This window comes from Curtobacterium sp. USHLN213, from assembly GCF_037144815.1.
In the GTDB taxonomy this organism is placed as follows: domain Bacteria; phylum Actinomycetota; class Actinomycetes; order Actinomycetales; family Microbacteriaceae; genus Curtobacterium.
In genome coordinates, this window is record NZ_JBBCYQ010000004.1 from 1 (window position 1) to 56,174 (window position 56,174).

The following is a 56,174-nucleotide window of genomic DNA, read 5'->3' on the forward strand; positions in this document are numbered from 1 at the left end:
ATTGTCTCCGAACCCACCAGCAAGCTGATGAGTCACGGGGTCAATAAATTGGCATTGACAATGTGCACGCTGTTGAGTTCTCAAGGACCAGACGCACTCCCCACTCGACCCCGAAAGAGGTTCCGCCAGAGAGGCTTTCGTTCTTGGTTTGACCACCGGTGTGTCGTCGGACCCTGAGGCCCAGTGGCTCATCCCGTAGGAGAGAACCGGTGGAGTAGTCATCCTAGGCGTCGAAGCGATCCAGCGCAAGGCCAGATCTGAACTTCAGTGGAGGATGGTCCCGCTTGAGGGCCGGCGTGCTCTGGGCTTTCGCTCCAGCCGCTCCGCCGCACCTTTGGGGTGACGAGTAAGAACTATACGCAGCGTTCAGCGGGTGCGCCAAGACGGGCCACATCCCGGGCGTGTCGCGTTGTGCAACACGTGCGGCCCGGACGCAGCGATGCCCGGCTCCCACCAGGGGAACCGGGCATCGACGAGCGGCGACGATCAGGAGAGCGTCACGCCTGCCAGGGTCTTCTTGCCACGACGGAGGACGAGCACTCCCCCGGGCAGGGCGAGGTCGGACAGCGGCGCGGTCGGGTCCTCGGCGCGGGTGTTGTTCACGTACACACCACCCTGGTCGATGGCGCGACGGGCTTCGCCGAGGGACTTCACCAACTCGGTGTCGACGAGCGCTCGGGCCACGTCGGCATCACCGGGCAGCGCCACCGACCCCGGGAGCTCCGCGATCGCCGACCGCAGGGTGGTGGCGTCGAGCGCGCCCAGGTCGCCGTTGCCGAACAACGCCGCGGAGGCATCGATCGCCGCCTGCGTCGCCTCGACCCCGTGCACGACCGCTGTCACCTCGAACGCGAGGGTCCGTTGCGCCTCGCGCCGGAACGGCTCGTCGGCCACGGCCTGCTCGAGCCGCTCGATCTCGGCGCGGGACAGGAACGTGAACTGGCGGAGCCGGGCGATCACGTCGGCGTCCGTCGTGTTGAGCCAGAACTGGTAGAACGCGTACGGCGAGGTCATGTCCGGGTCGAGCCAGATCGCGTTGCCCTCGCTCTTGCCGAACTTCGTGCCGTCGGAGTTCGTGATGAGGGGTGTCCCCAGCGCGTGCACCGTCGCCCCCTCGGCACGACGGATGAGTTCCGTCCCCGAGGTCAGGTTGCCCCACTGGTCCGAGCCGCCCGTCTGCAGGGTGCACCCGTACTGGCGGAAGAGCTCGCGGTAGTCGAGGCCCTGCAGGATCTGGTAGCTGAACTCGGTGTAGCTGATGCCCGAGTCGGAGTTCAGGCGCGCGGCGACGGCGTCCTTCTTGAGCATCGAGTTCACGCGGAAGTACTTGCCGATGTCGCGCAGGAAGTCGATCGCGGACAGCGGTGCCGTCCAGTCGAGGTTGTTCACCAGCCGCACGCCGTTCTCGCCGTCGGGGCTGAGGAACCGCGACACCTGGCCCTGCAACCGCGTGACCCACTCCTGCACGGTCTCGCGGGTGTTGAGCGTCCGTTCGGCTGTCGGCCGCGGATCGCCGATCAACCCGGTGGAACCACCGACCAGGGCGAGCGGCTTGTGCCCGGCGAGCTGGATCCGGCGCATGGTGAGCAGCTGCAGCAGGTTCCCGCAGTGCAGGGACGGCGCCGTCGGGTCGAAACCGCAGTAGTACGTGATCGGCTCGCCGTCGAGGGCCTCCTTGAGTGCCGTCTCGTCGGTGGAGACGTGCACCAGATCACGCCAGCGCAGTTCGTCCCAGACCGAGGCGAAGGTCGGGTCGTTCTGCTGGCGCGTCAGGACATCGTGAGCGGATTCACTGGACACCCAGCCATCGTAGCGGCGCGCGCGGTCCAGGAGGCGCGGGTCGCGTCCGTCAGTCGAGGGCGCCCTTGTGCCGCCGGTACGCCGACACCGTCGGGTCACCGGTGAGCCAGAAGCGCCAGGGGAAGCTCGCGCCGCCGGCGATGCCGCCGACGCCGGTGCGCGGCCCTCGGGAGATCCGTGGGACCGGATCGGTCGCCGCCGGACCGGGCACGGTCTCGGACAGGAGTTCCTCGACGACGCGGGTCGGTCCGACGGCGGCGAGCCGCGCCTCCAGGCCGGGAGCCAACGTCAGCACGTACGGGCCGGAGCCGTCGAGGAGTCTGCTGCCGTCGTCCTCGCCGAGCACCGCACCGAGCGCGCCGCCGAGGTTGCCGGGACCGCGCGCGAGCGCGACGTCTGTGACGGAGCCGCCGCGTCGGGAACGGGCCGCCTCGAGACCCTCCACGACCTGCGCGCCCCGCAGCAGCGATCCCGACGACGTGCCCTCCGGCGCACTGACGACGTTGACGCACGTGTGGATGCCGTAGGAGCGGTAGGCGTAGAGCGTCCCGGGCGGTCCGAACAGGTGACGGTTGCGCGGCGTCGGACCGCGGTGGCCGTGCGAGCCGGGGTCGGTGGGGCCGAAGTATGCCTCGACCTCGGTGATGCGCAGGGTCACGCCCTTGCCCGCGATCGTCGCACCGAGCAACGCCGGTGCCGAGACCGGCGCCGGTTCGGACAGCAGCGCGAGCGTGGGGTCGGTCATCGGGTGAAGGGCACGCCCTCCGCCAGGTCGTGGACGCGACGGGTGAGCGACGCGAGCTGTTCGGCGACGCGGTCCGGCGCGGTGCCGCCGATGCCGGCGCGCGACGCGACGGAGCCCTCGATGGTGAGGACGCCGCGGACCTCGGGCGTGAGGTGTTCGGACACCGTCCGGTACTCGTCGTCGGTGGGGTCGTCGAGTTCGATCCCGCGCTCCTCGCAGTACCGGACCAGCGCGCCGGAGACCTCGTGCGCGTCACGGAACGGCACCCCCTGGCGGACGAGCCACTCGGCGACGTCCGTCGCGAGCGAGAATCCCTGCGGCGCGAGCTCGGCCATGCGGTCGGTGTCGAACGAGAGGGTCGCGACCATGCCGGTGAAGGCGGGGAGCAGGACCTCGAGGGTGGCGACCGAGTCGAAGACGGGCTCCTTGTCCTCCTGCAGGTCGCGGTTGTACGCCAGCGGCAGGCCCTTGAGGGTTGCGAGCAGGCCGGTCAGGTTGCCGATGAGCCGGCCGGACTTGCCCCGGGCGAGCTCGGCGATGTCCGGGTTCTTCTTCTGGGGCATGATGCTCGACCCCGTGGAGAACGCGTCGTGCAGCCGGACGAAGCCGAACTCCTTCGTGTTCCAGAGGATGATCTCCTCCGCCAGGCGGGAGACGTCGATGCCGATCTGCGCGAGGACGAACGCGAACTCGGCGACCACGTCACGAGCCGCCGTGGCGTCGATCGAGTTGTCCGCGGGGCGGGCGAACCCGAGCTCGTGGGCGATCGCCGAGGGGTCGAGGCCGAGCGAGCTCCCCGCGAGGGCGCCGGCGCCGTACGGGCTCACGCTCGCGCGGTCCGCCCAGTCGCGGAGCCGCTCCAGGTCACGGACCAGGGGCCACGCGTGCGCGAGCAGGTGGTGTGCGAGGAGGACCGGCTGCGCGTGCTGCAGGTGCGTGCGACCCGGCATGATCGCGCCGGGGTGCTCGTTGGCCTGCTGGGAGATCGCGTCGACGAGGTCGATGACGAGGTGCCCGATGCGGCGACCGTGGTCGAGCATGTGCATCCGACCGAGCGTCGCGATCTGGTCGTTGCGGCTCCGGCCGGCGCGCAGCTTCCCGCCGAGCTCGGGACCGAGGTCGGCGATGAGGAGCCGTTCGAGGGCGCCGTGCACGTCCTCGTCGCTGTCGGCGGGCTGCAGCGTGCCGTCGGCGTGCGCGGACTCGAGGCGGTCGAGGCCGGCGAGCATCCGCTCGAGATCGTCGGCCGTCAGGTACCCGGCGGTGTTGAGGGCGCGGGCGTGGGCGCGGGAGCCGGCGATGTCGTAGGGGGCGAGCTGCCAGTCGAAGTGGGTCGATCGGGAGAGGGCGGCGAGTTCGGCGCTCGGGCCGTCCGCGAAGCGGCCACCCCAGAGGGCGCCGGTGTTGGTGGCGTCGGTCTTGGCGGCGGGCTGGTTCGCGTCGGTCATGGTTCTCTCGTCGTCCGGTCGTGGGTTTGGGGGCGGGGTGCCTGGGCGCTCAGTTGGCAAGGTCGCGGCGGGCGGAGATCTTGCTCGGCAACGACCAGATGTCGATGAACCCCTTCGCGTGCGACTGGTCGAAGGCGTCGCCCGTGTCGTAGGTCGCCAGGTCGAAGTCGTAGAGGCTCTGGCTGGAGCGGCGTCCGGTCACGACGGCCCGGCCCGCGTGGAGCCGGAGTCGGACGTCGCCGGAGACGTGCTGCTGGGTGTGGGCGATGAAGGCGTCGAGGCTCCGCTTCAGGCCGCTGAACCACAGCCCGTCGTAGACCAGGTCGGCCCAGTCCGACTCGACCTGCCGCTTGTACCGGTTGACGTCGCGTTCGAGGGTCAGGTTCTCGAGCTCCTCGTGCGCGGCGATCAGGGCGATGGCGGCCGGCGCCTCGTACACCTCGCGCGACTTGATGCCGACGAGGCGGTCCTCGACCACGTCGATCCGACCGACACCGTGCTTGCCGGCGAGTGCGTTCAGCTCCTGCACGACGCGCAGCACGCTGAACCGCTGTCCGTCGATGGCGACCGGGACGCCCTGCTCGAAGGTGATCGTCACCTCGTCCGGAGCGCGCGGGACGGTCGGGTCCTGCGTGTAGGCGTAGAGCTCCTCCGCCGGGGCGTTCCACGGGTCCTCGAGGTGACCGGTCTCGACCGCTCGACCCCACACGTTCTGGTCGATCGACCAGGGCGAGCGTTCCGACTGTTCGATCGGCAGGCCGTGCTGCTGGGCGTAGGCGATCGCTCGGTCGCGGGTGAGCGCGAGGTCCCGCACCGGTGCGACGCTCGTCAGGTCCGGGGCGAGGGCCGCGACCGCCGCCTCGAAGCGGACCTGGTCGTTGCCCTTGCCCGTGCACCCGTGCGCCACGCTGTCGGCACCGAGCTGCTTCGCCGTGAGCGCCAGGTGCTTCGCGATGAGGGGACGGCTCAGCGCGGAGACGAGCGGGTAGCGCTTCTGGTACAGGGCGTTGGCCTGCAGCGCGGGGACGAGGTAGTCGTCGGCGAACTCGTCCTTCGCGTCGATGACGATCGACTCGACGGCGCCGCAGTCGAGCGCGCGCTGCCGGATCGCCGCCATGTCCTCGCCGCCCTGGCCGACGTCGACCGCGAGGGCGACGACGTCCTTGCCGGTGGCGTCACGCAGCCAGCCGATGCCGACGGACGTGTCGAGTCCGCCGGAGTACGCGAGGACGACGCGGTCTGCCACGGTGGTCTCCCTGGGTCAGGCGGTCGCGGGGGCGCCGGTCGTCGCGTGGGCGCCGGTCGCGGCGGGAGCGCCGGTCGCGGTGGGAGCGCCGGTCGCGTTCGCTGCGAGGAGCCACGCGAGCAGCGCCTTCTGGGCGTGGAGACGGTTCTCCGCCTCGTCCCAGATGATGCTCCGCGGACCGTCGATGACCTCGGCCGTGACCTCGAACCCACGGTCGGCGGGCAGGCAGTGCATGAACACGGCGTCGTCGGCGGCGTGCGCCATCATCGCGTCGTCCACGCGGTACCCGTTGAAGGTGTCGAGCCGCGCCTGCTTCTCGTCTTCCTTGCCCATCGACACCCAGGTGTCGGTCACGACGACGTCCGCTCCGGCGACGGCCGCGACCGGGTCGGTCACGACGAGCACGGAACCGCCGGTCACGGCAGCGCGACGCTCGGCGTCGGTGACGACCTCGGCCGCCGGGGAGAACTCGGCCGGTGCCGCGACGCGGACGTGCATGCCCGCGGTGGCCCCGGCGAGCAGGTAGGACTGCGCCATGTTGCTCGCGCCGTCGCCGATGAAGGCCACGGTCTGCCCCGCCAGTGTCCCGCGGTGCTCGCGGATGGTCAGCAGGTCAGCGAGCAGCTGGCACGGGTGGAAGTCGTCCGACAGGGCGTTGACGACGGGGACGCTCGTGTTCGCCGCCATCTCCTCGAGCCCGGCCTGGCCGTAGGTGCGCCACACGATCGCCGACACCATGCGCTCGAGGACGCGTGCGGTGTCGGACGGCGTCTCCTTGCCGCCCAGCTGGCTGTTCGCCGTCGAGATGATGAGCGGGCTGCCGCCGAGGTCGGAGATGCCGACGTGGAAGGACACCCGCGTGCGGGTGGACGACTTGTCGAAGATCACGGCGACGCTCTGCGGTCCGGCGAGGGGCTTGGCACCCCACCGGTCGGCCTTCATCTGCTCGGCGAGGTCGAGGATCGCGGACTGCTCCGCCTGGCTGAGGTCGTCGTCGCGGAGGAAGTGACGGGTCATGCGGAGGTCTCCTGGGTGGTGGTGCCCTGCTCGGCGGCGACTGCGGCCAGGCTCTCGCTGAGGATCGACACGAACTCGTCGATCTCGGCGTCGGACACGACGAGCGGCGGCGCGATGCGCAGGCTCGACTCGTTCGGGGCGTTGATGATCAGGCCGCGCTCGAGCGCGGCGGCGTTGACGGCGGCGGCGACCGGGCCGGTCAGACCGACCCCGATGAGGAGGCCGGTGCCACGGACCTCTTCGACGAGGGGCGACCCGATGCTCGCGATGCCCGCACGGATCCGCTCCCCCTTCGTCACCGCACCGGACACGAGGTCAGCCCGCTCGATCTCGGCGAGGACGGCGTTCGCCACCCGGGTGCCGAGCGGGTTGCCACCGAACGTCGAGCCGTGCTGGCCGGCCGAGAACAGTTCGGACGCCCAGCCGAAGGTGACGAGGGCACCGATCGGGAACCCGCCCGCGATGCCCTTCGCGATCGTGATGGCGTCCGGCTCGAAACCGTGGCCCTGGTAGGTGAACCAGTTGCCGGTCCGGCCGACGCCCGTCTGGATCTCGTCGAGGATCAGCAGCGCGCCGTGTTCCGCGGTCAGGCGGCGAGCGGCGAGCAGGAATCCCTCGGGCAGGTCGACCACGCCGGCCTCGCCCTTGATCGGTTCGACGATGAGCGCGGCCACGGTGTCGTCGATCGACTCCTCGAGCGCGGCGACCGTGGAGTCGATGTGCTCGACCCCGGGGATCATCGGCAGGAAGTCCTCTTGCAGGGCGGGCTTGCCGGTGAGCGCCAGCGCGCCCATCGTGCGGCCGTGGAAGCCCTGCTTCAGTGCGAGGATGCGGGTCTTCTGCCCGTCGGCGCCCTTGTTCAGGCGTGCGAGCTTGAACGCGGCCTCGTTGGCCTCGGCACCGGAGTTGCCGAAGTACACGCGGCCGGCCTCACCTGCGCCCGTGATGCGCTTGAGCCGCTCGGCGAGCTCGAGCTGCGGCGGGGTCGCGAAGTAGTTCGAGACGTGCACGAGCTTGGCGGCCTGGTCGCTGATCGCCTCGACCAGCGCGGGGTGCGCGTGGCCGAGCGAGTTGACGGCGATGCCTGCGAGGAAGTCGAGGTACTCGTTGCCGTCGACGTCCCAGACGCGACAGCCCTCGCCGCGCTCGAGCATGATCTTCGGCGGGGTCAGGGATCGCATGAGCGACGCCCCGAACCGGTCGTTCCAGGTCTCGGTCTGCGTCTCGGTGCTCACTGCGGCTGTCCCTTCTCGGTCGTGCTGGCCACGTGTTGGCCGGTGGTGCTGCTCGTCGACGGTGCTGCGACGCGTCGGCCGATCTCGGCGTGGGTCATCTGGTTCTCGGTGCGTCGGCTCGGGTCCGGGATCACCTCGGTGCCCGCGCCGCGCAGGGTGAACACCTCGAGCAGGATCGAGTGCGGGATCCGCCCGTCGATGATCGTCGCGCCGCCGACCCCGCCGACCACGGCGTCGAGGCACGCGGTCATCTTCGGGATCATGCCCGACTCGAGCGACGGCAAGAGGGCGCGGAGTTCCTCGACCGCGATGAGGTCGACGATCGAGTCGCGGTCCGGCCAGTTGCGGTACAGGCCGGGGACGTCGGTGAGCATCATGAGCTTCGACGCCTTGAGGGCGATCGCGAGCGCGCCCGCCGCGGCGTCGGCGTTCACGTTGAGCGCTTGGTCCGGGTGGGCGTCGTCGATGGCGATGCTCGACACCACGGGGATGCGGCCGGCCTCGATCGCGGCGAGCACACCGGAGGGGTCGACGTGCGTGATGTCGCCGACGTGCCCGAGATCGAAGTGCTCGCCGTCGACGACGACGCCCTTCTTCTCGCCGGTGAACAGCGAGCCGCCGTCGCCGAACACGCCGACCGCGAGGCCCTCGCCGTGCTCGTTCATCAGGTCGACGATCTCGCGGTTGACCTCGCCGGCGAGCACGTCGCGGACGACCGTGATCGCCTCGGTCGTGGTGACGCGGTAGCCGCCGCGGAACTCGGACGCGATGCCCTGTTCCTTCAGCGCCGCCGAGATCTGCGGGCCGCCACCGTGCACGACCACCGGGTGGAGGCCGGCGTACCGGAGGTAGACCATGTCCTCGGCGAACGCGCGCTTGAGGTCCTCGTTCACCATGGCGTTGCCGCCGAACTTGACGACGACGATCTTGCCCGAGAACCGCTTCAGCCACGGCAGGGACTCGATGAGGGTCGCGGCCTTGACGGTCGCGAGCTCGTGCTCTTCTTCCTTCGAGAGGATGCTGTCGTCGGCCATCAGCTGGAGTACGCGCTGTTCTCGTGGACGTAGTCGTGCGTGAGGTCGTTCGTCAGGATCGTCGCCGAGAACGGTCCGACGCCGAGGTCGATGAGGACGTCGGTGTCGCGCGGCGTCAGGTCGACGCGGTCGCTCGGCTCGTCCGGTGCGCCGGCGTGGCAGACACGGACCCCGTTCATCGAGACGTCGACGGCGTACGGGTCGAACTCGGCGTCGGTGGTGCCGATCGCCGCGAGCACCCGGCCCCAGTTCGGGTCGTTGCCGAACACCGCGGCCTTGAACAGGTTGTTCCGGGCGACGCTCCGGCCGACCGTGACGGCTTCGTCCTCGGTCGCGGCGTTCACGACGTGGATCGCGATGTCGTGGCTCGCGCCCTCGGCGTCCTGCTGCAGCTGCCGTGCGAGGTCGGCGCAGACCGCGGTCAGGGCTTCTTGGAAGTCGCCGACCTCGGGCGTGACGCCGCTCGCGCCGGAGGACAGCAGCACCACGGTGTCGTTCGTCGACATGCAGCCGTCCGAGTCGACCCGGTCGAAGGTGACGCGGGTGGCGGCCCGGAGCGCCTGGTCGAGCTCGTCCGAGCCGACGACGGCGTCCGTGGTGATCACGACGAGCATCGTCGCGAGCCCGGGTGCGAGCATGCCCGCGCCCTTGGCCATGCCGCCGACGGTCCAGCCGTCCTCGGTGACGACCGACTGCTTCGGCTTCGTGTCGGTGGTCATGATGGCGGTCGCGGCGTCCGGACCGCCGTCGGCCGACAGTGCCGCACTCGCGATGTCGACGCCCCTGAGGACGTTGTCGCGGAACGTCTGGTCGCCGACCCCGATGAGGCCGGTCGAGCAGACGACGACGTCGCCGGCGCCGATGCCGAGCGCCTCGCCCACGGCTTCGGCGGTCATGTGGGTGGTCTGGAAGCCGAACGGACCGGTGAAGCAGTTCGCGCCGCCGGAGTTCAGGACGACCGCTCGGGCGGTGCCGTCACCGACCGCCTGGCGCGACCAGATCACGGGGTGCGCCTGGGCACGGTTGCTGGTGAAGACCGCGGCCACTGCGGCGTCCGGCCCGTCGTTGACGACGAGGGCCACGTCGGGCTTGCCGCTCGACTTGAGACCGGCCGTCACGCCGGCCGCGCGGAAGCCCGCTGCCGCGGTGACGCCCTGGAGGCCCGGGTCGGTGTGGGTGGGCTGGCTTGCGTCGGTCACGGTGCGACTCCGTCCACGCTGAGGCCGAGGGTCTCCGGGAAGCCCAGGGCGATGTTCGTCGACTGGACCGCAGCACCGGCGGTGCCCTTGGCCAGGTTGTCGAGGGTGCTCACCGCGACGACGCGACCGGCGGCCTCGTCGACCGCCAGCCCGATCAGTGCGGTGTTCGCGCCGATGGTGTCGGCGACCCGGGGGAACTCGCCCTCGGGCAGGAGGTGCACGAAGGGCTCGTCGGCGTAGGCCTGCTCCCAGGCGAGCCGGACGTCACGGGCGCTCACACCGGGCGCGAGCTTCGCGGTCGTCGTCGCCAGGATGCCGCGGGACATCGGGACGAGGACCGGCGTGAACGAGATCGTCACGTCGGACGCGCCGGCGACCACGAGGTTCTGCTGGATCTCCGGGATGTGGCGGTGCTTCCCGCCGACCGCGTACGCGCTCGCGGAGCCCATGATCTCGGACGCCAGGTACGTGTTCGCGAGCTTCTTGCCGGCACCGCTCGGGCCGACGCTCAGCACGGCCACGAGGTCGTCCGACTCGATCAGCCCGGCCTGGATGCCCGGCTGGATGCCGAGCGTGACCGCGGTCACGTTGCACCCGGGGACGGCGATCCGCTTCGTCCCCACGAGCGCCGCCCGCTGCCGGCTCTGCGTCTGGATGTCGTCCACGTCACGCCATTCGTCCGCCGACCCGGGCGTCGGCGCCGCGTGCAGCAGCTCCGGCAGCCCGTAGGTCCACGCGCCGTGGTAGTCGCCGCCGTAGAACGCTTCCCACGCCGCCGGGTCCGTCAGCCGGTGGTCCGCGCCGCAGTCCACGACGAGGGCGTCGCCGCCGAGCTCCGCGGTGATGGCCCCGGACTGGCCGTGCGGCAGCGCGAGGAACACGACGTCGTGTCCGCGCAGGTTCTCCGCCGTCGTCGGCTCGAGGGTCAGGTGCGACAGCGAGCGGAGGTGCGGCTGCGTCGCGATGAGCGGCTGTCCGGCGTTCGAGAACGCCGTCACCGTCCTGACGTCGAACTCGGGATGGGCGGAGAGCACGCGCAGGAGCTCACCGCCCGCGTAGCCGGAGGCTCCCGCCACGGCGACGGATACGGACATGGGATTCCACCTTTGGTCGGACTGGTCGTCGAGAGAGTCGGAGGCGGCGGCCCCGGGCGGTGCTGGTCCCGATGGGATCAGTCGCGCAGGGTCGCCCCGAATCGCTCGCCGGCACGTCGGACGGCACCGTCACGGGCCTCAGTGGCCTCGGCAGCGGTCAGCGTGCGGTCCGTGGCGCGGAAGCGCAGCGCGAACGTCAGGGACTTCTGTCCCTCGTCCACGCCGGTGCCCCGGTAGTCATCCACGAGGCGAGCATACTCCAACAGCTCTCCGGCACCAGTGCGCACCGCATCCAGTACGTCACCCGCCGGTACGCCGGCACCCACCACGAGGGACAGGTCCTGTGTCGCCGCCGGGTAGGACACGATCGGTGCCACCGACACCAGTTCGGGCGCCGCCCGGACCATGGCGTCGAGGTCGAGTTCGACGACCGCGACGACGCGCGGCAGGACCGCCGACTCGGTCAGCTCGGGCAGGAGTTCACCCGCGACGCCGACGACGGTTCCGTCCACGAGGAGCGATGCCGCGCGCCCCGGGTGCAGGGACGGGTGCGTCGTCTGCGCCACCGTGAGCTCGACCCCGACCGCCCACGCGACGGCGCGCGCGACGTCGAGGGCGTCCGCGATGCCGTACGGCTCGGGCTGGACGCCGGGCTGCTTCACGACCCGGTTGCCGGTGAGCAGCGCGGACACGTGGAACGGCTGCGGCGGCAGGGACGCGTCGAGCGCGGCGAGGGTGTCGCGGTCCGGGAGGACGGCGCCGGCCGGGACCGTGTCGGTGCCGAGCGTCTCGCCCGCGACCGGCAGGAACACCCGCGAGGTCTCGTAGAGCGCGACGTCGACGAGGCCGCGCGACACGTTGCGACGGGCGGCGTCGACGAGTGCCGGCACCCCGCTGCGTCGGAGGAGGCTCTGCTCGCTGTCGAGGGCGTTCGCGAGGACCACGCTCGGCCCGCCGGCACCGTCGATGCCCGGGTAGGCGTCCTGCGTGGCCTGCGACACGAAGGGTGCGGTGACGACCTCGACCAGGCCGTCGGCGGCGAGTGCAGCGGCGACGCGACGACGCGCCTGCTGGTGACCGGTCAGCCCACGGCCGGGCGGCGCGACGGGGAGGACGCTCGGGATGCGGTCGTAGCCGACGATGCGCGCGACCTCTTCGACGAGGGTGGTGTCGTCGGTGAGGTCGGGGCGCCAGGTCGGCGGCACGACGGCGAGGGTGTCCCCGTCGACGTCGACCGACGCACCGATCGCGCGCAGGGTGTCGATGACCTCGGCGTCGGTGTAGTCGACGCCGACGAGCTCGGCCGGACGGGCGATGCGCATCGTGACCGTCGGACGGGGCTCGGTGTCGACGAGCGTCGAGCCGAGGGGGTCCGCGGTGCCGCCCGCGTGCTCGACGAGGAGCTCGACCGCACGGTTCGCAGCAGCCTCGGCCACGAGCGGGTCGACACCGCGCTCGAAGCGTCGGGACGCCTCGCTCGGGAGCTTGTGCCGACGCGCGGTCCGGGCGATGGAGGTCTGGTCGAAGCCGGCCGCCTCGATCAGGACGTCGGTGGTCGCGTCGGAGATCTCGGTCCGGGCGCCGCCCATCACGCCGGCGAGGCCGACGGGACCGGAGTCGTCGGTGATGACGAGGTCTTCCGGGTCGAGCGTCCGTTCGACGTGGTCGAGCGTCGTCAGGGTCTCGCCGGCAGCAGCACGACGGACACCGAGCCCGCCCTGCAGCGTCCGGAGGTCGTACCCGTGCAGCGGCTGACCGAGCTCGAACATGACGTAGTTCGTGATGTCGACGGGCAGCGAGATCGACCGGACACCGGCGAGGGCGAGGCGCGAGACCATCCACGCCGGGGTCTTCGCGGTCGGGTCGATGCCACGGACGACACGGGTGACGAACGTGTGCGCGCCGACCCGGCCACGCACCGGGGCCTGGTCGTCGATCACGACCGGGAAGCCCTCGGCGCTGCGGGGGGTGACCCGCTCGACCGGGTCGTGGAAGGTCGCGCCGGTGGCGTGGGCGTACTCGCGAGCGACGCCGCGCATGCTCAGCACGTACCCGCGGTCCGGGGTCACGTTGATCTCCACCGCGGCGTCGTCGAGACCGAGGAGGGCGATGGCGTCCGCGCCGACCTCGGGCTCCATGCCGAGGTCCGCGAAGCGGAGGATGCCGTCGTGCTCGTCGCCGAGACCGAGCTCGCGTGCCGAGGCGATCATGCCGTCGGACACGTGCCCGTAGGTCTTGCGTGCGGCGATCGGGAACGGCCCGGGCAGGACGGCGCCGGGGAGCGTGACGACGACGAGGTCGCCGACGTCGAAGTTGTGCGCGCCGCAGACGATGCCGCGGGGCTCGGGCTCGCCGACGTCCACCTGGCACCAGTTGATCGTCTTGCCGTTCTTCTGCGGCTCGGGCTCGCGCTCGAGCACGCGGCCGACGACGATCGGGCCCGTGAGGTCGTAGGTGTGGACGTCCTCTTCCTCGAAGCCCACCGACACGAGCGCCGCGTGGACGTGCTCGAGGGTGACGTCGTCGGGGAGGTCGACGGACTCGCCGAGCCAACGGAGTGGGACGCGCATCAGACCACCGTTCCGAACTGCTGCGAGAAGCGGATGTCGCCCTCGAGGAAGTCACGCATGTCGTTCAGGCCGTTGCGGAACTGCAGCGTCCGCTCGATGCCCATGCCGAACGCGAAGCCCTGGTACTCGGCCGGGTCGATGCCGGCGGCGCGCAGGACGTTCGGGTTGACCATGCCGCAGCCGCCCCACTCGACCCACCGGGCGCCGCCCTTGGCGTTCGGCTGCCAGACGTCCATCTCGGCACTGGGTTCGGTGAACGGGAAGTAGTTCGGGCGGAGACGGATCTGCGCCTCGGCCCCGAACATCTGGCGCGCGAAGTGCTCGAGCGTGCCGCGCAGGTGCGCCATCGTCAGGCCCTTGTCGATCGCGATGCCCTCGACCTGGGTGAAGACCGGCAGGTGCGTGGCGTCGAGCTCGTCGGCGCGGTACACCCGGCCCGGCGCGATGACGTAGAGCGGCAGGTCGCGTGAGAGCAGCGACCGCACCTGCACCGGGGAGGTGTGCGTGCGCATGACGAGGTGGCGCTCGACCGGCTCGACGAAGATCGTGTCGGCCATGGCCCGGGCCGGGTGGTCCGGGTCGAAGTTCAGCGCATCGAAGTTGAACCACTCGTGCTCGAGCTCGGGGCCTTCCGCGACTTCCCACCCCATGCCGACGAAGATGTCGGCCACGGTCTCGTTGAGGAGCGACAGCGGGTGCCGCGAGCCGGGCGCGCGGCGGACCGGGAGCGCGGTGACGTCGACGCGCTCGGCGTCGAGGCGTGCACGTTCCTCGGCTTCGGCGAGCACGGACTCCTGCTCGGCGATCGCCGCGTTCACCTGCCCACGGGCCTGTCCGACGAGCTTGCCCGCGGCCGCCTTCTGCTCCTTCGGCACGCTGCGCATCGACGCGTTCATCCGCGCCAGCGCGGACTGTTCGCCGGTGTGCTCGGCCCTGGCCTGCTTCAGCTCGGCGACGGTCGTCGTGGCGCGGACCGCCGCGAGGGCCCGGTCCACGGCGTCGGCGACGGCCGATTCGCTGATCTCGAGAGGTTCTGACACGAGACCCAAGCCTACCGGCCCGTGGGATACCGCCGTCCGGTACCGGACGGTCTGGGGAGGAGCCGCCCGATCAGTCGCCTGTGGAGGGACGAGCCGTGCGCTGCGCGAACGCCGACTCGTACAGGCAGACGGACGCCGCCGTCGCGAGGTTCATCGACTCCGCCTTGCCGTAGATCGGTACCTTCACAGCGCGGTCGACGAGGGCGAGGTCCTCGGTGGTGAGACCACGTGCCTCGTTGCCGAACACCCACGCGGTCGGACCGTCGAGCATGCCGTCGGCGCGGACCTCGGGCAGGTCGTCGCCCGAGACGTCGGCGGCCAGGATCGTGTACCCGAGGCCCCGGGCACGGGACACCGCGTCGGCGAGCGTCACGCCGACCGACACCGGCACGTGGAAGAGCGAGCCCGTGGTCGACCGCACGACCTTCGGGTTGTACGGGTCGACACTGCGCCCGGTGAGGACCACCGCGTCGGTGCCGGCGGCGTCGGCCGCACGGATGATGGTGCCGGCGTTGCCCGGATCACGCACCTCTTCGAGGATCGCGACGATCCCCGGCAGGCCGCCACGCGCCTCCTGGGCCGCACTGGCGTCGGGGAAGACGTCCTTCACCGACGTCGGGAACTGCTGGCACACCGCGACGACGCCCTGCGGCGTCACGGTGTCCGCCATCGCGTCGAGGACTTGTTCGGTCACGAACCACGTGTCGACCGGCGCGTCGTCGAGGCCGTAGCGCGCGGCTGCCGTCGGGGTCACGTAGAGCTCGCGGAGGAGCTCCGGGCGGTACTCGATCGCCTCACGCACCGCCTGCGGCCCTTCGAGCAGGAACAGGCCCGTGTCGGCGCGCACGTCCTTCTTCGACAGCGCTGCGACGGCACGGACGCGGCCGGCCTTGGGGTTCTCGAGGAGATCGCTCACGGGACAAGTCTAGGAACGACGAAACCCCCGCCGGACCGGCGGGGGTTTCGCGAGCAGAAGAACTGACTACGCAGCCTTCGGGGCCGAGGTGTCGGCCGGGAGCGCCTTCTTGGCGGTCTCGACGAGCGCCGCGAACGTCTCGGGGTTGTTCACCGCGAGGTCCGCGAGGATGCGACGGTCGACCTCGACGCCGGCAAGGCCGAGGCCCTGGATGAGGCGGTTGTAGGTCAGGCCGTTCGCACGCGACGCGGCGTTGATGCGCTGGATCCAGAGGCGACGGAACTCGCCCTTCTTCGCGTGACGGTCGCGGTACGCGTAGACGAGGGAGTGGGTGACCTGCTCCTTGGCCTTGCGGTACAGACGCGAACGCTGACCGCGGTAGCCCTCGGCGCGCTCGAGGATGACGCGGCGCTTCTTGGCGGCGTTGACCGCTCTCTTTACTCGTGCCATTGATCTATTCCTTTACGTTCTGCGGGGCTCAGTGGCCGAGGAGCTTCTTGACGTTCTTCGCGTCAGCCTTGGCGAGGACCTGGTCCTCGTTGAGGCGGGCCTTGCGCTTGGCGCTCTTGACCTCGAGGTTGTGACGCATACCGGCCTGCTGCTTCATGATCTTGCCGCTGCCGGTGACCTTGAAGCGCTTCTTCGACCCGGAGTGGGTCTTCTGCTTGGGCATGGTGGTGCCTTTCCGTGGGATGGATGGGGAGCCGCGTCGTTGCGGGATCGGTCGGTGGGACCTATTCGGCGGGAGCTTCGGCCTGCGCGGGCTCGGGAGCCACGTCGGTGGTCTCGTCCTTGCCCTTCGCAGCGTGCTCCGACGCACGACGCTCGGCCTTCTGAGCAGCGCGCTTGGCGTTCTGCTCGCCCTTGACGTCGGACTTGTTCTTGAGCGGGGCGATGATCATCGTCATGTTGCGGCCGTCCTGGGTCGGACGCGACTCGACGACACCGAACTCGGCGATCTCCTCGGCGAACTTCTGGAGGAGACGGACACCCTGCTCCGGACGCGACTGCTCGCGGCCACGGAAGAGGATCATCGCCTTCACCTTGTCGCCACCGAGGAGGAAGCCCTCGGCGCGCTTGCGCTTCGTCTCGTAGTCGTGCACGTCGATCTTCAGGCGGAAACGGACTTCCTTGAGGTCCGTGTTCACCTGGTTGCGACGCGCTTCCTTGGCCTTCTGAGCGGCCTCGTACTTGAACTTGCCGTAGTCCATGATCTTCGCCACGGGCGGCTTCGAGTTCGGCGCGACCTCGACCAGATCCAGCTCGGCTTCCTGCGCGAGGCGCAGTGCGACGGCGATGGGGACAACGCCGACCTGCTCGCCCTGGGGGCCGACGAGTCGGACCTCGGGGACGCGGATTCGGTCGTTGGTACGGGGATCGGGAATGCGGAGCTCCTTCAATCAGGTGGTGGCCGTCCGGGGCGTTTGCCCTGGACGACGGCACGAGAGAGGAGATCTGACGCACGGATCGTGACCCGTTCGGCAGCCGCCCGACGCCGACCCCTGCGGGACGGCCGACCGACGCGGACGCCGGTGGAGCGGTGTGGACCCGGTAGCCTGTGGTGCGCGGCCGCGGGTGGGAGAGACTCCTCTTTCGTGACGCTGCGGGAGTGATCGGCCTCGTTCGCACGAGTCCGGGCACACTGACAGCATCTGCCGCGGACGAGTCTAGCAGAGGAGCACCGTGACCGACACCCCATCCCCCGAGCCCGACGAGGCCGCCCGCGACATCTCGGAGGTGCCGGCCGTCGAACTCATCAACACCGTGGCGGTGCACCTCCTCAGCGCGGCCGCCGTCAAGGTGGGTCTCGCGGACGACCCCGAGCAGCAGACGGACCTCGACGAGGCGCGCAAGCTCATCACGGCGCTCGCGGGGCTCGTCACCGCCGCGGCGACGGAGATCGGGGACCACCACGCCCGCCCGCTGCGCGACGGGCTCCGTTCGGTGCAGCTCGCGTTCCGCGAGGCGTCGAGCATCCAGGACGCGCCGGGTGCCGGCCCGGGTGAGAAGTACACCGGACCCGTCAACTGACGGGCGTCACCCGATGACGGACGGGAGGGGGGGGGGGGGGGGGGGGCCCGCCCCCCCCCCCCCCCCCCCCCCCGGGGGCATCCGGTCCGGTCCAGGGCCACAGCCCTCGGCCCGTCGGTCAGGCCGCGCTGCGCGCGACCAGGCGCGTGACCGCGGCGAGCGGGATGCCGACCCAGTCGGGACGGTTCCGGGTCTCGTAGACGACCTCGTAGACGGCCTTGTCGAGTTCGAACGCGTCGAGCAGTTCCCGGTGGGCACGCAGGTCCGATCCCGTCCCCTGCTGGTAGCCGTCGAGGAACGCCGACCGGGCGTCCTGCGCCCACTCCCCCGCGTCGACGGGTTCGGCGTCCTGGGCGAGCGACCCCTGGACGTAGTCGAACGAGCGCAGCATGCCGGCGACGTCCCGGAGCGTGACGTCCGGCAGGGAGCGCTCGATGAGCGGGCGGAGCGGCTCGCCCTCGAAGTCGAGGAAGACCCAGCCGCGGGGTTCCGGAGCGGCGAGCACCTGTCCGAGGTGCAGGTCGCCGTGGATGCGCTGCAGGTCGGGCCAGTCGGCATCGGCGGCGCGGGCGTAGACCGCACGGACGGCGTCGACGTGCGGGGCGATCGCCGGGGCCTCGCGTGCCGCGGCGTCGAGCCGGCCGTGCATCGTCGCGATCGCGGCGGCACGGCGGTCGTCGTCGGCGGGCTCGGTCGGCAGGGCCTCGGCGAGGGTGCGGTGCACCTCGGCGAGCGCGAGCCCGAGCCGCTCTGCGTCGGGTGCGAAGGGGATGCCCTCGCGGGCGTCGCCGAGTGCCACACGCCACGCGTCCTGCAGCCCCGGCAGGAACTCCTGGGCGAAGGCGAGGTGCCCGCTCGCGGTGCCGTCGGAGCGCCCCGGGTCCGGCCAGCTCCCGCGGAGCGCGCCGTACACGCGCGGCACCCGGGCGCTGCCGGCGGCCGAGAGGGCGAGCTGCGTGGTGACGTCCGGGTTGTCGCCGTGGTGCAGCACGCGGAAGACCTTCACGATGACCTCGGCGCCGGTGTCCGTCTCGCAGATCACCGAGGTGTTCGACTGTTCACCGCTGAGCACCCGGGACCGCCGGACGGTGCCGATCGGGACGAGACTCTCGTCGTCGGCGTCGATGCGCGCGGCGAGGGACCGGATCCAGTCCGGATCGGCGGTCGCATCGTGCACGGTCCCGGCCGCGTCGGGGCTGACCGGCGCCTGGTAGAGGACGGGGCCGGTCGGAGCGTCGTCGAGGACGAGGCGGGTACCGGCGGGCTGCGCGAGGGTGCGGAGCCGCGGGGTGGTGCCCTTCGCCGTGTACCAGCGCTGGTGGGCGATCCAGCCCTCGAGGGTGCGGTCGGTGGGCTCGCCGGGGGCGGGGACGGGTGCCTCGTCGCTCATGGGGCGAACCGTACGCGCCGGGGGCTGAGGGTGGCGCGCTGGATCGCGGGGCGCTGGGCGCTGGGGTCGTGGGGCGCTGGGTTCGGGTCGTCCGCTGTCCTCCACAGGGCGTCGTTCCGGGTGCGGCATCCACAGAACGCGGCAGGCCCGGTGACGAGGGCCCCGGGGCGGACGACACTGACGGCATGCAGACCCCGCACCCGGAGCCGCTCGGCCGCACCGACCCCCGTCGCACGTGGCGCATCGCCGACGACCGGCGACTGCCCGCCCTCGAACCCTTCGCCGACCGCGTCCTCCGGCACGGTCCCGTGGTGCTGCGCGAGCACCTGTGGGACACCGACGACCGGGTCCTCGCGGCCGAGGGCGTCGAGCTCCTCCGGTCGGACGCCGGGTGGAGCGTCGACCGCGGTGACGGACCGGTCGAGGTGTCCTCGGACCTCGACGGCGGCGACGACCAGGATGCGGACCACGTTCCGCGCGCCGTGGTCGAGGTCTTCCTGCACGGCCGCCCGGTCCGGGTCGTCCGGGTGCGGGACACGGCGACGACCCTCGTCGAGCTGCGCGGGCGGGACGGGCGGCTCCGCGCCGAGGTGGCCGACGTCCGTGTGGACGAGGGCGAGCCCGACGCCGCGGTGCTCCGGTCGGCTCGGTGGTGGGCGCTGAGCGACGACGGGCGCGGCGGGACGGTGTCCCGGGCTGCGGAGCGGGCGCTGGCGGACGCGGCGGAACCCGGGGCGGGTGGTGGCGCCCGGGGCGGGTCCGGGCGCGCTGGTGGTGGGGCCGGGCGGGCTGGAGGCGGGGCCGGGCACCCTGCGCTCCGTGCCGCGCCCGAGCGTCGGAAGGGGACGGCGGCACGCCCACGACGGGGCTCCGCAGCCGCTGCCCTGCGAGCGGTGCTCCGATCGTTGCGTGCCGACCTCGTCGCGGTCGACCCGAGGGTGCGTGCCGACGAGCACGGGTCGGTGCACGACCTCCGGAAGGTCCTGCGTCGACTGCGGAGCGTGCTGGCCGCGTACCGCGGCGCCCTCGACCGCGACGCCACCGAACCCCTGCGCGCCGAACTGGCCGAGGTCTCGCGGGTGGCCGGTGTCGCCCGCGACGCCGAGGTCCTGCGCGACCGGTTGCTCCGCACGGCCGGCCGCGCTCCCGAGGGCTTCGTCGACGCCGAGACCCTCGACCGGATCGGTGCGCACGTCGCCGAGTCCCGCGCGGCGGCGGCCGCCGACCTCCGACACACCCTGCGCTCGGCGACGTGGTTCCGGGCACTGGACCGCCTCGACGACCTCGTCGCCCGGGTGCCGCGGGGACCGCACGCCGACGACGACGCCCAGGCGTTCACCGTCCGCCGGATCGCGCGCGAGCGGAAGCGGGTCGCGAAGGCGATCGACGGCGGCACCGAGACGCTCGACGACCTGCACGAGGTCCGGAAGGCGGCGCGGCGGCTGCGCTACGCCCTGCAGGCCGCCGACGGGGCGACGGACCTCGGGAAGCGGCGCCTCGGGTTGCTGCGGCGGGTCCAGGACGGCCTCGGCGAGGTACTCGACGCGGCGCACGCCACCGCGGCCCACCGGGAGCTGGCGACCCTCGCGGCGAGGAGCGGGGCGGACACGTTCGGCGCCGGGGTCCTCGCCACGACCGAGCACGCCGTCGTGGAGCGCGAGCGGGACCGGGCCGAGCACCTCGTCGCCCGCCTGCGGTCGCGCGTGGCGACCGGTCTGCGAGGATGACCGGGTGCCGCACTACCTCGAAGACCTCGCCGCCGGACAGACCTTCACGACCCCGGGCCGGACCATCACCGAGGCGGACGTCGTGTCGTTCGCCTCGTGGACGAACGACAACAACCAGGTCCACACCGACGTCGAGTTCGCCGCCAGGACCCGCTACGGCCAGCGGGTCGTGCACGGGCTGCTCGGCACCTCGCTCTGCCTCGGGCTGATCGCGCGCACCGGGGTGTTCGAGGGCTCGGCCGTCGCGCTGCTCGGCATCGACCAGTGGCGCTTCACGGCGCCGGTGTTCATCGGGGACACCCTGACGTGCGAGGTCGAGATCCTGTCGACGCGGCTGACGAGCTCCGGGACGACGGGCATCGTCGAGCGGACGGTGTCGCTCCGGAACCAGCGGGGCGAGACCGTGCAGCAGGGGCGCATGGACGTCATGGTCCTGACGCGGGACGCCGCGATCGCCTGACAGGCCGGGCAGGCACTCGCCCGGAATCGTTGCCGCGCTCTTTACAACGATGTACCAGCCGCGCCAGCATGGAGGCATGAGCACGCTCGACGGCATCGTCGCCGCACCTGACACCGCTTCCCCGCAGGCCCTCCCGCTCGCCTCCCGGCAGGACGGCACGTACCCCCGGCCGCAGATGCTCCGCCCGCAGTGGGCCGACCTCGACGGCACGTGGTCCTTCCGCAACGACGGCGACGACCCCGCCTGGCGGACCGGCTTCCCCGACGCACGGGACATCGTCGTCCCGTTCCCGCCCGAGTCCGTCGCGTCGGGCATCGACGAGCCTGGCTTCCACCCCGTCGTCTGGTACTCCCGCACCATCGGCCGCGCCGAGCTCGAGGCCGCCGGACACGGCGACGCGGCACCCCGGCTCCTGCTGCACTTCGGCGCGGTGGACCACCGCGCCCGGGTCTGGATCGACGGGCAGTTCATCGGCGAGCACGAGGGCGGCCACACGCCGTTCTCGTTCGACGTGACCGACGTCCTGACCGCCACCGCCGACGCCGTGCACACCCTCGTCGTCCGCGCCGAGGACGACCCGCACGACCTCACCCAGCCCCGCGGCAAGCAGGACTGGCACGAGGACCCGCACGCCATCTGGTACCGCCGCACCACCGGCATCTGGCAGACCGTCTGGCTCGAGGCCGTGCCGACCACGTCGATCGAGTACCTCCGCTGGACCAACCTCGACCACCAGACGCTCCGCCTGACCGTCCGGCTCGCCGGGGTCCGGACCGGCGGCGAGCGCCTCCGCGTCGACGCCCGCTGGGACGAGCGCGACGAACACCTCGCGACGATCGAGACCACGCTCGGTGCGACGGCGAACGAGTTCGACGTGCTCGTCCCGATCGCCCGCCAGGCGAACGGGCAGGCCGAGGACGAACTGCACTGGTCGCCGGAGGCACCGCGGCTCGTCGACGCCACGGTCACCCTGCTGGGATCCGGCAGCGACCCGACCCCGATCGACGCCGTCGCGTCCTACTTCGGCGTGCGCACCGTCGGCGTCGACGGTGGCGCGTTCCTCCTCAACGGCCGGAGCTACGACGTCCGCAGCGTCCTCAACCAGGGGTACTGGCCGGACTCGCACATCGCAGCCCCCTCCCGCGAGGCGCTCCGCCGCGAGGTCGAGCTCATCAAGGAGCTCGGCTTCAACGCCGCACGCAACCACCAGAAGATCGAGGACCCGCGCTTCCTCTACTGGGCGGACCGGCTCGGCATCCTCGTGTGGGGCGAGGCGCCGGGTGCGTACGCGTTCTCGCCGCGGGCCGTGCAGCGGCTGATGCGCGAGTGGATGGACGCCGTCGAGCGCGACGCCTCGCACCCGTCGATCGTCACGTGGGTCCCGGCGAACGAGAGCTGGGGCGTGCAGCACATCGCGACCGATCCCGCGCAGCAGGCCTACGCGCGGTCGTTGGCCGACGTCACGCGGGCGATCGACCCGACACGGCCGGTGATCTCGAACGACGGGTGGGAGCACCCGGACTCGGACATCATCACGATCCACGACTACGAGGGCGTCGGGCCCCGGCTCGCGGCGACCTACGCCGACGACGCGGCGCGCACGGCCCTGTTCCACGGCATGGGCCCGTCCGACCGCTGGGTGCTGGTCGGTGGAGCGGTCGACCGCGGGCAGCCGGTCATGCTCACCGAGTTCGGCGGTGTGAACTACCAGCCCGGCGCCCAGCGCGAGGACGGCTGGGGCTACACGACCGCGGCCGACGGCGACGACTGGATCGCCCGGATCACGGCGCTGTACGACGCGACCCGCGCGAGTTCGTTCCTCGCCGGGTCCTGCTACACGCAGCTCACGGACACGATGCAGGAGACGAACGGCCTGCTGAACGCGGACCGCACCCCGAAGGTGCCGATCGAGCAGATCCGGCGCGCGGTCACCGGTCGCTGACGCGACGCAGGAGCCGGGAGGCACGTCCTCGGTGAGCAGGAATGGTCGGGTCCGACGAACGGACCCGACCATTGCTGCTCACGAGACGCGGAGATCGGTGCGAGACCGACGCGGCGTCTCGGCGCGGATCAGGAGGCGCGGGTCAGGAGGCGAGGAACCGCAGGACCGCCTCGTTCCACTCGTCCTTGTGCGATGCCAGCACCCCGTGCGGCCCGCCCTCGATGACGTGGGTCTGCGCGTTCGGGATCGCCGCAGCGGTCCGCTTGCCGGACACCTCGAACGGCACGATGCCGTCGGAGTCGCCGTGGATCACGAGCGTCGGCACGTCGATCTTGGTGAGGTCGTCGCGGAAGTCCGTCGTGGCGAACGCGACGGTGCAGTCGAGCGTGCCCTTCGGCGATGCGAGCTCGGCGATCGCGAGGTCGTACGCGCGCTGGTCGTCCGACACCAGGGGCTTGTTCACGAGCGAGGGCTTGCCCGCCGTGTAGAACAGGTCGACGAACTCGTGCAGGAACGCGGGGCGGTCCCCGGTGATCCCGTTCGAGAACCAGTCGGCGAGGTCCTGGTCGACCCCGCCGTCGGGGTTGTCGTCGGACTTCCAGAGGTACGGCGGCACCGCGCTCGCGAACACGAGCTTCTTCACCCGGCCCGTACCGTAGGTGGACACGTAGCGCGCGAGCTCACCGCCACCCATCGAGAACCCGATCAGCGTGACCTCGGTCAGCCCGAGCTGGTCGAGCAGGGTGTCGAGGTCGGCGGCGAACGTGTCGTAGTCGTACCCGCCCCACGGCTGCGAGGACTGTCCGAAGCCACGACGGTCGTACGCGACGACCCGGTGCCCGGCCTCGACGAGGGCCGGGATCTGGCCCTCCCACGAACGGCCGGACAGGGGCCAGCCGTGGATGAGGACGACCGGGTCGCCCGATCCGAAGTCGTCGTAGTGCAGGTCGATGTCGTGCCCGTTCTCGGCTCCGACGGTGATGAACGGCATGGTGCCTCCGGTGGTTGCGTCTTCCAGGGAACGCCGACCATGCAACGCCGTGGGCCCTCCCCGAGGCTGGAACCGTACGCCTTGTGGACACCGGTGACGTGCCGTGGACGTGCGAGGATCGGGCGGTGACGAGCGCCGGGGAGACGAGCCGCGCCTCCGGGCCAGCCCTGGAGGCGCGCCACAGCGGCTGGACCACTCCCCTGCTCCTGTGGCTGGCCTCGCGCGTGGTCAGCACGGTCCTGCTCGCGACGGTCTACGCCGTGGCGACGGCGAACGGCTGGCCGTTCGCGTCGTCCCGACGCGATCCGTCCTTCTTCACGTTCTCGGGGTCGTGGGACGCGTCCTTCTACCGGATCATCGCGGAGCACGGGTACCCGACGACGCTGCCGCTCGACGACTCGGGGCACGTCCTCCCGAACGCCTGGGCGTTCCTGCCGGTGTTCCCGACGCTCGTGCGCGCCGTCATGCCGCTGACGGGCGGGTCGTTCTGGGTCGCGGGCGTGCTCGTCGCGACGCTCGCCGGGGCCGGGGCGTGCGTGCTGCTCTACCGGCTGGTGCTCGCCGTGGGCTGCTCGCACCGTGCGCGGTGGGCGACGGCGCTGTTCGCGTTCGGTCCCACCGCGTTCCTGCTGCAGGTGGCCTACGCCGAGAGCACGTTCCTGCTGCTGCTGTTCGGGGCGCTGCTGGCGCTCGTCCGTCGGCGCTACTGGCTGGTCGCGCCGCTCGGGCTCGTGGCCGCGTTCACGAAGCCGGGCGTGCTGGCGTTGGCCGTGGCGCTCGCGGTGCACCTCGTCGTGCGGTGGGTGCAGGAGCGTCGGGCGCTCCCGGTGCGGGACGCCGTGGCGATCGTCGTGTCGGGGCTGGTGGTGGCTGCGGCGGGGCTGGCGTGGCCGGTGATCGCCTCGTCCGTGACGGGTCGGCCGAACGCGTACCTCGACACCGAACTGTCGTGGTGGGTGGGGTTCGTGGGGCGGCAGCACTTCGCGCCGCTCACGCCGTGGTTCACGATGGCGGGGACGTGGCTCGGGCCGCTCGGGATCGTGCTCGTGGTCGCCGTGCTCGCGGGGGCGGTGTGGTTCTGGACGCGGAGGTCGGTCCGGGCCCTCGGGGTGGACGTGTGGGCGTTCACGGCGGCGTACGCGCTGTACCTCGTGGCGGTGTTCCTGCCCCAGCAGTCCCTGCCCCGGTTGCTCATGCCGACGGCGCCGCTGCTCGGGTCGGACGTGTTCGTGCGGACGCGGCGGCAGGCGGTCGTGTGGCTCGTCGTGGGCGTGTGCCTGCAGCCGGTCGCCGTCGTGCTGCTCTGGTTCCTCGGGTACCCCTGACGAGCGGCGCGGCGCGGCGCGGCGCGGCTCGCACAACCAAAGTCACTCCGCGCCGGGGGTCGCCGTGGTTCGAGCGCACTTTCGTTGTGCGCTGCCCCGCCGAACCGGCTGCGAGCACCACCAGGCACCCGCACCGCTGACGCGCGCCGGCGCTACGCGTCGAACGTGTGGAACCAGGCGGTCCCGCCCGGGTGCTGCACGGTGATCATCTCGTCGAGGTCGCGGTACGGCCCGTCCTGGTTGTGGCTCGCCGACTTGATGCGGACCGTGCCGTCCGGCTCGGTGAACACCTCGGACACGATCGTGGTGTGGTCCGGCGAGTCGTTGTCGTTCCAGTCGTAGAACACGATGTCGCCGACCTTGACCTTGTCGCGCTCGTCGAGGGAGCGGCGGGTGAGCCCGAACTCCGCGGCGTTCGCGGTCAGCCACGGGTCCATCGTCGGGCAGTAGGTCCACGTCGCCGAGTGCTCCGCCCCGGCCGACCGGTTGTACCAGTCGGAGCGCTGCTGCCAGCCGCGGGCGATCAAGGTCTGCGACACGTAGTTCGCGCAGTCGCCACCGATCGGGTTCATGGTGCCGTACTCGGCGAGGTTGTAGTCCTTCCAGTGCGCCATCGCGTACTCGAGCTGCCGGTCGACGTCGGTCAGTGCCGCGTAGGCCAGGGTCGAGGTCGCGACCGCCGTCGAGGCGTCCGGGACGGGCGCGGTGGTCGGTGTCGGCGTGGCCGTCGCGGAGTCCTGCGTCGCCCCGGTCTGCCCGTCGTTCGCGGCGCTGCCGTTGCCGTCCGAGGACTGGTTGGCGGACGGTGACGGCTCGATCGCGGTCGTGAACAGCGCGACGTCCGCCGAACCCGCCGTGTACATCGCCTGGTGCGGTGCCGTGAAGGTCACCTTCGTGGCGGTCGCCCGGACGTCCCGCGCGGCGATGCCACCGACCGTGACGCCCGTGACCGCTGCCAGCCCGGAGCCGGCGACGGTGATCGTCACACCGCCGGCGAGCGGGACCTGCGCAGGGCTCAGCGACTTCGCGACGGGCTTCGCGGTGGGCGTGGACGAACCACCACCGTTGCTCGTGCCACCACCGGACGCATTGCCCGTTCCGCCGTTCCCCGACGAGCACGCGGCGACGGCGAGCCCGATGCCGGTCACGCCGGCGAGGGACAGCAGGGAGCGGCGCGTCAGGGAAGCAGTCATGGTGCTTCCCAGGGTAGGCGACGACACGGCATGATCTCTGGCAGGAACCACCGTCGAGAGGATCAGACCACCCATGCCCGAGAGCCACGACTTCTTCGTCGCAGCCGCCCCCGACCACGTCCGCGCACTCGTCCGCGGCGCACTCGTCCGCGAGGGCTACACCGTCGACGACGGCGAACAGGGAGCCCTCCGCGCCACCCGCGGCAGCATGGGCCTCACGCTGCTCATCGGCGGCATGGCGAACGACCGGACCTTCCACACCCGCCTCGACGTGCAGATCATGGTCACGCCGGACGGTCGGACGGTCGCGCGGCTCCTGCGCGGTGCCAGCAAGTCGGCGCTCAAGGGCGGCGCGCTCGGCATCTCGCGCGGCAACCGCGCCTTCGAGCAGGCCGCGAACGCGATCCACGGCGAGCTCGCCCAGGCCGGGATCCTGGTGGAGAGCGTCCCCGGCTGACCCGGGCCCGCCCCGGGAACGACGAAGGCCACCCGATCGGGTGGCCTTCTGTCTCGGAGTGGAGCTAAGGGGATTCGAACCCCTGACCTTCTCATTGCGAACGAGACGCGCTACCAACTGCGCCATAGCCCCGAGAACGCGTCCACACTAGCACCCGCGTCGGCCCGATCCGAAATCGGGCGATCAGACGGCGCGGCGGCGACGCATGATGGCGTCGAGGTCCGCCTGCTCGTACGCGTCCTCGCCGAGGACACCCATGCCGGCCCACTTGCTCGGCGGCGCCGGGGGCGCGGCGGGAGCGGCGGGAGCAGCGGGTTCCGGAGCGGGAGCGGCCTGCGCAACGGGGGCTCCCGTCCCGGCCGGCGCACGCAGACCCAGCCGTTCGGCGAGCCGCCCCTGGTCGTGGGCGGAGAGCGACGCGACGGCCTCCTCGACGTCCGGGCGCATGGGCGACACCCGCGCGAGCGACGGGTCGGTCTCGGCGGCACGGATCGCGGCTGCCTCGGCCTCGGCTTCCGCCTTGGCCGCGGCGACCCGCTCCTTCAGGCGGGCGGCGAGCTCCGCCGAGGACTCCGACGTGGCCGCGGGGACCTTCGGGCGTTCGACGTACAGCGGCTTCGGGACGCGGTTCGGCGTCCAGCTGCGGTCACGAGCGGGCTCGGCGGGCTGCTCGGTCGACAGCGGCGGCGCCGGGTCCGTCCACTCGCTCGCGGGCCTGGAGGCGCGGCTCGACTCCGGCACGACCGTCGCGGTCCGGGCCTTCCGCGCCTTCGCCACCTGGTGCAGCTGGGCGAGGACCGCTGCGGACCCACCGGCTGCGACGAGGCCGGCGACACCGACGAGCCAGGCGGCGGGGGCCGCGACGAACACGACGACCGCGACGACGAGGCCGAGCGTGCCGAGCAGGGTCGCCCCCAGTCGGGACCGACGCATGCGCATCGCGGTGAGTGCCGGGACCGCCGAGGCCCGCTCGAGCACGGGTGCCTGCTCGGCCAGTCGACGGGTGATCTCCCGCTGCCGGGCGGCCTCGTGGGCGCGGACGATCGCGGTGCGCTTCGCCTCCTCCGACTTCGCGACCCGCTGGGCCTCGGCGAGGGACTTCGCGTTCATCTCGATGCGGACCTCGTCCGGCAGCTCGGCGGTCTGCGCGAGGATGCGGAGCGTCTGCTGCAGCCGGATCGCGTTCCGCTCGGTCGCGAGGTACTGTCGACGGGCCGCCCAGGACGGCATGAGGTAGACGAGCCAGAGCACGGCCGCGATGAGCAGGACGATGCCGCCGCCCCAGGAGCCGATACCTGCCATGGGGACACGGTAGGGGTGGGCGTTCCCCCGTCCGGTGATTGCCGGACGCGTGTTGCGCGTGTCGTGACGAAATCACCGGGGGCGAGCCGCGCCTCCCGGGCCGCCCGGCCGGACGGACCGGACCCGCGGGTCAGACGCGGGGCGTGGTGTGCAGCGGCATCGCGGCCTCGTCGCGTGCCGCGAGGGGGACCGAACCGACGCCGGGCGGGACCTGGCCGCGGACCCAGCGTTCGAGGACGCCCTCGCGGACCTCTTCCGCGACGAGGGCGAAGCAGAAGTGGTCGCGCCAGTCGCCGTTGATGTGGATGTACCGGCGGCGGAGCCCCTCGTACCGGAAGCCGAGCTTCTCGACCACCCGCAGCGACGGGGCGTTCTCGGGACGGATGCAGATCTCGATGCGGTGGATGCCGACCACGCGGAAGCAGTGGTCCACCGCCATCGCGACGGCGATCGGCGTGACGTTGTGGCCGGCGGCGTCCTCGACGACCCAGTAGCCGATCGAGGCACTGGCGAGGGAGCCGTACGTGATGCCGGAGACGTTGAGCTGTCCGACGAAGCGGCCGTCGAGCTCCATCGCGAACGGGAGCCCGAGCCCCGCGCGGGCGTTGGCCTGGAGCGCGCGGATGCTGCCGCGGACGTCGGTGGAGACGTGTCCGGAGGGGTTCGTGGCCTCCCACGTGCGGAGCCACGAGCGGTTGCTCGCGAGGGCGACGTCGAGGTCGCGGGTGTCGCGGAGTCGGAGGGGCCGGATGGTGACCCGCCCGTGGGACAGGGTCGGGATCGTCGTCATCGCGCTGGTTCCTCCGGGAGCGTCGAACGGGCCCGGGGGTGTTCCCCGGACCCGTTCGGCGACGGGTCGTCTATTCGCCCGCGTTGAACTCCTTGAGCCACGACTTGAGGTCGGGGCCGAGGTCTTCGCGGTCCGAGGCGAGCTGGACGATCGCCTTGATGTAGTCGAGTTTGTCACCGGTGTCGTACCGGCGTCCACGGAACACGACGCCGTACACGCCGCCGGTCCACTCCTCGGCGTTCGCCATCTTCATGAGCGCGTCGGTCAGCTGGATCTCGCCGCCCTTGCCCGGCTCCTGCTTCTCGAGGACGTCGAAGACCTCGGGACGGATGACGTAGCGGCCGATGATGGCCAGGTTCGAGGGCGCCTCGCCCTGCGGGGGCTTCTCGACGAGGCCGGTGATCTTCACGACGTCGTCGGTGTCGGTCTCCTCGACCGTGGCGATGCCGTAGAGGTGGGTCTGCGACTCCGGGACCTCGAGCAGGGCGACGACGGTGGCGTTCTTCTCGCCCTGGACCTCGATCATGCGCTTGAGCAGCGGGTCGCGAGCGTCGATGATGTCGTCGCCGAGGAGCACGGCGAACGGCTCGCGGCCGACGTGCATCTTGGCGCGGAGCACGGCGTGGCCGAGGCCCAGCGGGTCGCCCTGGCGGACGTAGTGCATGTCGGCGAGGTCCGTGGACTGGTTCACCTTCTGCAGCTTCTCGTGGTCGCCCTTCTTCTTGAGGGTCTCCTCGAGCTCGGACACGTGGTCGAAGTGGTTCTCGAGCGCGTTCTTGTTGCGGCCCGTGATCATCAGCACGTCGGTGAGCCCTGCGCCGACGGCCTCTTCCACCACGTACTGGATGGCCGGCTTGTCGACGACGGGGAGCATCTCCTTCGGCATCGCCTTGGTGGCGGGGAGGAAGCGCGTGCCCAGGCCTGCGGCGGGGATCACGGCCTTCGAAATCTGGAAGCCCATGCCTGGACGGTATCGGATGACCCCTGGAGGGGGCATGTCGTCGCTACGGAGGACACGGCTTCTCGCGCTCGGCGGCGGAAAGCCGCAAGACGTGCCCTCGGTAGACTCCTCGGCATGATCGCCGATCTCGGGAACGAGAAGCGCGCCCTGCGAGCCGAGCTCCGGCAGCGGCGGCGCACCCGGACCACGACCGAACGCGAGACCGACACCGCGGCGCTCACCGCGACCCTGCAGCGCTTCGCCGAGGAGCGCCAGGTCGAGTCGATCGCGCTGTACCTCTCCGCACCCGAGGAACCCGACGTCCGCCCGTTCCTGAACTGGGCGTTCGAGCGCGGCATCCGGGTGCTCCTGCCGATCACCCGCGAGGACGGCCTGCTCGACTGGGCGGTCGGCGACGGCGCCTCCGAGGCCGAGGGGCTGGCCGGCGTGCCCGAGGTCGTCGGCGAGGTGCTCTCCCCCCTCGCGATCAACGACGTCGACGCGATCCTCGCCCCCGCCGCCGCGGTGGGACACGACGGCGTCCGGATGGGCTGGGGACGCGGCTACTACGACAAGACGCTCGGGTCGATGGCGAACCGCCCGCCCGTCTATGCTGTGATCTTCGACGCGGAGTACCTCGACGAGGTCCCGCGCGAGACCCACGACGAACCCGTCGACGGCATCATCACGCCGTCGCGCATCATCACCTTCCGGAGCTAGGGTGCCCACCTACTCGTACCGCTGCACGGAGTGCGGCAACGCCTTCGACATCAAGCAGTCGTTCTCCGACGCCACGCTCACCGAGTGCCCGGCGTGCGGCGGCGTGCTGCGCAAGGTCTTCTCGCCGGTCGGGGTGACGTTCAACGGGGGCGGCTTCTACCGGACCGATTCCCGGGCGGCGCCGAAGGGCTCGTCGGAGTCGTCGGGCTCGTCCGAGTCCTCGTCCTCGTCCTCGTCGTCCTCGACGCCGGCGAAGACCGAGTCGAAGCCCGCAGCCGCGAAGCCCGCTGCCTCGACCACGCCGAAGCCCGCCGGGTCCTGACCGGGGTCCGGACTCCTCGGTAGGTTGATGGGGTCGCCGTCCGGCGGCCGTCCTCGACCCGGAAGGAGTCCCGTGAAGGGCTTCAAGGAGTTCCTGCTCCGCGGCAACGTCATCGACCTGGCCGTCGCAGTCGTCATCGGTGCAGCGTTCACCGCCATCGTGACCGTCATCGTGAACGCGATCATCAACCCGGCGATCGGCGCGGTGTTCAACGCGTCGAGCCTCGACGACGCGCTCAAGGTCGACATCCCGACCGTGGCGGGCGGCAAGCCGGCGACCCTGATGTTCGGCTCGGTGATCGGCGCGGTGATCAACTTCGTCATCGTCGCGGCCGTCGTGTACTTCGCCCTCGTGCTCCCCGTGAACCACCTCAAGAAGGTCGCGTTCGAGCGGGTCAAGAACGACGAGGAGCAGACGCCGCAGGACGTCCCGCCGACCGACGTCGAGGTGCTGCTCGAGATCCGCGACCTGCTCCGCTCGCAGAACGGCGTGCCCGCGAACACCGGTGGCGGTGCGCACGTGGCGCCGTCGACCGCTCCCGAGGGTCCCGGCATCGGCGGCACGACGAAGCTCTAGCTGCTCCCGCACAACCGAAACCCGCCCGAACCACGCGATCACGTGGCTCGGGCGGGTTTTGCTTGTGCGAACGGCCGGTGCCAGCGCGCGGCCGGCGCGAGCGCGGGGCCGGCGTCAGCGCGCGGCCGACACCTCGCGCCGCTTCGCGAACATCGCGATCGCGTACTGGACGCCCGCCAGCACGTGCCCGGCGGTCCCGAGGTAGACGAACACGAGGGCGACGACGCGGACCCACGGCGCGTTCTCGTCGACGGTGTGCACCGCGGAGAACAGCAGCACCGGCAGCCCGACGAAGAGCAGCGCCGACCGGATCTTGCCGGTCCACGTGACGTCGAGGTCCGGGTTGCCGTGGAACAGCACGCTCGAGAGCACGACGAGCACCAGGTCGACGAGCACCACGACGGCGACGACCCACCACGGCAGCAAGCCCGTCAGCACGAGCGACAGCACGATCGCGATGATCGCGAGTCGGTCGGCGACGGGGTCGATCGCCTTGCCGAGCTTCGAGCCCTGGTCGAACTTGCGCGCGATGAAGCCGTCCGCCCAGTCGCTCACCCCGATGACGACGAGCGCGACGAGCGCCCAGCCGGGGTGTCCGGCGACGACGAGCCACACGAACACCGGGATCAGCAGCAGCCGGAACAGCGAGATCAGGTTCGGCCAGGTCTGCCAGTCGGGGCGCTCCCGCACGGTGTCAGTCATCGCAGGACAGGCTACCTGCTCACCAGTGCGGCGGGACGTCGCGCCGGAGCTGGTCGTCGTTCTCCCCGTCGCGGTGGCGGGCCGGTTCCGGCGGCGCCACCGGGTCGTAGCCCGGCACCGGCTGGGTGGTGACGCGTCTGCGGGGGCGAGCCGCGCCTCCTGGGCGGTCGTCCGGCTCGCGGTCGTGCGCTGCTCCTGGGACGGGAGGCGCGGCTGACGACGCGTCGTCGGCCCGCGTCCACGTGCCCACCAGCTGGTCCGTCTCGGGCGTCACCGGACCGGCCGGCCGGGAGGCCCGCCGGCTCGGCCGAGGAGTCACCGGCGCGCGGGGATCGGGGGGATGGAGATCTCCTGCGTGGCACCGCGGTCGACACCGAGCACGGCGGCGACGGTGTTCGCGACACGGTCCGGGTCCGAGAAGAGCTGGAACGCGTGCACGCGCACGTAGTGCCACCCGAGTCGGCGGAGCACCTCTGGTCGGAGCCGGAGCGACTCGCGGAGCGACCCCTTCACGAGCGTCGCGTCGGTCTCGATCGTGACGCACACCCCACCGTGCGCGGCGACCAGGCCGAGTTTGCCGCGGTGGCCGAGCGCGACGGGGATGCCGCGCATCTCGAGGCGACGGGCGAGGTCGACGAGCAGCGGATCCGAGTCGTCCGGGACGTACTCGGCCGTGGTGCGCGCACGGACCTCGGCGAGGATCTCGGCGAGGGCGACGGTGCCGTGGCCCATCCGCTCGGCCTCGATGTCGGACGGCTGGAAGCAGGTGACGATGACCATCGAGCGACGTGCCCGGGTCATCGCGACGGCGAGCAGGCGCTCCCCACCGGGCTTGCCGAGCGGACCGAAGTCGCGCAGGACACGGCCGTGCGGGGTGCGGCCGTAGCCGATCGAGAACACGACGCGGTCGCGGCTCTGGGCGACGGACTGCTCGAGCGTCGCGACGATGAACGGCTCGGCCCGGTCGCCGATGACGAACTCGGTGAGGTCCTTGTGCCCCTGGGCCGCGGTGAGCACGGCCTGCTCGACGCGGACGGCGTGCTTCGCCGAGGCGGTGATGACCAAGAGCGACTCGGTCGGACGGGTGCGGGCGTGGTCCATGACGAGCCGGACGACGCGGTCCACCTCGGCGTCGACGCTCTCGACCGCCCCCGACTCGGGGTCCGGCACGGCCTTGCCGTCGCTGACGTAGTCGAGCGCGATCGAGCCGTGCCCGAGGAACGAGCCGGCCCAGGGCAGCGACTCGATGCGTCCGCCGTAGAAGCGACGGTTGACGAGCTCGGCGAGGTCCTCGCCGCCGGCGCGGTACGAGCGGGTGAGCGACAGGGTCGGCAGCAGCGTGGAGAGCTTCGCGAGCGCGGAGTCGGCGTGGAAGGCGTCGAGCGTGCCCTCGTCGACCTGCAGCGCGCGGTGCGCCGGGTCGACCGCGATCCGGAACGGCGACGGGGTCTGCGTGACCGGGTCGCCGAACACGACGGTCTGACGGGCACGGCGGACGGCCCCGACGGTCTCGGCGATGGTGACGGCGCCCGCGTCGACGAGGATCACGGTGTCGAAGGGCATCGTGTCGGCGATCTGCGAGACCTCGTACGGCGACGCGAGCCACACGGGCGCGATCGACCGGGACAGGTGCGGCGCGGAGTCCTGCAGCAGACGCGAGGTGATCGCGCCGTCCCGCAGCTGGGTCTTCAGCGCGGTGGCCTCGTCCGGCCAGTCGACGAGTCCGACCTTCCAGTTCTCGGCCAGCTGCCACGCCAGGCCCTGGGAGACCCCGGCCGCGTGCGCGTCGTCGACGAGCCGGAAGTCGGCCTCGACCCGGTCGAGCATGTCGGTGTTCGCGCCGAGCAGGGCCCGATCGGACTCGAGCATCGTCTCGAGGGCGGACTGCCACCACGCGAGCTCGAGCTCGGCGGGGACGTGGGTGTCCGGCACGTGCCGGTTCGCCAGGTCCGTGATGAGCGGTTCGAGCTGCAGGTCGCGCAGGGTCTGCATGAGCTCGGTGCGCTCCTGCAGGTTGTGCAGGACGTCGGACTCCTCGGCGAGGCGGGCGATCGTCGGGACGAGCTCGTCGATCGGGACGTTCGCCAGCTGGGTCTCGCGGGCGGTGCGCCCCAGCGGCTCGTCGAGGCGCGCGAGGTCCTCGACGACGTTCGAGAACAGGACCTGGACGTCCGCGATGCCGGTGGGCACCTCGGGGTTCACGCCGGCGGCGACGTAGCGCTGCCAGAGCACGCGCTGCTGCTGGACGCGGGTCAGCGCCTCGTGCAGGTCGGACACGTGCACACCGGGGCGGACGTACTCGCGGGCGAGCTTCTTCAGCCGGCGCCGGTTCGTGCTCGACATCGGCGCACCCTCGCCGCGCGGGGCGGTGGCGGCCACGAGCTCGGACACCGAGCGGTCGAAGACGACGGGCAGGAAGCGGTCGAGGGTGTCGCGGATCTCGGTGAGCAGGCGCAGGTAGATGCCGAGCTCGTTGATCGTCGTGAACTGCCGCATGTGCGTCGTGGCGACGAGGTCGTGGGCACGGCGGAGCAGGGTCGGCAGGCCGTCGGCGTCGAGGTCCTTCGCGATCCGGTGGGCGCGCTGGGCACCGTCGCTCGAGGAGAACTTCGCGCCGTACCAGGGCGAGTCGTCCGGGCCGTAGCGGAACTCGCCGAGGTTCGCCGCGCTGACCATCGTCTCGGCGACGCGGGAGCGCCCCTCGACCATGCTCGTCACCGAGGTCTTCGACAGGCGTGCGGTCGTCGACGGCGGGACGGGCAGCAGCGACAGGCGCGACAGCTCGACGAGGCAGTCGAGCACCGAGACGCGGAAGTCGGGGTCGACGCGCGTCAGCGAGCCGCGGTAGTCCTTGAGGACCTTGCGGAGCCGGACCAGGGCGTCGTCGACCTCGCGCAGGTTCGGACGCGAGGCCTTCTCGTTGCGGGCGATCGCACGGACGACGTCACGACGGAGGGTGCCCGGGGTGACGGCGACGCCGGGGAGCTGCACCTCGGAGAACCGCGCCGCGATGCCGCGCAGGGTCGCACGGCGCGGGCTCACCACGAGGACGCGCTTGTTCGCCGCGACGAGGCCGCCGAGCGCGTTCACGATCGTCTGCGTGCCACCCGTGCCGGGGAGGGTCTTCACCACGATCGAGTTGCCGGCCGTGATCTGTGCGATCACGTTCTCCTGCTCGTCGTCGGCGTCGAGCAGGAGCGTGTCGGTCTCCGGGCTCCGCTCGTCCGACGGGGTCTGCTCGACCGGGTGGTACGACTGCTCGACCTGCCACTTGGCGCTCGGGTTGCCGGCGAGGGCGTCGAGCACGGGGTGGGACAGGTCCTCGGTGTCCTCGACCATCCCGGTCGCGACCTCGGCGAAGGTGGACACGACCAGGCGTGCGTGCACCGAGAAGCCCGGGATGTGCGCGGTGAGCCCGCGGAGCCGGTCGATCACCGGGTTCGGCGTGAAGGAGCCGTCCTGCTGCGCGAGCGCCACGAAGGACTGGGCGTCGAGGATGACGCCGAACTGCTCGTGCAGCGCGTCGGCGAGGCCGGGGTTGAGGACGGGCTCGCCGAGCAGGCGGACCTCGAAGTCGCGGCCGTGCCGACGGATCGCGAGCGGGCGCAGCAGCACCGGGCCGCGGAACTGCTCGTCGCCGTGCTGCCAGTCGGCCATGCCGATGCCGAGCTTCACGGCGTCGATGCCGCGCACGGTGGACAGCTCGGTGCCCTTGGCCTCGACGTGACCGGCGGCGATGCGGGCGGCCCGGAGTGCCACCTCGTCACGGATCAGGCTCGACAGCAGGGTCGTCTTGCCGGTGATGAACTGCGCGAGGCCGCCAGGGTGCGTCGTCGAGAGCTCGATGCGGGCCCGGGGGTGGTCGGTGAAGTGCGTGAGGGGGCTGGTGCCGCCGACGCCGGTCAGCTGCTTGCGCCAGACGTCCCAGGCGGGCTCGGCGGCGTTGCCGGCCTGGAGGCGCGGATCACCCAGGCTGATCGCCTGCGGACTCGTGAGCTGCAGTTCCGGGCGCAGGGTGCGGTCGGGTTCGTCCGTCACGGCGGTCTCTTCCTGCTGCCCCCGTCGGTCCTGCTCCCCCTGCTGTCCGTCGCGCCCGTCCTGCTGTCCGTCACGCCCGTCCGCGGGCGCGTCGGCGCCCTCGACGGGGACGTCGTCGTTCACGTCGTCCTCGCCGTCGGTCACCCTGTCCGCTCGCCACACATCCGACACTGTAGGCGGAAGCGGGCTGGCACTCTGGCAATGAACCGAGGTTTCGGACTTTCCGGCCCCCGCCGATGCGCGACCGGGCGCGCCGGTGTGGTACCAACGGGGCATGGCCATCGACGACCGCACCGCTCCCCCCACCCCCGCGCAGGAGTCCGCTCCCGCACCGAACCGACGTCGATCGGTCCCCGCCGAGATCTCCCGTTCGTGGCTCCTCGTCTCCGGCACCGCGACCGACCGGTTCGAGAAGTCGCAGCGGTCCCGTGCCGACCAGATCATCCTCGACATCGAGGACGCGGTGGACCCCGCCGCCAAGCCGTCGGCCCGCCAGGGCGTCGCCGCGTGGCTGGCCGGCGGCGGCGAGGCCTGGGTGCGGATCAACGACGTGACGACGGACTTCTGGGCGGACGACGTCGAGGAGCTCCGCGGACTGCCCGGGCTGCAGGGCGTCATGCTCGCGAAGACCGAGTCCCCGGCGCAGGTCACCGACACGTGGCACCGACTCGGCGGCCAGACCCCGGTGATCGCCCTGGTCGAGTCGGCCCTGGGCATCGAGGAGTCGGTCTCGATCGCGAAGGCGCAGGGGGCGTTCCGGCTGGCGTTCGGCTCGGGCGACTACCGGCGGGACACCGGGACGAGCGCGGACACGCTCGCGATGGCGTACCCGCGGTCGAAGCTCGTCGTGGCGTCCCGCGTGGGCGACCTGCCCGGCCCGATCGACGGCCCGACGGTGGGGTCGTCGCACCCGATCCTCCGCGAGCAGTCACAGGTCGCGGTCTCGCTCGGGCTCACCGGCAAGCTGTGCCTCGACACCGAGCAGCTGCCCGTCATCAACGAGGTCATCTCCCCCACGCCGACCGACGTCGCCTGGGCGCAGGACTTCCTCGACGACTTCGAGGCCCGCGGCCGGGTCATCCGCGACGGCTCCGACCTGCCCCGACTCGGTCGCGCGCAGAAGATCCAGCGCCTCGCACAGGCGTTCGGCGTCGAGGCGCGGTAGGACTGCACCCATGACCTGGTCCAACGTGCCCGGCGGTCCGCCGCAATCCTCACCGTCCGACCCCACCGGTGCCCAGCGGGCCACGTGGGAGCAGGGCGGCTCGACGCTGTTCCCGCCGGGGAAGCTCGCCGACCGGATCTCGACCGTGCTGCTCCTGGCGTTCGGCGCCGTCATGACGGTCGTCACCGCGGTCGTCGGGATCATCGCCGTCATCTCGGCGACGGCCACGTGCGACGCCGCCGCCGGCTGCACGCCGGGTGGCTACATCGGTGGGACCGCGATCGCCGTCGGCGGTGCGTTCGTGATCGGCGTCGCCACGATCGTCCTGTCGATCGGCGCGTGGATCCGCCGTCGGACGTCGTGGTGGATCGCCGCGATCGGCTTCGTGCTCGCGATCGTGGTCATCACGTGGGGCGGCGTCGTCTTCGCGGGGGCGGCGGACGGCGGCTCGGCGTCCTCGTCGGTGTCCGCCTCCGCCTGACGCCTGCGGCCCGGCTGCGGCTGAGGGTTGCGGCGCGCCGACGCGGTGCGACAACCCCGACGTCGTACGACATCGGACTTGTCGCCCACTCGCGTCCGCAACAGTTGCGCGCGCGGCGTGACGACATCGTGGTCGTCGTGCGACATCGACGCTGTCGCACGGGCCCGATGGACGTGACCACCTGTCGGACTGGAGGCGCGTGGCGGGACCTCACCGTCCCTCCCGTCCGGACCGGGGTAGCGTCCGGGGCATGGTGACGGTCTCGCGGACGACGGTCGCGGTGGTCGGTGGCGGCCCCGCCGGGGTCGTCCTCGGCCTGCTCCTCGCCCGTGCCGGCATCGCGGTCCGGGTCGTCGAGAAGCACGACGACTTCAACCGGGACTTCCGCGGTGACACCGTGCACGCCTCGACGATCCGGCTGCTCGACGAGCTCGGGCTCGGGGAGCGGTTCGCCGCCCTGCCGCAGTCACGCCTCGACGACTTCTCCCTGCCGATGCCGGACGGTTCGCGCGCGCTCCTCGGCGACTTCTCACGCCTGCGCCCGCCGTACGACCACGTGGCGATGGTGCCGCAGTGGGACCTGCTGGACCTGCTCGTCACCGCCGCCCGCGAGGAGCCCTCGTTCGAGATCACGATGGGTCTCGCGGCCACCGACACGATCGAGGAGAACGGCGTCGTGACGGGCGTGCACCTGGCGCCGTACCGCGATCCGGACGGCGTGACCGAGGAACTCCGCGCCGACGTCGTCATCGCCTGCGACGGCCGCGACTCGGTGCTGCGCAGCGCCGCCGGCCTGCACCCGCGGTCGTTCCCGGTGCCGTTCGACACGTGGTGGTTCCGGCTCCCCCGCGAGCCCGGCGACGCGACGACCGCGCTCGTCCCGGCGTTCTCCGGCACCGACGTCCTGCTCAGCTTCCCGCGGCCGGACTACCACCAGGTCGCGTACTTCGCGCCGAAGGGGTCGGACGCGGCCCTCCGCGCCGCCGGGGTCGAGTCCTTCCGGGCCTGGGTCGCGCGGCTCCGACCGGACTTCGCGGGCCGCGTGGACTCGATCGCGTCGATGGACGACGTGCACGTGCTCGACGTCCGGATGGACCGGCTCACCCGGTGGTGGCGTCCGGGGCTGCTCTGCATCGGCGACGCGGCGCACGCCATGTCCCCGGCGGGCGGCGTCGGCATCAACCTGGCGGTGCAGGACGCGGTCGCGACGGCTGCGATCCTGGCGCCGGCACTCGGACGGGGGCTCCGCGGCGCGGACCTCGACCGTGCCCTCGCCGCGGTGCAGCGCCGGCGCACCCCGCCGGCCGTGGTCGTCCAGACCGCCCAGGCGTTCCTGCACCGCGTGGTGTTCGAGCGGGCCTTCGCCGGGGCCCTGCAGGCCGGCCCGCCGCGGCTCCCCGTCCTCCTCGCCCGGTACGTGCCGCCCGTCCGCGGCCTCTACGCGCGCGGGATCGCCTTCGGACCGCTCCCCGAGCACGCCCCCGCCTGGGCACGGCGCTGACCCTGGACACGACCCGTCCCTCCCGGCGCATGCTGGGGACATGAAGCAACGAGTCATCGGAGACGTGTCGGTCAGTGCCATCGGACTCGGCGGGATGCCCATGTCCATCGAGGGGCGCCCGGACGAGCGGCAGTCCATCGCGACGATCCACGCCGCGCTCGAGGCCGGCGTCACGCTCATCGACACCGCCGACGCGTACCACCTGGCCGCCCACGACGAGGTGGGGCACAACGAGTCGCTCATCGCGAAGGCCGTGCGGGAGTTCCACGGCGACACCTCGGACGTCCTCATCGCCACGAAGGGCGGGCACCTCCGGCCCGAGCCCGGCCCGTGGGCGCAGAACGGCCGCCCGGAGTATCTCAAGGAGGCGGCGAAGGCGTCCGCGAAGCGCCTCGGCGTGGACGCCGTCGGGCTCTACCAGTTCCACCGACCGGACCCGGCGGTGCCGTACGCGGACTCGATCGGTGCGCTCGCCGAGCTCCTCGACGAGGGCGTCATCCGGATGGCCGGCATCTCGAACGCCGACCCCGACCAGATCCGGACGGCGAACGAGGTCCTCGACGGCCGACTCGCCTCGGTGCAGAACCAGTTCTCGCCGAAGTTCCGCTCGAGCGAACCGGAACTCGCACTGTGCGACGAGCTCGGGATCGCGTTCCTGCCGTGGAGCCCCCTCGGCGGCATCGCGAACGCCGCGGAACTCGGCACCGCGTACGAGGACTTCGCGTACATTGCCCGCGACCGCGGCGTCAGCCCGCAGGTCGTCGCGCTGGCGTGGGAGCTGCAGAAGAGCGACGTCGTCGTCCCCATCCCCGGGGCGTCGCGCCCGCAGTCGATCCTCGACTCGGTGACGGCCGCGACCGTCAAGCTCCGTCCCGAGGACGTGGCCCGACTGGACGCGTCGCAGCCGGCGGCGGCGTAGACGACGCGACCCGCGCCTCCTGGACGGCTCTGGAGGCGCGGGTCGCGATCACGCGTCGGCGCGCGTCAGGACTGGCAGACCTCCTGGAAGTCCTTGCCCGTCGACTCCAGCTTCTGCAGCCCCTCGGTGAAGCCGGAGCTGGACAGCGCGGACGGGTCCTTCGAGGCCGCGAGGTCCTTCGTCATGCCCACGAAGTCCGAGAAGGCGCCCGCGAACGCGTCGGTCTTCGGCTTCACCTCGGTGTTGGTCACCTTGTCGGCGCTGTCCTCGAGCGTGGCGTCGAACTCGTCGAGCTTCGCCATCGCGGCCTCCGGGTCGCTCTGCAGCTCGGTGAGCTGCATCTGCATGCCCTTCGTGGCGTCGGTGACCTCGTTCGTGAACAGCTTGCAGGCCTCGGCCTTGGTCTGCGTCGGGGTCGGCGTCGACTTGGCGGCCGTCGTGGCGTCCGAGCCGGAGCCGCCGGCGGAGCAGCCGGCGAGGAGTGCGACGGCGATGGCGGCCGTGGTGAGCGAGACGAGCTTGGTGCGCATGGTGGTGGGTCCCCCCGGAGTCGTGCCCGCGACCCCGGGACGGGGTGCGGATCCGCGTCGAGGCTACATGGGAGATCCACAGGTGGACCGCGTTCCCGGTGCAGTCACTCAGTGCCCGCTGCGGAGCGGCGCGGCCGAACGGAAGAGCCCCTCGACGAGTTCGTCGATCCGGGCGTCGGCGATCGCGAGGTCTCGTTCGCCACGTTCCCTCGCAGCGTGACGCCCGTCGGCGGCCAGGACACTCGTCCACGGGGTCGGGTGGACGTCGAGGCCGACGGACTGGTGGTAGTCGCGGTACTTGAAGGCCGCTTCGGTGGCGGCGGGAGACTTCAGCGAGACGAGGGTCGCGGGCGTCCGCAGCGCGTGCGCGAGGATCACGCCGTGCATGCCAGCGCTCATCACGTGCTCCGCCGCACCGAGCTCGGCCAGCATGTCGGCGGGCGTCAGGGTCGGCGGGAGGAGGCGCACCCCGGTCGAGCAGATCGCGGAGATCGTCCGCCGCTCGACCGCGGTCATGTGGGACGTGAAGTGCGAGACGAGCACTATGCCGCGACGGCGTTCCCGGGGCAGGCCCGGACGGAGCGACCGGACGAGGAGTCCCGGGTCGCCGATCTGGGTGGACTCCGGTAGGCCGAGCGCCGCCCGCGCGAGCGGTCCACGGATCGCGAGGACGCGGTCGCGGACGGCAGCCGCACGGTCCGCCTGGACGTCCGGCGTGTGCAGGCCGGTACCCCAGATCTGGCCGACGCCACCGCGCGTGAGGTACGGCACGATCGCGCTGCCGATGGCGACGACGTCTTCACGGCCGAGGGGCGCCCACCGGACGCGCCGTCCGAGGGCCTCTGTGAGAACGAGCTCCGAGAGCTCGTCCCCGTGGTTCGTGAACGCTCGTCCACGCCCGAGTGCGAGCCTGGACCACGCGGGGGCGTGGTCACGGAGTTCGTGCGCCAGTGCGCGGAGATCCCGACGGGGAGACCACCAGAAGGCGTTGATCGGTTTCGTCATGTGCTCTCTCTTCCACGCGAGGGTGAAATAAGAATATCACATGCGAGAGATTCTTCGCCCTGTTCGTGACGCGTAGCGTCGGGGGCATGCGAGCGATCACCTCCGAGAACGGCACCCTCGACCTGCACGACCTCCCCGACCCGGTCCCCGGGGCCGGCGAGGTCCTCATCGAGGTCGCGGCCGCCGGGGTGAACAACGCCGACCTGCAGCAGGCGGCCGGCAACTACCCGCCGCCTCCCGGGGCGTCGCACGTCCTCGGCCTCGAGGTCTCCGGCACCGTCCGCGCACTCGGCGACGGCGTCGAGGGGTTCGCCGTCGGAGACCGGGTCTGCGCACTGCTGTCCGGCGGCGGCTACGCGGCACTCGTCGTCGCCCCGGAGACCCAGGTGCTGCCGGTGCCGGAAGGGATCGACCTCGTCGAGGCCGCGGGGCTGCCGGAAGCCGCGTGCACGGTGTACTCGAACGTCGGCATGCTCGCCGGGCTCCGACCCGGACAGACCCTGCTCGTGCACGGCGGCACCGGTGGCATGGGGTCGCACGCGGTGCTCTGGGCGAAGGCGCTCGGAGCGACCGTGATCGCGACGTCCGGGGGCGAGCGGAAGGTGCAGGCCTCCCGGGAGCTCGGCGCGGACCTCGTGGTCGACCACCGCTCGGAGGACTTCGTGGCGCGGGCGCTCGAGTTCACCGGGGGCCGTGGCGTGGACGTGGTGCTCGACGTCGTCGGGCCGGACTACCTGGCACGGAACATCGAGGTCCTCGCGCCGAACGGGCACGTCGCCGTGATCGCCTCGGGCAGCGGCCGCACCGGCGAACTCGACCTCGGCGCGATGATGCGGAAGCGGGCGACGATCAGTGCGACGACCCTGCGTGCCCGGCCGCTCGACGAGAAGGCCGCGATCGTCGAGGCCGTCCGGTACAACGTCTGGCCGTTCGTCGCGGACGGTCGGGTGCGCCCGGTCATCGACTCGGTCCTGCCGCTCGCCGAGGCCGCCGAGGCACACCGGCGGGTCCGGGACGGCGAGGTCGTCGGGAAGGTGCTGCTGACGCCCTAGGCACCCGCAGCGCCCGCAGCGCCCGCAGCGCGCGCGGCACCCGTGCCCCCGGCCCGCTGGCCCCGGATGAGGTCGAGCACCTGCCCGCACTTCGCCCCGAACGTCGCGCGGAGCAGATCGGCCGCGTCCGGGTCCTCGTCGAACCGCGAGGGCATGTCGATCGCCAGCATGATCGCGAAGATCATGCCGCTGCCGAGGAACCCCTGGACCTGGTCGTCGGCGATCCCGGCCTCGTCGCGCAGGAACCGGTAGATCTCGAGGAACCCGGCCCGGGCCGCGGCACCGATCGCCGGTTCGGCCCCGGAGACGAAGGCCTGCAGCAGGAGCGTGTGCAGTCCGCGCTCGGCGGCGAGGTCGACGAACTGTTCGCCGATGACGTGCGCCGGGGTGTCGTCGGGCCCGAGGTGGGCGAGGGTCTCGCGCCAGGCGTCGAGCAGGATGTCGAGGGTGTCGCGGAACACCTCGAGGAACAGCGCCTCCTTCGAGCCGAACATCCGCACGACGTACGGCTGGCTGATCCCGGCCGCCGCCGCGATCTGGTCCGTCGTCGTGCCGTTGTAGCCCTGGCTGCCGAAGAGCCCGCGTGCCGCCTCGAGGATCATCGCGCGACGCTGCGCAGCGGGCATGCGGACGGCCGTCGCCGGTGCCGGTGCAGATGCCGGGGAAGTCATGGTTGACAGGTTATCAGTCGATTACTACAGTCGCCCTTCGTAAGTAATCATCCGATTACCAAACGGAACGGATCCCCACCATGGAACGACGCATCCCGGTCTGGCTCGCCATCGCAGCCGCATCCCTCCCGATGTTCATGGCGACGCTCGACAACCTCGTCGTCACCAGCGCGCTGCCCGCCGTGCACGCCGACCTCGGCGCCTCCGTCGAGGAGCTGCAGTGGATCACCAACGCCTACACGCTCGCGTTCGCCGCGCTGATGCTCCTGGCCGTCGGCCTCGGCGACCGGCTCGGCCGCCGGCACCTGTTCGTCGCCGGCATCGCCGTCTTCACCGTCTCCTCCGCGTTCGCCGCCGTGAGCACCGACCCGACCTCGCTCATCGTCTGGCGTGCGATCGAGGGTGCCGGCGCCGCCGCGATCATGCCGCTCTCCCTCACCCTGCTCGTCGGGAGCGTGCCCGACCGGCTCCGCACCGTCGGCATCGGCGTCTGGGGCGGCATCTCCGGCCTCGGCGTCGCCCTCGGCCCGCTCATCGGGGGCGCCGTCGTCGAGGGCTGGAGCTGGGAGGCCATCTTCTGGCTCAACGTCCCGGTCGGCATCGTCGCGATCCCGCTGGCCCTCTTCGCCCTGCCGAACACCCGCGGAGCCCGTGTCCGCGCCGACGTCGTGGGCGTGCTGCTCGCCGGCCTCGGTGTGCTCGGCGTCGTCTTCGGGGTCGTCCGCGGCAACGACGCCGGCTGGACGAGCGGCGAGGTGCTCACCGGCCTGGTCGGCGGCGGTGTCCTGCTCGTCGCGTTCGTGCTCTGGCAGGCCCGCACCAGCGCTCCGCTCCTGCCCCTCCGGTTCTTCCGTGACCGGAGCTTCGCCCTCGCCAACGTCGTCGCGATGACGTTCTCGTTCGGCGCGTTCGGTTCGGTGTTCATCCTCATCCAGTTCCTGCAGGTCGTGCAGGGTCGGACCCCGCTCGAGGCCGGCGTCTGGACGATGCCCTGGACCCTCGCGCCGATGGTCGTCGCCCCGCTCGCGGGCATCGTGGCACCCCGGGTCGGCACGCGGCTGCTCATCACTGGCGGCATGGTGTTCCTCTCCGCCGGGCTGTTCTGGATCGCCGGGACGATGGCCGCCGACGTCACCTTCACGACGCTGCTGCCCGGCTTCCTGCTCGCGGGCATCGGGATGGGCGCCGTGTTCGGTCCGATCTCGACGGCGGTGCTCGCGCGGATGCCGCAGCACGACCACGCGAAGGCCTCCGGCGCGAACTCGACGCTGCGTGAGATCGGCGTCGCGCTCGGGATCGCCGTCCTGACCGCCGTCTTCACCGGGGCCGGCGGCGAGCTCACCCCCACCGGCTACGTCGACGCGGCCCAGCCCGCCGTGCTGGTCGGTGCCGCCGTGGTCGCGGTCAGCGCGGTCGTCGCGGCGTTCCTGCCCGCTGGACGCTCGGCACACGTCCCTGAGACGGTCGCCGACGACGGCCTGGAGGCGCGGCTCGCCCCCGCCGCACCGGCCCCCGTCGCGTAGGTGGCCGCGCTCGCGGCCTGCGGGCCCCGGGCGGGCGCGTCAGGCGTGGACGCGGGCGAGGAACTCGACGAGCGCGGGGTGCTGCGGGGCGTCGAGGACCTCGGCCGGGGCACCCTGCTCGACGACCTCGCCCTGGTGCAGGAACACGATCCGGTCGGCCACGTTCCGCGCGAAGTGCATCTCGTGCGTGGTCATCAGGATCGTCGAGCCCTGCCGCTTCAGCTCGGTCACCAGGTCGAGCACCTCGCCGACGAGCTGCGGGTCGAGGGCACTCGTGACCTCGTCGAGCAGCAGGAGCTCGGGGTCGGACGCGATCGCCCGCACGATCGCCACGCGCTGCTGCTGCCCGCCGGAGAGCCGGTCCGGGTAGGCCCCGGCGAAGTCCGCGAGGCCGATCCGCCCGAGGAGCCGCCGCGCGGTCTCCTCTGCCTGCGCCCTGCCGACGCCGTGCACCTGCCGGGAGGCGAGGGTCACGTTGTCGAGCACGCTCATGTGCGGGAACAGGTTGAACTGCTGGAACACGACGCCGATCCGGGCCCGGGTGGCGTCGACGTCGATGCGGGGATCGGCGATGTCCGTGCCCTGCAGCAGGATCTCGCCGTCGTCGATGCCCTCGAGCAGGTTCACCGTCTTGAGGAGCGTCGACTTGCCGGAGCCCGAGGCCCCGATGACGCAGATGACCTCGTGGCGGTGCACCGTCAGGTCGATCCCGCGCAGGACCTCGTGCTCACCGAACGCCTTGCGCAACCCGCGCAGCTCGAGGACGGCGGCCGACGTGTCGGGGGTGATCCGCGCCTCCTGGCCCGTCATACGGTCCCTCCGATCTGCTCGCGCCGCTGCTGGCGACGCGCGATCGCGTCCGTGACGCGGATCAGCGGCAGGCTGATCACGACGAAGAGCAGTCCGGCGACGAAGTAGGGCGTGAAGTTGTAGGTCTCGGCCTGGGCGATCTGCGCGGAGCGGACCGCGTCCACCGCGCCGAGGATCGACACGAGACCGACGTCCTTCTGCATCGACACGAAGTCGTTCATGAGCGCGGGCGTGACCTTGCGGATCGCCTGCGGCAGCACGACGAGGCGCAGGGTCTTCGCGTGCGACAGCCCGAGCGACCGGGCGGCGAGGCGCTGCGAGGGGTGCACGGCCTCCATGCCGGCGCGGAGCACCTCGGCGATGTACGACGAGTACGTGAGCACGATCGCGATGGTGCCCCAGACCTCGGCGGGGAGGCGCGGGAAGACCCCGAGCCCGGGGATCCCGTAGCCCACCAGGTACAGCACGATGATGAGCGGCAGACCGCGGAACAGGTCGGTGTAGCCGGTGGCGAGCATCCGCAGCGGGAAGAACACCGGGCTCCGCAGGCCCCGGACGACCGCCAGCAGTGTGCCGAACACCGCGACGCCGATGGCGCTGAAGAACAGGATCCGGATGTTCAGCCAGAGGCCCTCGAGGATCGACGGGAACGAGTCGATCGCGGTCTGCGGATCGAAGAACGACTGCTGGACCGCGGCCCAGCCGGGGGTGTTCACGACGCCGAAGTAGACGACGGCGATCACGACGAGCGTCGACGCGACGGACACCACGATCGACCGGCGTCCGCGCTGCCGACGGTAGAGCCGACGCTCCAGCTCGACCTGGCTCGGCGCGGCTGCGGCCACCGGGGTGCCGGCGCCTGCTGGAACGGTCATGCGGCTACTTCAGGACGGGGGTGTCGGTCTCCGAGGAGAGCCACTTGGTCTGCAGGTCCTCGAGCGTGCCGTCGGCCTTGAGCGACTTGAGCGCCTTGTCGACCTTGCTCGTCAGCTCGGAGTCCTTCGGCAGCACGAAGCCGAACTGGTCGCCCGTGCCGTCGGACGGGAACTGCGCCGAGACCGTGCCCTTGCCGTCGAGCTGCGCGCCGGACATGTAGAAGGCGGTCGGCAGGTCGGTCACGATCGCGTCGATCTGGCCCGACTTGAGCGCGAGGACGGCGTCGTCGTTCGAGTTGAAGACCTGCGGGGTGACCCCGAGGACGTCCTTCACGCTCTGGATGCTCGTCGACCCGGTCGCGACACCGATCGCGTCCTGCTTCAGCGCCGCGATGGTGGTGTCGTCGGCGGCCTTCGAGGACTGCGTCGTCACGACCGCCTGGGTCGTCGTGTAGTACGCGCTCGACATGTCGACGGCCTTCTTGCGCTTGGCGTCGATGGAGAACTGCTGGACGTTGAGGTCCCAGTCCTTCGGGCCGGGTGCGATGGCGCTGTCGAAGGTGCTCCGCTTCCACACGACGTCGGACTCGTCGTAGCCCATCTCCTTCGCGACGGCGTAGGCCACGGCGGCCTCGAAGCCCTTGCCGGACTGCGGCTTGTTGTCCTCGACCCAGGGCGAGTACGCGGGCTGCCCGGTCGCGATCGTGAGCTTGCCGTCGGTGACGGTGCCGTCGGCGTTGCCGCTGCCGCCCGCCGAGCAGGACGAGAGCGCGAGTGCGGCGACCGCAGCGGTCGCGACGGCGATGGTGAGACGGAGGGATCGGGTCACGGTCGGGCCTTCGTGCGAGGGGGTGGGGGCAGGACGAAGTGTACTTCGCGCTGGGATACCAACGCGAAACGGATGTCTCGCGACTACTCGGCGAGCGTGAAGTCGTCGAACGAGAACCCAGGGGACACCAGGCAGCTCAGCAGCACCTCGCCGTCGCCCGGCAGGGTCCGCTGCCACACCCCTCCGCGCACGAACGCCTGCGCGTCGTTCACCCGGTCGCGCCCGGCGTCCGGGCCGAGCGTGATCGTCGCCCCGGGCTCGGGCTGGTCGCCGTCGCCACCGAGCTGCAGGTCGACGCTGTCCGGCCCGTGCCACATCCAGATCTCGTCGCTCGTGACCCGGTGCCAGGCCGAGGCCTCACCCGGGGGCAGCAGGAAGTGGATCAGGGTCGCGGCAGGCCGGTCGCCCGCCGGCGTCGACACGGTCGCGGGCGAGGTCCAGGTGCGGACGTACCAGCCGCCCTCGGGGTGCGGCTCCATGCCGAGGGCGACGGCGCGCTTCGGCACGTCGAGCCACTCGATCAGGGTTCCGTCGACGGTGCGACGGGCGGCCATGCCCGGGCGGGGTGCGGTCTCGGTCATGATTCCTCCAAGGAACGATCAGGTGGGGCGGGCGGGCCGGTCAGCGCACCGTCGACGGCCCGGACGACACCGCGGACCACGGTCGCGACGGCACGGCCGGCACCGTCCTCGACGAGTTCGGCGAGGGCGTCCGGCACGGTCCGGGCGTCGACGTCGAAGACGGCCAGGTCGGCGCGTGCCCCGACGGCGAGGTGCCCGATCCGGTCCGGCCCGACAGCGAGCCCCATGGCGTGCGCGCCGCCGAGGGTCGCCGCGGCGAGCAGTCGTTCGTGCAGGTCGCGGTGCCCGTAGCCCTGCGACCGGGCGATCCGGTGCAGCGCGGTGACGTCGGCCATCAGGTCGAGGGACGGCGACGACGAGAGCGAGTCCGTGCCGATCGCGATCGGGCTGCCCTCGCGCAGGTAGTCGGCGACGGGTGGCGGATCGAGCCCGATGACCGCGTTCGAGCGCGGGCAGAGCGCGACGGCGGTCCCCCGCGCGCGCAGCAGTGCCCGGTCGGCGGCGGTCATGTACACACCGTGCGCGATGTGGCAGTCGGGCCCGAGCACGCCCAGCCGGTCGACGAACGCGGTCGCGCTCGCACCGAAGCCGAGCGCGCGCATGGCCCGGAACGACGGCACGTTCGCCAGGTGCCAGTCGTTGCCGTGGCCGACGCCGTCGACTCCCTCGAGCCCGGGCACCGGCCCCAGGGCGACGCGCTCGCCCTCGAACGCGGCCTCGCCGAGGTGCAGGTGCAGCCGGAGGCCGCGCTGGCGCACGATGTCGGGGAGCTCGAGCAGCGGGGCGACGTCGAGCGAGTACGGCGCGTGCGGGGAGAGGCCGGCGCCCGGGTCCGTCGGGATCCGCTCGAGTTCGGCGAGCACTTGGTCGCGGCCGTGGGACTGCCAGGCCGCGTTCTCCCAGTCCATGACCTCCCAGTAGGCGATGCCACCGAGGCCCGCTTCGGCGAGCACGGTCGACGCCTCGATGTCCGTGACGACGTCGGCGATGCTCGTCACACCGGCGAGGACCGACGACGTCGCGCCGGCTGCCGCCTCGGCGTGCCAGTCGTGCGGCTCGGCGTAGTCCTCGTTGAACGCGCGGGCCCAGTCCTCGAAACCGCTGTACTGCCGCTGCCCGACACTGGCCATGCCGGTGTACTGCAGGTGCGAGTGCGCGTTCACGAGACCGGGGAGGAGGGCACCTCGCCACGGCCGTTCGGTGAAGGGCACGCCCGAGCCGGCGAGCTGGTCGACGACCCACGACCGGTCGCCGACGTGCAGGATGCGGCCGTCCTGCACCGCGACGGCGCCGTCGGCGATGGGCGGCGCGGTCATCGGCACGACGATGCGCGCCGAGTGGACGGTGACGGGGTGCCCGGCGGTCACGACGGGTCTCCGAAACGGCGGGTCCGGACGTCGGGCTCACGGTCGGCAGGGTGCTCGGCGAGCAGTCCAGGAGGCGCGGCTGGCGCTCCGAACGCGGCGAGCGCCGCGCGGGCGGTCGCCTCGTCCACCGCGGGGTCGATCGGCACGACGGCACGGTCGAGTTCGTCGCCCCGTTCGAGGAGCATCCGGACGGCGCCGAGCTGTGCGGCGAAGGACAGGTCCATGATCTCGATCGGGTTGCCCTCGGCAGCGGTGATGTTGATGCAGCCGCCGTCGTCGAGCACGATCGGGCCGCCGTCCGTACCGGGGAACACGAGCCGCTCGGCCTTCGGACCCACCGGGACCCGCTCGGCGCCGGCTGCTCGGGCGTCGTCGAGCGCCACCTCGTGGTCGACGCCGCCCGCGACCGCGACGACCGTGCCGTCCGCGCACGACCGCAGCGCGCGGAGGTCGATCGTGTCGGCGACCCCCGTGGCGCTCATCACGAGGTCGGCGTCCTGCACCGCCTCGGCGAGGGGTGCGACGGCGTAGCCGGCGAAGAGCGCCTGCAGGGCGCGGACCGGGTCCGTCTCGGCGACCGTCACCCGTAGACCGAGTGCCGTGAGCACCAGGGCGACCCCCTCGCCGACGTGGCCGAACCCGGCGACGACCGCCGTGCCTCCCGGGAGCACGCGGTGCGTACCGGACGGGAGCCGGTCGAGCAGGTCGAGCACCGCGAACACCGTCGACTGCCCGGTGCCGTACCGGTTGTCGAAGAAGGTCTTGGTGCGGGCGTCGTTCACCGCGACGACGGGGATGCCGAGCTCGCCGCGCGCCGCCATGGTGCGGAGCGGTCGGAGGCCGCTCGTCGTCTCCTCCGCCGCGCCGAGCATCGTGGGCACCAGGTCCGGGCGCTCCTGGTGCGCGAGACGGATCACGTGCGAGCCGTCGTCGAGCAGGATGTGCGGCCGGGTGTCGAGCATCGCGAGGGCGAGGGCCCGCTGCTCGGGGAGCGAGGCGGTACTGCTCGCGTACACGGTCAGCCCGGCTGCCCGGAGCGCGTCGGCCACGGCGTCGTCGGTCTCGTCGGCGTGGGCGTAGACGACGACCTCGGCGCCGGCGTCGCGGAGGAGCAGGCTCAGCACGGCGGTCTTCGGCTCGAGGAACATCGCGACGCCGATCCGGGTGCCACGGAGGAGTCCCCCGTCGCGGAGCTCGGCGGCGACCGCTCGCGACACGGGCATCGACCGGCGGGCCCAGCGCAGGCGGGCCTCGGCGGCGGGGTCGTCCTCGGGGTCGCGGCCGGTGGAGACGAGGAAGACGTCGTCGGAGGTCATCGGCACCCCGAGGACCCCGGGACGGGCGATCGCGACCGGGCCGAAGGCGTCCTCGTCGACGGCGGGGAGGTGTCGTCCGGCGTCGACCACGACGAGGGTCGCACCCCGGGGACGGTCGGCTTCGCGCTCGATGACCGGCGTGGAGTCCTCCGGCGAACCGGCGCACCACAGCTGGTCGACGGGTTCGTGGGGCAGCGCCTCGCGGGCGCCGAGCCCGGTCAGCAGGGAGCGCAGCGCCGCGGTGTCGCGGGGGTCGCCGCCGACGATGCGGAAGCGGCGCGCGGCGACGAGGAGGTTCGTCGCGCTCGCGAAGCGCCGGACGGCCGCCGAGGCCCAGGCGCGGGTCTCGGGGTCGGCTCCTGGCGGCATGCCCCAATCGTAGGGCGAGCGGGTGGCGCTCCCGTGTCCGGCGGGTGGCCGGGTGGCGCGCCCGCGTCCGGCGGGTGGCCGGGGGCCTCGTCAGCGCGGGACGTGCGGCGGGGGCGTGCCGTCCCATCCCCCGCCGGACGGCGACGGCGACGGCGACGACGACGACCAGGGTGCCGGCCAGGCGGCGAGCGCGTTCGCGTCCCGGTCGAGCCGTCGGTGCCGGCGCAGTACCGTGACGAGGACCACGACCCCCACGGCCGACACGATCGCGAGCCCGATGACGTACAGGGTCGTCGCGACACCCGCGATCGATGCCGGGACGACCCCGTTCCGCGCCGCCGAGAACGGCGTCCCCGTCACGACGAACGCCAGCAGGGTCGAGATCGTCGAGTTCGAGTCCCACAACCCGTGCAGCAGGGAGACACCGACATAGGCGACGACCGGGGCCCACGACCACCGGAACCGGTCGCGACCTCGGGCCGCCCCGAACAGGACGGCCCCGAGGATCGACGTCCACAGCACGTGCCCGACCGGGGACAGCACCGCACGGACGACCTCGGTCTGCAGCAGGGACACCAGGTCGATGCCCCGCGCGGTGATCGCCGCGTTGAACGCGTACCCCGCCGACTCGAACGCGGCGAAGCCGGCACCGACCGTCGCCCCGAGGAGTGCTCCCTGCCGAGCCGTCTTCGGGCGGACCCGCCACCCGACGAACAGCAGCAGGACGCCCTTGACGAACTCCTCGACGAACCCGACGACGATGTACACGAGGGCGTCCTGCTGCAGGTTCGCCTCGAGCAGGGACGCCCCGAGGACGCCGAGGATCCCGCCGACGAAGAACGCGACGATGAGCTGCATCGTGCTCACCGATCCGGTCACCCGCTCGATGACGAACAGCACCACCGTGAAGGGCACGAGGAAGCTGCCCAGCAGGATGATCGTCGGGACGAGGTTCGTGTTCAGCGTCGTGATCGTGACGACGATCGTGACCACCCAGAGCAGGAACCCGACGAGGAGGGTCTTCCACCACCAGCCGTGACGGTGGTGCGGGTGAGCGGCGCGGACGTCCGTGGACAGGCTCATGGAGCCATGGTGCTCCGCGGCCGCGCCGGGGGTCACGGGAATGCGCGGGGCTCGTCGGACGTACTCTCTGGGCATGAGCGATGCATCCTTCGACAAGGTCACGATGTTCGGTGCGGACTGGTGCCGCGACTGCCGCCGTTCCAAGGCGCTGCTCGACAGCCTCGGGGTGGACTACGAGTACGTCGACGTGGAGGCGGACCTGACCGCAGCCGACCGCGCCGAGGAGATCAGCGGGCGGAAGAACATCCCCGTCGTCGTGCTGCCGAACGGGAAGCACTTCGTCGAGCCGTCGGACGCCGAACTGCGCTCGGAGCTCGAGGCCGCCGGCGTCGTCTGACGCCCGGGCGCGCTCGCGCCGCCTCCCCCGCCCGGACATCGGATGAATCGGGCATGATGGCGGCGTGATCATCGACGCTCACCACCACCTCTGGGATCCCGCAGACCGTCCCTACCCCTGGATGGACGACTCGGTCGCCCCGATCCGGCGACGGTTCGACGTGGACGACCTGCGTGCGGCGACCACCGGGACCCCTGTCACGCGGACGATCGCGGTGCAGGCGGTGCACGACGCGGGCGAGACCGCCTGGCTTCTCGCGCAGCCCGCGCCGGTCGCGGGCGTCGTCGGCTGGGTCGACCTGACCGCGCCCGACGTGGCCGAGCGCGTGGCGTCGGCGTCGACCGGTCCGGGCGGCGAGCGGCTCGTCGGCATCCGCCACCAGGCACAGGACGAGCCCGACCCCGGGTGGCTCGCCCGGCCGGAGGTCGTCCGCGGCGTCCGTGTGGTCGCGCGTGCCGGCCTCGTATTCGACCTGCTCGTGCGCGAGCGGGAGCACGACGCTGCCCTCGCCCTCGTCGACGCGGTGCCCGAGGCGTCGTTCGTCCTCGACCACGCCGGCAAGCCGTCGATCGACACCGGGGACCCCTCGTGGCCGGGCCGGATGCGGGACTTCGCCGTCAGGCCCAACGTGGCGTGCAAGGTCTCCGGGCTGCTCACCGAGGCGGGTGCCGACTGGCGGGAGCGGCCCGTCGCCCGGTACGCCCGCGCGGTCGTCGAGCACTTCGGCCCGGAGCGCTCGCTGTTCGGCTCCGACTGGCCGGTGTCGACGCTCGCCGCCGACTACGCCGAGGTCCTGCACACGACGAGCGACGCCCTCGCCGACCTGTCGCCGACCGAGCGCGACGCTGTCCTCCGCGGGACGGCCGAGCGGATCTACCTTGCCGGAGCCTCGACTCAGACATAGGATGTTTCCGCTGCACCGGCGCAGCAGGAGAGCGAGGAACGATGCGGTTCGCACGACTTGGCCCGGCGGGCGACGAGATCCCGGTCGCGATCGACGACGACGGCGAGGTGCTCGACCTCCGGAGCCTCACCGGTGACATCAGCGGTGGCTTCCTGGCGTCCGACCCCGGCCCCGACGCCCTCGTCCGGCACGCTCGCGCCGCCGGCGACCTGCCCGTGATCGACCGGGCCGACGGTCTCCGGCGTGGGTCGCCCGTCGCCCGCCCCGGCAAGGTCGTCTGCATCGGCCTGAACTACCGCGACCACGCCGCCGAGACCGGCGCCGACATCCCCACCGAGCCGATCGTGTTCATGAAGGACCCGATGACGGTGATCGGCCCCGACGACGAGGTCCTCGTCCCCCGCGGCAGCACGAAGACCGACTGGGAGATCGAGCTCGCGATCGTGATCGGCACCACCGCGCGCTACTGCGCGTCCGAGGACGAGGCCGCGACGCACATCGCCGGCTACGCCATCGCCAACGACGTCTCGGAGCGTGCGTTCCAGCTCGAACGCGGCGGGCAGTGGGACAAGGGGAAGTCCTGCGAGACGTTCAACCCGCTCGGACCGTGGCTCGTCACACCGTCCGCGCTCGAGGCGGGCGGCCTCGACCCGAACGCCCTGTCGCTGCAGCTCCGGGTGAACGGCGAACTCCGGCAGGACGGGAGCACCCGGGACATGATCTTCCGGCCGGCCGAGATCGTCCGGTACCTGTCGCAGTTCATGGTCCTGTACCCGGGCGACGTGATCAGCACCGGCACACCCGCGGGGGTCGCCCTCGGCAGCGGTGCGCCGTACCTGCAGGCCGGCGACGTCGTCGAACTCACCGCCGAGGGCCTCGGCTCGCAGCGCCAGACGATGGGCGCAGCATGACCGCCGGGACCCACGAGGGCCTGCGTGCCGTCGTCACCGGGGGCGCATCGGGGATCGGCGCCGCGATCGTCGCCGCACTCCGTGACCGAGGTGCGACCGTCGCGGTGCTCGACCTGCAGCCCGCGGACGACGCCCTGTCGTTCCGCTGCGACGTCGGTGACGACACGTCCGTCCGGGCAGCGGTCGCCGATGCCGTCGAGCAGCTCGGCGGCCTCGACGTCCTGGTCAACAACGCCGGCATCGGCGCACAGGGCACCGTCGAGGACAACCCCGACGACGAGTGGCGCCGCGTGTACGAGGTGAACGTGCTCGGCGCGGTCCGGCTCTCGCGCGCGTGCCTGCCGCACCTCCGCGACTCCGACGCCGCGAGCATCGTGAACACCTGCTCGATCGCCGCCACCGCGGGGCTGCCCGAGCGCGCGCTGTACTCCGCGACGAAGGGCGCGATCGCCGCCCTCACCCGCGCCATGGCTGCCGACCACCTCCGGGAGGGCATCCGCGTCAACGCCGTCAACCCCGGCACCGCGGACACCCCCTGGGTCGCGCGGCTGCTCGAGCGCGCCGACGACCCGGCAGCGGAACGGGCGGCCCTGGAGGCACGCCAACCGCACGGACGCCTCGTCGCGCCCGAGGAGGTGGCCGAGGCCGTCGCCTACCTCACGAGTCCGCTCGCCCGGTCGACGACGGGTGTCGACCTCGCGGTCGACGGCGGGATGCAGGCGCTCCGGCTCCGGCCCGCCTGATGGGCCCTGGAGGCGCGACTATCGTCGTCGTGTCGGCTCGCGTGGGCGAGTGGCCGAGCAGGAGGTGGTGACGTGGCGTCGCTGACGGATGATGCGATCGCACGCATCCAGCAGATGATCGTGAGCGGCGAGCTCCAACCCGGGCAGCGCCTCCCGCCCGAGAAGGAGCTCAGCGAGTCCCTCGGGCTGTCGCGGAACAGCCTCCGCGAAGCGGTGAAGGCCCTCGAGCTCATCCGCGTGCTCGACGTCCGGCGCGGCGACGGCACGTACGTGACGTCGCTCGAGCCGACCGTCCTGCTCGAGGCGGTCTCCTTCGTCGTCGACATGCACCACGACCGCTCGCTCGTGGACCTGCTCGAGGTCCGACGGATCCTCGAGCCTGCGTCCGCCGTCCTCGCGACCGCCCGCGCCTCGGAGCAGCAGATCGACGACCTGCACGCGCTCATGCAGTCCGTCGGCGAGGACACCGGCGTCGAGGACCTCGTCGCCCACGACCTGCAGTTCCACTCGACGATCGCGGGCATCGGCGGCAACCAGTACCTGTCCGGCCTGCTCGACGCCCTGTCGAGCAAGACTGTCCGGGTGCGGGTCTGGCGCGGCCTGACGCAGAACGGCTCGGTGCAGCGCACGCTCGACGAGCACGCGGCGATCGTGGACGCCATCCGCCGCCGCGACCCCCAGCTCGTGCAGGCGCTCGTCGTGGCGCACGTCGAGGGTGTGGAGCGCTGGCTGCGGCGCTCGCTCGACTGAACCCGGCAGTCCTCCCAGGCAGGTGCGAGTTGGGTCGGTTGTCGGCCCTGACTCCGGCAACCATGCCGCGGCAACCGCACCCACGAGGAGGAAACCGTGATCGGTCTCATCATCAGCTTGATCATCATCGGACTCATCGCCGGCGCCCTCGCGCGGCTCATCGTCCCCGGCAAGCAGCACATCTCCATCCCCATGACCATCC

The 56,174-nt window shown here is 72.0% G+C and carries 55 protein-coding genes and 1 tRNA gene (1 of these 56 running past the window's edge); 21 read left to right on the top strand and 35 right to left on the bottom strand.

What is annotated here, in order from left to right; genetic code table 11:
• Positions 1-486 precede the first annotated feature (486 nt).
• The 15 genes from tyrS to infC form a co-directional block, all read right to left on the bottom strand.
• Entirely contained in the window at positions 487-1,800 is a 1,314-nt protein-coding gene (tyrS, locus tag WFH25_RS06440; protein WP_071295802.1) for a tyrosine--tRNA ligase, read from the bottom strand.
• Positions 1,801-1,849: 49 nt separating this feature from the next.
• Entirely contained in the window at positions 1,850-2,545 is a 696-nt protein-coding gene (locus WFH25_RS06445) for a DNA-3-methyladenine glycosylase (RefSeq protein WP_071295803.1), read from the bottom strand.
• Entirely contained in the window at positions 2,542-3,993 is a 1,452-nt protein-coding gene (gene argH / locus WFH25_RS06450; protein ID WP_336697172.1) for an argininosuccinate lyase, read from the bottom strand. Before argH ends, WFH25_RS06445 begins: the two co-directional genes overlap by 4 nt.
• Positions 3,994-4,042: 49 nt before the next feature.
• Positions 4,043-5,239, bottom strand: coding sequence for an argininosuccinate synthase (locus tag WFH25_RS06455; protein WP_336697173.1), 1,197 nt, complete (start codon positions 5,237-5,239; stop codon positions 4,043-4,045).
• A gap of 15 nt (positions 5,240-5,254) precedes the next feature.
• Positions 5,255-6,256 (bottom strand): ornithine carbamoyltransferase, encoded by a 1,002-nt coding sequence (argF, locus tag WFH25_RS06460; RefSeq protein ID WP_229087270.1) that lies wholly within the window; start codon positions 6,254-6,256, stop codon positions 5,255-5,257.
• Complete coding sequence (locus tag WFH25_RS06465; RefSeq protein WP_336697174.1) at positions 6,253-7,491, bottom strand: acetylornithine transaminase; 1,239 nt, start codon at positions 7,489-7,491, stop codon at positions 6,253-6,255. The genes argF and WFH25_RS06465 overlap by 4 nt, the downstream gene beginning before the upstream one ends.
• Positions 7,488-8,525, bottom strand: a complete 1,038-nt coding sequence (gene argB, locus WFH25_RS06470) for an acetylglutamate kinase (protein WP_070417885.1) — start codon at positions 8,523-8,525, stop codon at positions 7,488-7,490. The genes WFH25_RS06465 and argB overlap by 4 nt, the downstream gene beginning before the upstream one ends.
• On the bottom strand, positions 8,525-9,724 hold the full coding sequence (gene argJ, locus WFH25_RS06475) for a bifunctional glutamate N-acetyltransferase/amino-acid acetyltransferase ArgJ (RefSeq protein WP_336697175.1): 1,200 nt from the start codon (positions 9,722-9,724) through the stop codon (positions 8,525-8,527). Before argJ ends, argB begins: the two co-directional genes overlap by 1 nt.
• Positions 9,721-10,818, bottom strand: a complete 1,098-nt coding sequence (locus WFH25_RS06480; RefSeq protein WP_336697176.1) for an N-acetyl-gamma-glutamyl-phosphate reductase — start codon at positions 10,816-10,818, stop codon at positions 9,721-9,723. Before WFH25_RS06480 ends, argJ begins: the two co-directional genes overlap by 4 nt.
• Positions 10,819-10,895: 77 nt before the next feature.
• Positions 10,896-13,388 (bottom strand): phenylalanine--tRNA ligase subunit beta, encoded by a 2,493-nt coding sequence (gene pheT, locus WFH25_RS06485; RefSeq protein ID WP_336697177.1) that lies wholly within the window; start codon positions 13,386-13,388, stop codon positions 10,896-10,898.
• Positions 13,388-14,428: a phenylalanine--tRNA ligase subunit alpha gene (gene pheS / locus WFH25_RS06490; protein ID WP_070419380.1), complete on the bottom strand. Its 1,041-nt coding sequence runs from the start codon at positions 14,426-14,428 to the stop codon at positions 13,388-13,390. Before pheS ends, pheT begins: the two co-directional genes overlap by 1 nt.
• 70 nt (positions 14,429-14,498) lie before the next feature.
• Positions 14,499-15,344 carry a TrmH family RNA methyltransferase gene (locus WFH25_RS06495; RefSeq protein WP_336697178.1) on the bottom strand — a complete coding sequence of 282 codons (846 nt, stop codon included), beginning with the start codon at positions 15,342-15,344 and terminating at the stop codon, positions 14,499-14,501.
• A 66-nt stretch (positions 15,345-15,410) separates the two neighbouring features.
• A complete protein-coding gene (rplT, locus tag WFH25_RS06500) occupies positions 15,411-15,794 on the bottom strand; it encodes a 50S ribosomal protein L20 (RefSeq protein WP_022908516.1) in 384 nt (127 codons plus the stop codon).
• 28 nt (positions 15,795-15,822) lie between these two features.
• Positions 15,823-16,017 (bottom strand): 50S ribosomal protein L35, encoded by a 195-nt coding sequence (rpmI, locus tag WFH25_RS06505; RefSeq protein ID WP_022903519.1) that lies wholly within the window; start codon positions 16,015-16,017, stop codon positions 15,823-15,825.
• A gap of 61 nt (positions 16,018-16,078) precedes the next feature.
• A complete protein-coding gene (gene infC / locus WFH25_RS06510; protein WP_070417880.1) occupies positions 16,079-16,744 on the bottom strand; it encodes a translation initiation factor IF-3 in 666 nt (221 codons plus the stop codon).
• 283 nt (positions 16,745-17,027) lie between these two features.
• Between infC and WFH25_RS06515 the strand changes: the two genes are divergently transcribed.
• The gene (locus WFH25_RS06515) at positions 17,028-17,375 is read left to right on the top strand and encodes a DUF1844 domain-containing protein (protein WP_071295810.1); all 348 of its coding nucleotides are present in this window, start codon (positions 17,028-17,030) and stop codon (positions 17,373-17,375) included.
• A gap of 118 nt (positions 17,376-17,493) precedes the next feature.
• On the opposite strand, the gene WFH25_RS06520 is transcribed toward WFH25_RS06515, so the two are convergent.
• Positions 17,494-18,765: a phosphotransferase gene (locus WFH25_RS06520; RefSeq protein WP_336697179.1), complete on the bottom strand. Its 1,272-nt coding sequence runs from the start codon at positions 18,763-18,765 to the stop codon at positions 17,494-17,496.
• A 185-nt stretch (positions 18,766-18,950) separates the two neighbouring features.
• Here WFH25_RS06520 and WFH25_RS06525 point away from each other — a divergent pair, with 185 nt between their 5' ends.
• The 3 genes from WFH25_RS06525 (at position 18,951) to WFH25_RS06535 (ending at position 22,894) form a co-directional block, all read left to right on the top strand.
• Positions 18,951-20,492 carry a CHAD domain-containing protein gene (locus WFH25_RS06525; protein ID WP_336697180.1) on the top strand — a complete coding sequence of 514 codons (1,542 nt, stop codon included), beginning with the start codon at positions 18,951-18,953 and terminating at the stop codon, positions 20,490-20,492.
• 4 nt (positions 20,493-20,496) lie between these two features.
• Positions 20,497-20,952 (top strand): MaoC/PaaZ C-terminal domain-containing protein, encoded by a 456-nt coding sequence (locus tag WFH25_RS06530; RefSeq protein ID WP_070417876.1) that lies wholly within the window; start codon positions 20,497-20,499, stop codon positions 20,950-20,952.
• Between the two features lie 76 nt (positions 20,953-21,028).
• Entirely contained in the window at positions 21,029-22,894 is a 1,866-nt protein-coding gene (locus WFH25_RS06535) for a glycoside hydrolase family 2 protein (protein WP_336697181.1), read from the top strand.
• A 142-nt stretch (positions 22,895-23,036) separates the two neighbouring features.
• Here the strand turns inward: WFH25_RS06535 and WFH25_RS06540 are convergent, their stop codons facing one another.
• A complete protein-coding gene (locus WFH25_RS06540) occupies positions 23,037-23,885 on the bottom strand; it encodes an alpha/beta fold hydrolase (protein WP_336697182.1) in 849 nt (282 codons plus the stop codon).
• Positions 23,886-24,010: 125 nt separating this feature from the next.
• On the opposite strand from WFH25_RS06540, the gene WFH25_RS06545 reads away from it, so the two are divergent.
• Positions 24,011-25,210, top strand: a complete 1,200-nt coding sequence (locus tag WFH25_RS06545) for a hypothetical protein (protein ID WP_336697183.1) — start codon at positions 24,011-24,013, stop codon at positions 25,208-25,210.
• 152 nt (positions 25,211-25,362) lie between these two features.
• Here the strand turns inward: WFH25_RS06545 and WFH25_RS06550 are convergent, their stop codons facing one another.
• A complete protein-coding gene (locus tag WFH25_RS06550) occupies positions 25,363-26,403 on the bottom strand; it encodes an amidase domain-containing protein (protein ID WP_336697184.1) in 1,041 nt (346 codons plus the stop codon).
• A gap of 73 nt (positions 26,404-26,476) precedes the next feature.
• Between WFH25_RS06550 and WFH25_RS06555 the strand changes: the two genes are divergently transcribed.
• Complete coding sequence (locus WFH25_RS06555; protein ID WP_336697185.1) at positions 26,477-26,860, top strand: hypothetical protein; 384 nt, start codon at positions 26,477-26,479, stop codon at positions 26,858-26,860.
• Positions 26,861-26,919: 59 nt separating this feature from the next.
• On the opposite strand, the gene WFH25_RS06560 is transcribed toward WFH25_RS06555, so the two are convergent.
• The 4 genes from WFH25_RS06560 to galU form a co-directional block, all read right to left on the bottom strand.
• Positions 26,920-26,992, bottom strand: a tRNA-Ala gene (locus WFH25_RS06560).
• Positions 26,993-27,043: 51 nt separating this feature from the next.
• A complete protein-coding gene (locus tag WFH25_RS06565) occupies positions 27,044-28,162 on the bottom strand; it encodes a hypothetical protein (protein WP_336697186.1) in 1,119 nt (372 codons plus the stop codon).
• A gap of 130 nt (positions 28,163-28,292) precedes the next feature.
• Positions 28,293-28,952, bottom strand: coding sequence for a GNAT family N-acetyltransferase (locus WFH25_RS06570; RefSeq protein ID WP_070417871.1), 660 nt, complete (start codon positions 28,950-28,952; stop codon positions 28,293-28,295).
• 70 nt (positions 28,953-29,022) lie between these two features.
• Positions 29,023-29,913 carry a UTP--glucose-1-phosphate uridylyltransferase GalU gene (galU, locus tag WFH25_RS06575; RefSeq protein WP_022907539.1) on the bottom strand — a complete coding sequence of 297 codons (891 nt, stop codon included), beginning with the start codon at positions 29,911-29,913 and terminating at the stop codon, positions 29,023-29,025.
• A 114-nt stretch (positions 29,914-30,027) separates the two neighbouring features.
• On the opposite strand from galU, the gene WFH25_RS06580 reads away from it, so the two are divergent.
• The 3 genes from WFH25_RS06580 to mscL all read left to right on the top strand — a co-directional run bounded on the left by WFH25_RS06580 (position 30,028) and on the right by mscL (position 31,510).
• Positions 30,028-30,612: a 5-formyltetrahydrofolate cyclo-ligase gene (locus WFH25_RS06580; RefSeq protein ID WP_070417869.1), complete on the top strand. Its 585-nt coding sequence runs from the start codon at positions 30,028-30,030 to the stop codon at positions 30,610-30,612.
• 1 nt (position 30,613) lies between these two features.
• Positions 30,614-30,934, top strand: a complete 321-nt coding sequence (locus tag WFH25_RS06585; RefSeq protein ID WP_336697187.1) for an FmdB family zinc ribbon protein — start codon at positions 30,614-30,616, stop codon at positions 30,932-30,934.
• A gap of 72 nt (positions 30,935-31,006) precedes the next feature.
• Positions 31,007-31,510, top strand: a complete 504-nt coding sequence (gene mscL / locus WFH25_RS06590) for a large conductance mechanosensitive channel protein MscL (protein WP_070417867.1) — start codon at positions 31,007-31,009, stop codon at positions 31,508-31,510.
• Positions 31,511-31,624: 114 nt separating this feature from the next.
• On the opposite strand, the gene WFH25_RS06595 is transcribed toward mscL, so the two are convergent.
• The 3 genes from WFH25_RS06595 to WFH25_RS06605 form a co-directional block, all read right to left on the bottom strand.
• Entirely contained in the window at positions 31,625-32,212 is a 588-nt protein-coding gene (locus WFH25_RS06595) for a CDP-alcohol phosphatidyltransferase family protein (RefSeq protein WP_070417866.1), read from the bottom strand.
• A 19-nt stretch (positions 32,213-32,231) separates the two neighbouring features.
• Positions 32,232-32,462, bottom strand: coding sequence for a hypothetical protein (locus tag WFH25_RS06600; protein WP_139219750.1), 231 nt, complete (start codon positions 32,460-32,462; stop codon positions 32,232-32,234).
• A gap of 65 nt (positions 32,463-32,527) precedes the next feature.
• Positions 32,528-36,394 carry an AAA family ATPase gene (locus WFH25_RS06605; RefSeq protein WP_336697188.1) on the bottom strand — a complete coding sequence of 1,289 codons (3,867 nt, stop codon included), beginning with the start codon at positions 36,392-36,394 and terminating at the stop codon, positions 32,528-32,530.
• A gap of 130 nt (positions 36,395-36,524) precedes the next feature.
• Here WFH25_RS06605 and WFH25_RS06610 point away from each other — a divergent pair, with 130 nt between their 5' ends.
• From WFH25_RS06610 to WFH25_RS06625, 4 genes are all read left to right on the top strand, one after another.
• A complete protein-coding gene (locus tag WFH25_RS06610) occupies positions 36,525-37,415 on the top strand; it encodes an HpcH/HpaI aldolase/citrate lyase family protein (RefSeq protein ID WP_336697189.1) in 891 nt (296 codons plus the stop codon).
• A gap of 10 nt (positions 37,416-37,425) precedes the next feature.
• Positions 37,426-37,896, top strand: coding sequence for a DUF6264 family protein (locus tag WFH25_RS06615; RefSeq protein ID WP_336697190.1), 471 nt, complete (start codon positions 37,426-37,428; stop codon positions 37,894-37,896).
• Between the two features lie 250 nt (positions 37,897-38,146).
• Complete coding sequence (locus WFH25_RS06620) at positions 38,147-39,397, top strand: FAD-dependent oxidoreductase (RefSeq protein WP_336697191.1); 1,251 nt, start codon at positions 38,147-38,149, stop codon at positions 39,395-39,397.
• A gap of 40 nt (positions 39,398-39,437) precedes the next feature.
• The gene (locus WFH25_RS06625; RefSeq protein ID WP_070417861.1) at positions 39,438-40,316 is read left to right on the top strand and encodes an aldo/keto reductase; all 879 of its coding nucleotides are present in this window, start codon (positions 39,438-39,440) and stop codon (positions 40,314-40,316) included.
• Between the two features lie 65 nt (positions 40,317-40,381).
• On the opposite strand, the gene WFH25_RS06630 is transcribed toward WFH25_RS06625, so the two are convergent.
• Both WFH25_RS06630 and WFH25_RS06635 read right to left on the bottom strand, forming a co-directional pair.
• A complete protein-coding gene (locus WFH25_RS06630) occupies positions 40,382-40,846 on the bottom strand; it encodes a hypothetical protein (protein ID WP_336697192.1) in 465 nt (154 codons plus the stop codon).
• A gap of 108 nt (positions 40,847-40,954) precedes the next feature.
• Positions 40,955-41,851, bottom strand: a complete 897-nt coding sequence (locus WFH25_RS06635; RefSeq protein ID WP_336697193.1) for a polysaccharide pyruvyl transferase family protein — start codon at positions 41,849-41,851, stop codon at positions 40,955-40,957.
• Between the two features lie 86 nt (positions 41,852-41,937).
• Between WFH25_RS06635 and WFH25_RS06640 the strand changes: the two genes are divergently transcribed.
• Positions 41,938-42,903: an NAD(P)H-quinone oxidoreductase gene (locus tag WFH25_RS06640; RefSeq protein ID WP_336697194.1), complete on the top strand. Its 966-nt coding sequence runs from the start codon at positions 41,938-41,940 to the stop codon at positions 42,901-42,903.
• On the opposite strand, the gene WFH25_RS06645 is transcribed toward WFH25_RS06640, so the two are convergent.
• Positions 42,900-43,574, bottom strand: coding sequence for a TetR/AcrR family transcriptional regulator (locus tag WFH25_RS06645; protein WP_336697195.1), 675 nt, complete (start codon positions 43,572-43,574; stop codon positions 42,900-42,902). The genes WFH25_RS06640 and WFH25_RS06645 overlap by 4 nt on opposite strands.
• Before the next feature lie 80 nt (positions 43,575-43,654).
• Between WFH25_RS06645 and WFH25_RS06650 the strand changes: the two genes are divergently transcribed.
• Complete coding sequence (locus tag WFH25_RS06650; protein ID WP_229085766.1) at positions 43,655-45,097, top strand: DHA2 family efflux MFS transporter permease subunit; 1,443 nt, start codon at positions 43,655-43,657, stop codon at positions 45,095-45,097.
• Between the two features lie 39 nt (positions 45,098-45,136).
• On the opposite strand, the gene WFH25_RS06655 is transcribed toward WFH25_RS06650, so the two are convergent.
• The 7 genes from WFH25_RS06655 to WFH25_RS06685 all read right to left on the bottom strand — a co-directional run bounded on the left by WFH25_RS06655 (position 45,137) and on the right by WFH25_RS06685 (position 52,327).
• Positions 45,137-45,907 (bottom strand): amino acid ABC transporter ATP-binding protein, encoded by a 771-nt coding sequence (locus WFH25_RS06655; RefSeq protein WP_070417857.1) that lies wholly within the window; start codon positions 45,905-45,907, stop codon positions 45,137-45,139.
• A complete protein-coding gene (locus WFH25_RS06660) occupies positions 45,904-46,782 on the bottom strand; it encodes an amino acid ABC transporter permease (RefSeq protein ID WP_070417856.1) in 879 nt (292 codons plus the stop codon). The genes WFH25_RS06655 and WFH25_RS06660 overlap by 4 nt, the downstream gene beginning before the upstream one ends.
• Before the next feature lie 4 nt (positions 46,783-46,786).
• Positions 46,787-47,611 carry an ABC transporter substrate-binding protein gene (locus tag WFH25_RS06665; RefSeq protein ID WP_092385055.1) on the bottom strand — a complete coding sequence of 275 codons (825 nt, stop codon included), beginning with the start codon at positions 47,609-47,611 and terminating at the stop codon, positions 46,787-46,789.
• An 83-nt stretch (positions 47,612-47,694) separates the two neighbouring features.
• Positions 47,695-48,192: a cupin domain-containing protein gene (locus WFH25_RS06670; RefSeq protein WP_229085765.1), complete on the bottom strand. Its 498-nt coding sequence runs from the start codon at positions 48,190-48,192 to the stop codon at positions 47,695-47,697.
• On the bottom strand, positions 48,189-49,559 hold the full coding sequence (locus WFH25_RS06675; protein WP_336697196.1) for an amidohydrolase family protein: 1,371 nt from the start codon (positions 49,557-49,559) through the stop codon (positions 48,189-48,191). The genes WFH25_RS06670 and WFH25_RS06675 overlap by 4 nt, the downstream gene beginning before the upstream one ends.
• A complete protein-coding gene (locus WFH25_RS06680; protein WP_336697197.1) occupies positions 49,556-51,244 on the bottom strand; it encodes an adenosylhomocysteinase in 1,689 nt (562 codons plus the stop codon). The genes WFH25_RS06675 and WFH25_RS06680 overlap by 4 nt, the downstream gene beginning before the upstream one ends.
• 90 nt (positions 51,245-51,334) lie before the next feature.
• Positions 51,335-52,327 (bottom strand): PrsW family intramembrane metalloprotease, encoded by a 993-nt coding sequence (locus WFH25_RS06685; protein ID WP_336697198.1) that lies wholly within the window; start codon positions 52,325-52,327, stop codon positions 51,335-51,337.
• Between the two features lie 73 nt (positions 52,328-52,400).
• Here WFH25_RS06685 and WFH25_RS06690 point away from each other — a divergent pair, with 73 nt between their 5' ends.
• The 6 genes from WFH25_RS06690 to WFH25_RS06715 all read left to right on the top strand — a co-directional run.
• Entirely contained in the window at positions 52,401-52,664 is a 264-nt protein-coding gene (locus WFH25_RS06690; RefSeq protein ID WP_336697199.1) for a glutaredoxin family protein, read from the top strand.
• A gap of 64 nt (positions 52,665-52,728) precedes the next feature.
• Entirely contained in the window at positions 52,729-53,568 is an 840-nt protein-coding gene (locus tag WFH25_RS06695) for an amidohydrolase family protein (protein ID WP_336697200.1), read from the top strand.
• A gap of 41 nt (positions 53,569-53,609) precedes the next feature.
• Positions 53,610-54,479, top strand: a complete 870-nt coding sequence (locus WFH25_RS06700) for a fumarylacetoacetate hydrolase family protein (RefSeq protein ID WP_336697201.1) — start codon at positions 53,610-53,612, stop codon at positions 54,477-54,479.
• The gene (locus tag WFH25_RS06705) at positions 54,476-55,222 is read left to right on the top strand and encodes an SDR family NAD(P)-dependent oxidoreductase (protein WP_336697202.1); all 747 of its coding nucleotides are present in this window, start codon (positions 54,476-54,478) and stop codon (positions 55,220-55,222) included. The genes WFH25_RS06700 and WFH25_RS06705 overlap by 4 nt, the downstream gene beginning before the upstream one ends.
• A gap of 114 nt (positions 55,223-55,336) precedes the next feature.
• Positions 55,337-55,972: a FadR/GntR family transcriptional regulator gene (locus WFH25_RS06710; RefSeq protein WP_070419373.1), complete on the top strand. Its 636-nt coding sequence runs from the start codon at positions 55,337-55,339 to the stop codon at positions 55,970-55,972.
• A gap of 96 nt (positions 55,973-56,068) precedes the next feature.
• A protein-coding gene (locus WFH25_RS06715; protein WP_071295836.1) for a GlsB/YeaQ/YmgE family stress response membrane protein crosses the window boundary here: on the top strand, positions 56,069-56,174 show its beginning. It continues 173 nt past the right edge of the window; 106 of the gene's 279 nt are visible here — the first part of the coding sequence; the start codon lies at positions 56,069-56,071; the stop codon falls past the right edge of the window.

Coding starts and splice junctions, on each gene's coding strand:
- WFH25_RS06630 (WP_336697192.1), bottom strand. CDS start 40,846: ATGCGCACCAAGCTCGTCTCGCTCACCACGGCCGCCATCGCCGTCGCA.
- argB (WP_070417885.1), bottom strand. CDS start 8,525: ATGGCCGACGACAGCATCCTCTCGAAGGAAGAAGAGCACGAGCTCGCG.
- pheT (WP_336697177.1), bottom strand. CDS start 13,388: ATGCGCGTCCCACTCCGTTGGCTCGGCGAGTCCGTCGACCTCCCCGAC.
- WFH25_RS06580 (WP_070417869.1), top strand. CDS start 30,028: ATGATCGCCGATCTCGGGAACGAGAAGCGCGCCCTGCGAGCCGAGCTC.
- WFH25_RS06540 (WP_336697182.1), bottom strand. CDS start 23,885: ATGCCGTTCATCACCGTCGGAGCCGAGAACGGGCACGACATCGACCTG.
- WFH25_RS06570 (WP_070417871.1), bottom strand. CDS start 28,952: ATGACGACGATCCCGACCCTGTCCCACGGGCGGGTCACCATCCGGCCC.
- WFH25_RS06700 (WP_336697201.1), top strand. CDS start 53,610: ATGCGGTTCGCACGACTTGGCCCGGCGGGCGACGAGATCCCGGTCGCG.
- WFH25_RS06660 (WP_070417856.1), bottom strand. CDS start 46,782: ATGACCGTTCCAGCAGGCGCCGGCACCCCGGTGGCCGCAGCCGCGCCG.
- WFH25_RS06635 (WP_336697193.1), bottom strand. CDS start 41,851: ATGACGAAACCGATCAACGCCTTCTGGTGGTCTCCCCGTCGGGATCTC.
- WFH25_RS06550 (WP_336697184.1), bottom strand. CDS start 26,403: ATGACTGCTTCCCTGACGCGCCGCTCCCTGCTGTCCCTCGCCGGCGTG.
- WFH25_RS06595 (WP_070417866.1), bottom strand. CDS start 32,212: ATGACTGACACCGTGCGGGAGCGCCCCGACTGGCAGACCTGGCCGAAC.
- WFH25_RS06705 (WP_336697202.1), top strand. CDS start 54,476: ATGACCGCCGGGACCCACGAGGGCCTGCGTGCCGTCGTCACCGGGGGC.
- WFH25_RS06655 (WP_070417857.1), bottom strand. CDS start 45,907: ATGACGGGCCAGGAGGCGCGGATCACCCCCGACACGTCGGCCGCCGTC.
- WFH25_RS06625 (WP_070417861.1), top strand. CDS start 39,438: ATGAAGCAACGAGTCATCGGAGACGTGTCGGTCAGTGCCATCGGACTC.
- WFH25_RS06555 (WP_336697185.1), top strand. CDS start 26,477: ATGCCCGAGAGCCACGACTTCTTCGTCGCAGCCGCCCCCGACCACGTC.
- argF (WP_229087270.1), bottom strand. CDS start 6,256: ATGACCCGTCACTTCCTCCGCGACGACGACCTCAGCCAGGCGGAGCAG.
- WFH25_RS06565 (WP_336697186.1), bottom strand. CDS start 28,162: ATGGCAGGTATCGGCTCCTGGGGCGGCGGCATCGTCCTGCTCATCGCG.
- WFH25_RS06480 (WP_336697176.1), bottom strand. CDS start 10,818: ATGTCCGTATCCGTCGCCGTGGCGGGAGCCTCCGGCTACGCGGGCGGT.
- WFH25_RS06610 (WP_336697189.1), top strand. CDS start 36,525: ATGGCCATCGACGACCGCACCGCTCCCCCCACCCCCGCGCAGGAGTCC.
- WFH25_RS06690 (WP_336697199.1), top strand. CDS start 52,401: ATGAGCGATGCATCCTTCGACAAGGTCACGATGTTCGGTGCGGACTGG.
- galU (WP_022907539.1), bottom strand. CDS start 29,913: ATGGGCTTCCAGATTTCGAAGGCCGTGATCCCCGCCGCAGGCCTGGGC.
- WFH25_RS06445 (WP_071295803.1), bottom strand. CDS start 2,545: ATGACCGACCCCACGCTCGCGCTGCTGTCCGAACCGGCGCCGGTCTCG.
- WFH25_RS06710 (WP_070419373.1), top strand. CDS start 55,337: ATGATCGTGAGCGGCGAGCTCCAACCCGGGCAGCGCCTCCCGCCCGAG.
- rpmI (WP_022903519.1), bottom strand. CDS start 16,017: ATGCCCAAGCAGAAGACCCACTCCGGGTCGAAGAAGCGCTTCAAGGTC.
- argH (WP_336697172.1), bottom strand. CDS start 3,993: ATGACCGACGCGAACCAGCCCGCCGCCAAGACCGACGCCACCAACACC.
- WFH25_RS06525 (WP_336697180.1), top strand. CDS start 18,951: ATGCAGACCCCGCACCCGGAGCCGCTCGGCCGCACCGACCCCCGTCGC.
- WFH25_RS06640 (WP_336697194.1), top strand. CDS start 41,938: ATGCGAGCGATCACCTCCGAGAACGGCACCCTCGACCTGCACGACCTC.
- WFH25_RS06615 (WP_336697190.1), top strand. CDS start 37,426: ATGACCTGGTCCAACGTGCCCGGCGGTCCGCCGCAATCCTCACCGTCC.
- WFH25_RS06520 (WP_336697179.1), bottom strand. CDS start 18,765: ATGAGCGACGAGGCACCCGTCCCCGCCCCCGGCGAGCCCACCGACCGC.
- WFH25_RS06680 (WP_336697197.1), bottom strand. CDS start 51,244: ATGCCGCCAGGAGCCGACCCCGAGACCCGCGCCTGGGCCTCGGCGGCC.
- WFH25_RS06685 (WP_336697198.1), bottom strand. CDS start 52,327: ATGAGCCTGTCCACGGACGTCCGCGCCGCTCACCCGCACCACCGTCAC.
- WFH25_RS06670 (WP_229085765.1), bottom strand. CDS start 48,192: ATGACCGAGACCGCACCCCGCCCGGGCATGGCCGCCCGTCGCACCGTC.
- rplT (WP_022908516.1), bottom strand. CDS start 15,794: ATGGCACGAGTAAAGAGAGCGGTCAACGCCGCCAAGAAGCGCCGCGTC.
- WFH25_RS06650 (WP_229085766.1), top strand. CDS start 43,655: ATGGAACGACGCATCCCGGTCTGGCTCGCCATCGCAGCCGCATCCCTC.
- WFH25_RS06645 (WP_336697195.1), bottom strand. CDS start 43,574: ATGACTTCCCCGGCATCTGCACCGGCACCGGCGACGGCCGTCCGCATG.
- WFH25_RS06535 (WP_336697181.1), top strand. CDS start 21,029: ATGAGCACGCTCGACGGCATCGTCGCCGCACCTGACACCGCTTCCCCG.
- WFH25_RS06620 (WP_336697191.1), top strand. CDS start 38,147: ATGGTGACGGTCTCGCGGACGACGGTCGCGGTGGTCGGTGGCGGCCCC.